Genomic DNA, 56,843 nt, shown 5'->3' on the forward strand with positions numbered 1-56,843 from the left:
GCGGGCGCCACGCCTCGCGTCGGTGCCGGCGGAGCAGGCGCAGGAGCGGGTCGCAGCGGTGCCGGAGCCCGCGGCGGGGCCGGCGGTCGCGCCGGCGCTGCGGGTGCGGGCGGTCGTGGCGGAGCGGCGGCAGGTGCGGGCACGCGTGGCGCAGCCGGGCGCAGCGGCGGTGCTGCCGGAGCGGCCGGTCGTGGCGCCGGGACGTCCGGGGCCGGTCGGAGCGGCCGTGGCGGTGCTGGCGGTGCCGCGGGCGCCGCGGGTGCGGCGGGCGGCAAGGGCCGTGGCCGCGAGCGCGACGACGCCGTCGACCACGAGCACTACGAGGACGGCTGGGACTGGCTCGGCGAGGACCAGGTCGCCCCGGAGGTGCTCGACTGACCTGCTCCCCGGGTCGGGCAGCGGCCCGGAGAGCGAACGGCCCGGCCCCGTGCGGTGATCCGCACGGGGCCGGGCCGTTCTCCGTCGTACGCCGCGTGGCTCGCGCCCGCGGCGGGCTCGCGGGTCAGCCGCGCGTCGGCACCCGCGCGGCCATCCAGGCCTCGATGTCGTCGGCGGAGCGGGGGAGGCCGGCCGAGAGGTTCCGGGCCCCGCCGGCGGTGACCACGACGTCGTCCTCGATCCGGATGCCGATGCCGCGCAGCTCCTCGGGCACCAGCAGGTCGTCCTCCTGGAAGTACAGGCCCGGCTCGACCGTGAGCACCATGCCCTCGGCGAGCGTGCCCCGGGCGTAGGACTCCGGTGCGGCCTGGCCGCAGTCGTGCACGTCCATGCCGAGCATGTGGCTGGTGCCGTGCAGCGTCCAGCGGGCGTAGACCTTGTTGTCGGGGTCGAGCGCCTGCTCGGCCGGCACGGGCAGCAGGCCCATGTCGTCGAGCGCGTGCGCCAGCACCGACATCGCGGCGTCGTGCGCGGCGGTGAACGGCACGCCCGGGCGGACGGCGTCGATGCCGGCCTGCTGGGCGGCCAGCACGACGTCGTACAGCTCGCGCTGCCGCGGGGTCCACGTGCCGTCGACCGGCAGCGTGCGGGTCACGTCGGCGGTGTAGAGGTTCTCGCCCTCGACGCCCATGTCGAGCAGGACCAGCTCACCGGGGGTGATGGCGCCGGAGTTCTCGATCCAGTGCAGCGTGGTGGCGTGCTTGCCGCCGGCGACGATCGAGTCGTAGCCGATGTCGTTGCCCATCGCGCGCGCCCGGCGGAAGAACGTGCCCTCGATCCAGCGCTCGCCGTAGCGCAGGACGTTGTCCCACTCGCGCACGGAGTCCTCGAAGCCGAGCGTCGTGGCGTCGCAGGCCGCCTGCAGCTCGTCGAGCTCCCAGGTGTCCTTGAACAGGCGCATCTCGGAGACGACGCGCGCCAGGTCGCCGTCGAGGCCGGCGTCACCGGGGAGCAGCCGGTCGACCGGGGCGGAGATGCCGCGGTGGACGCGGGTCTTGGCCGGCCTCAGCGCGGTCAGGTCGTCCTGGAGCCGGTCGACGTGGCGGACCTCGATGCCGAGGGAGGAGGAGATCTCGTGCAGGGACGGGCGGCGTCCGGCCCACAGCTCGCCGTACTGCCGGTCGCGGAAGAACTCGTCGGTCTCCCGCGAGGAGCGCGGACGCGCGTAGAGCACGGCGCTGCCGTCGGCCTCGATGACCAGGACGGCGTCGCTGGTCTGGTTGCCGGTGAAGTAGGTGTGGGCGGTGTCGGGGCGGAAGCGGTAGTCGGTGTCGTTCGACCGCACCTTGTAGGTCCCGGCGGGCAGCACCAGGCGCTCGCCGGGGAAGGCGGCGGCCAGGTGCTCGCGACGCCGCGCGGCCCACCGCGCGACCGGGTGCGGGGGCAGGTCGAGCTCGCGGTCGCCCCAACCGGTGCGCATGAAGGAGGAGTACGCCGCCGGCACGGCGGGGTCGTGGGACTCGGTGCGCGGGGCGTCGGCCGGGTCGTTCTTCGGCTGCGCGGGGACTTCCGGGGTGGTCTGCTCGCTCACCCCTCCACTGTAGGTCGCCGAGCGGGTGCCCGTCGCGACGCAGGAGGCCGGGCCGCCCACCGATAGGCTGCGCCCTGTGTCGGCACCGCGCAGGGACAGCCTCGCCTTCACGGTCGTCGTGACCGTGCTGGTGGTGCTCTGCGCAGCCCTGATGCTGCTGGTCATCGCGCTCTCCGGCGGCCCGCGCACCCTGCTGGTCGCGACCGTGCTGGCGGCGCTCCCGGTGGGGCCGGTCGTGGCCTGCTACCTGTGGCTGGACCGCTACGAGCCGGAGCCCAAGCGGCTGCTGGCGGCCGGCCTGCTGTGGGGCGCCTTCGTGGCCACCGCGGCGGCGATCGTCGTGCAGGGCGTCGGCGGCCTGGCCGTCGGGGTCACCGAGGCGGCGAGCCTCGCGATCGTCGCGCCGATCACCGAGGAGGCCAGCAAGGGGCTCTTCCTGCTGCTGCTCCTGTGGTGGCGGCGTGCGGAGCTCGACGGGCTCCTCGACGGCCTCGTCTACGCCGGCATGGTCGGCGTGGGCTTCGCGTTCACCGAGAACATCCTCTACCTCGCCGCGGCCTACGACGGCACCGACGGGATGGGCCCGGGCGGCACGGAGGCGCTGACGACGACGTTCGTGGTCCGCTGCCTGTTCAGCCCCTTCGCCCACCCGTTCTTCACCACGTTCATCGGCATCGGCGTCGGGGTGGCCGTCGCGTCGCGCTCCGGCGCGGTGCGCGTGCTCGCCCCGCTGACGGGCTACGCGTTCGCGGTGGCCGCCCACGGGCTGTGGAACGGCTCGACCGTCTACGGCTTCGGCAGCTTCGCCGTGGTCTACGTCGTGCTGATGGCGCCGGCCCTGGTCGGCGTCGCCTGCCTGGCGGTGTGGGCGCGTCGCAGCGAGCGGCGGATGCTCACCGTCGCCCTCTCCGACGCCGCGCAGCGGGGCCTGGTCCCGGCCACCGACATCGGTTGGGTGACCGACCTGCAGGCCCGCCGACGGGCGCGCGCCCACGCCCGGGCGCTGGGCGGGCCCGGCGCCGAGCGCGCCATGCGTGACTACCAGCAGGCAGCCGTCGAGCTCGGCTTCCTCCACCACCGCTTCCTGCGTGGTACGCCGCCGCCGGACTTCGCCGCGCGGGGCCAGGAGTACGTCGCGAGGATCGGCGCCGTGCGCCCGTCCATCGCCTTCCCCGGACAGGTGGTACCCACCCGATGACCCCCGAGCAGACCGCCCCGACCAGCGGCGACAGCCGGATGCTGACCGCGCTCGTGCAGCTGCGCAGCGCGCTGCAGGCCGCCGCGCTGCCGCTCGACCTGCCCGGTGCGGACGACCAGCGCCAGGCCCGCCAGGAGATGGTCGACCAGCTCGAGGACTACGTGATCCCGCGGCTGATGACCATCGACGCCCCGCTGCTGACGGTGGTCGGCGGCTCGACCGGCGCCGGCAAGTCCACGCTGGTCAACTCCCTGGTCGGCACGCGCGTGACCACGCCGGGCGTGCTGCGCCCGACGACGCGCTCGCCCGTGCTGGTGCACCACCCCGACGACGCCGAGTGGTTCGGCCAGGACCGCCTGCTGCCGGACCTCGAACGGGTCCAGCACTCGACCAACGACCCCGACGCGCTGCAGCTGGTCCCCTCTGCCTCGGTGCCGCGCGGACTCGCGATCCTCGACGCCCCCGACGTCGACTCGGTCGAGGAGCGCAACCGGCTGCTGGCCGCGCAGCTGCTCGCCGCGGCCGACCTCTGGCTCTTCGTCACCTCCGCGGCGCGGTACGCCGACCAGGTGCCGTGGGGCTTCCTCAAGCAGGCCGCCGAGCGCTCCACCGCCGTCGCGGTCGTGCTCGACCGCACCCCCGACGAGGCGATCGAGACCGTCGCCGCCCACCTGGCGCGGATGCTGGCGAGCCGGGGGCTCAAGGACTCCCCGCTGTTCACCGTCACCGAGGGCTCGATCGACGAGGACGGGCTGCTGCCGGCCTCGCACGTGGCCGACATCCGCGGCTGGCTGGAGTCGCTGGCCTCGGACTCGGACGCCCGCGCCGCCGTGGTCAAGCAGACCCTCGAGGGCGCGATCCGCACGATGACCGGCCGGTCCTTCCGCGTCGCGGCCGCCGCCGACGAGCAGGTCCAGGCCGCGCGCCGGCTGCGCGAGGACGCCGACCGCGCCTACGACGGCGCCGTCGCCGGGGTCCGCGAGGCCTGCGCGGACGGCACGCTGCTGCGCGGCGAGGTGCTCGCGCGCTGGCAGGAGTTCGTCGGCACCGGCGAGCTGCTGAAGTCGCTGGAGAACCGCGTCGGCTGGCTGCGCGAGCGGGTCGTCAACGCGGTCAAGGGCAAGCCGCAGCAGGCCGAGCGGGTCACCGTCGCGGTCGAGTCGGGCCTCGAGACGCTCGTGCTCGAGCACGCCGAGGCCGCCGCCGAGCGCGCCGAGGCCGCCTGGCAGCAGTACGCCGCCGGGCAGGCCCTCCTCGCCGGCGCCGACCAGGACCTCGGCCGCGCCTCGCGCGAGCTGCGCCGCCAGGTCGAGCGCGCGGTCCGCGAGTGGCAGCAGGACGTGCTGGAGATGGTCCGCACGGAGGGCGCCGACAAGCGCACCACCGCCCGGTTCCTGGCGTACGGCGTCAACGGCCTCTCGGTCGCCCTCATGGTCGTGGTCTTCGCCAGCACCGGCGGCGCCCTGGTCGGTGCCGAGGTCGGTATCGCGGGCGGCAGCGCCGTGCTCGGCCAGAAGCTGCTCGAGGCGGTCTTCGGCGACCAGGCGGTGCGGTCGCTGGCCGAGCGGGCCCGCCGCTCGCTCGACGTACGCATCAGCGGGCTGCTGGACGCCGAGCGGCGCCGCTACGTGACCGTCCTCGACGGTCTCGGCCTGTCGACGGCTGCTCCCGAGCAGCTGCGCCAGGCGGCGCGGCGCGTGGACGACCTGCGCTTCGCGGCCAGCCGCAGCGACCTGGACCAGGGCAGCTCCGCCGGGGACGCCTAGGGTGTCCCCACAACCGACCGTCCGCGCAGCAGCTGTAGGGAGACCATGACGTCCGTGCTCGAGGGTGCCAAGAAGCTGGTCACCCGGGGGACCGACATCGGTGCCCGGATCGAGGGCCTCGAGGCCGCCGTCCAGGCCGGGCGGGGGCGCCTCGACGACGAGGTGCTCGACCACGCCGGGTCCGTCGCCGAGCGCGCGGCCGGCCGGCTGCGCCTCTCCGCCGACCACACGGTGGTCGGCATCGCCGGCGCGACGGGGTCGGGCAAGTCCTCGACGTTCAACGCGCTCACGGGCCTGGAGCTCTCGGCGGTCGGTGTGCGCCGGCCGACCACGTCGTGGGCGACCGCCTGCGTGTGGGGCGCCGACGGCGCGACCGAGCTGCTGGAGTGGCTGGGCATCCCGCCGCGCCACCAGACCACCCGCGACTCGCTGCTCGACAGCCGTCGCGAGGACGCCGCGATGGAGGGCGTGGTCCTGCTGGACCTGCCCGACCACGACTCGACCGAGGTCTCCCACCACCTCGAGGTCGACCGGCTGGTGCAGCTCGCCGACATGCTCGTGTGGGTCCTGGACCCGCAGAAGTACGCCGACGCCGCCATCCACGACCGCTACCTCGCGCCGCTGCAGACCCACGCGGACGTCATGGTCGTCGTGCTCAACCACATCGACACCGTGCCGGAGGAGCGCCGCGACGCGATGGTCGCCGACGTGCGCCGCCTGCTGGACGCCGACGGCCTGCCCGGTGTGCCGGTCATCCCGGTCAGCGCCCGCCACGGCATCGGCCTCGACGACCTGCGCGGCGAGATCGCCTCGCGGGTCAAGGCCAAGAAGATGACCCGCACCCGCCTGGAGGCCGACCTGCGCGGTGCCGCGGAGGCGGTCCAGGCCGTCAGCGGCACCGGACGCACGCGCACGCTGCCGGGCTCCCGGGTCGCCGACCTCGAGAGCGCCGTCGCGGACGCCGCCGGCGTGCCGACCGTCGTCGACGCCGTCGAGCGCTCCACCCGCATGCGGGCCGGGCGCGCCACCGGGTGGCCGCTCGTGTCCTGGATCTCCGGGCTCAAGCCCGACCCGCTCAAGCGGCTCCACCTCGACCTCGGCTCGGCCGGCAAGGAGCTGACCGGCCAGGCCCGCTCGTCGGTGCCGACCGCCACGCCCGTGCAGCGCGCCCGGGTCGACACCGAGGTGCGCCGCCTCGCCGACGACGCCTCCGAGGGCCTCGCCCGCCCGTGGGAGGAGTCGGTACGCCGCGCCTCCACCGCGCGCCTCGACGACCTGCACGACCGCCTCGACCTCGCGCTGTCGCAGACCGACCTCGGCGTCGACCGCCTCCCCGGGTGGGCCGGCCTCGTCCGCGTGCTCCAGTGGCTGCTCGTCCTCACCGCGGCCGTCGGCCTGGGCTGGACCGTGCTGCTGGTGCTCTCCGGGACGCTCGGCGACGACTCCACGCCCAAGCTGGCCGGGATCGCCCTGCCGCTCGTGCTGCTGGTCGGCGGGATCCTCCTCGGCCTGCTCCTCGCGCTCGTGTGCCGCTTCCTCGTCGCCGCCACCGCGCGCCGACGCGCGGCCGTCGCCGACAAGCGGCTGCGCGGCGCCGTCCACGAGGTCACCCACGAGCTCGTGGTGCAGCCGCTCGAGGCCGAGCTGCAGGCCTACACGGTCGTGCGCAACGGCCTCGGCGCCGCCCTCGCCTGACCTCGCCGGGCCGCCCGCTCCGGGGTGGTCGAGGTCGTCGAGAGGCCCCGCAGCGACGTCTCGCGACCCCGGGCCCACGGCCCACCTGCTCTCCACACCGCACGCCCGGACGGCGTCCTCCCCAGGCCGGGCCGGACCGTCCCCGGACCGTCGGCGTCCGCGCGGAGCCTCGTGCCCACGACCGAGGACGGCCGAGCAGCGGCCCGTCCCGTCGCGAGACGAGGAGAGACATCGTGAGCAACGAGACGACCGTGACGCTGCAGGGCTGGGTCGGGGGCGACGTGACCGTCCGGCAGGCCGGTGACGCCCAGGTGGCGAGCTTCCGCGTGGGGGCGACGCCCCGCCGCTTCTCCCGCAAGGCGGGGGACTGGGTCGACGGCGAGACGCAGTGGTACACCGTCAACGCCTGGCGCGCGCTGGGCGACAACGTCGCGGCCTCGGTCCGCCGCGGCGACCCCGTGGTGGTCCACGGCCGGCTCAACGTCAGCACCTGGATCAGCTCGGCCGGGGTCGAGGTGACCTCGTTCGAGGTCGAGGCGACCTTCGTCGGCCACGACCTGGGCCGGGGGCGGAGCGCCTTCACCAAGACACCCCGGCCGGTGTCGGCGTCGGCGGAGGCGCACTCGGACGCCCCGGAGGGGTCGCCGGTGGGCACGTCCGCGGGCGAGGTGCCGGCGGGGGAGGCGGTGGCCGCGACGGCGGCGGCCTGAGCGCCGTCCGGCGGGACGGCCCGGCGGCGGCCGTCCCGCTCACCCCCGACGGGTGTTCCGGGCCGTTCCCAACTAGGCTCGGGGACCATGGCGGAATATGTCTTCACCCTGCGCAACGTGCGCAAGGCCCACGGCGACAAGGTCGTCCTCGACAACGTGACCCTCTCGTTCCTGCACGGGGCGAAGATCGGCGTGGTCGGGCCGAACGGCGCCGGCAAGTCGTCGCTGCTCAAGATCATGGCCGGGCTCGACCACGCCAACAACGGCGACGCGATCCTCGACCCCGAGGCGACGGTGGGCATGCTCCAGCAGGAGCCGCCCCTCACCGAGGGCAAGACGGTGCTCGAGAACGTCGAGGAGGCCGTCGGCGAGATCAAGGCCAAGCTCGACCGCTACAACGCGATCAGCGAGCAGATGGCCGACCCCGACGCCGACTTCGACACCCTGCTGGCCGAGATGGGCGACCTGCAGACCGACCTGGACCACGCCAACGCGTGGGACCTCGACTCGCGCCTGGACCAGGCGATGGACGCGCTGCGGTGCCCGCCGGCCGACGCGGTCGTCGACCACCTCTCCGGTGGCGAGCGCCGCCGCGTCGCGCTGTGCAAGCTGCTGCTCCAGCAGCCCGACCTGCTGCTGCTCGACGAGCCCACCAACCACCTCGACGCCGAGTCGGTGCAGTGGCTGGAGGGTCACCTCAAGTCCTACCCCGGCGCCGTGCTGGCCGTCACCCACGACCGGTACTTCCTGGACAACGTCGCCGAGTGGATCGCCGAGGTCGACCGCGGCTCGATCCACGGCTACGAGGGCAACTACTCGACGTACCTCGAGACGAAGAAGGACCGGCTCAAGATCGAGGGCCAGAAGGACGCCAAGCGCGCCAAGATGCTGGAGAAGGAGCTGGAGTGGGTCCGCTCCAACCCCAAGGCCCGGCAGGCCAAGAGCAAGTCCCGCCTCGCCCGCTACGAGGAGATGGCCGCCGAGGCCGACCGGATGCGCAAGATCGACACCTCGGAGATCAACATCCCCGCGGGTCCGCGCCTCGGTGACGTCGTGCTCGAGGCCAAGGGCCTGACCAAGGGCTTCGAGGGCCGCACGCTCCTCAACGACCTGTCGTTCTCGCTGCCGCGCGCCGGCATCGTGGGCGTCATCGGCCCCAACGGCGTCGGCAAGACCACGCTGTTCCGGATGATCACCGGCGGCGAGGAGCCCGACGCGGGCCAGCTCACCGTCGGCCAGACCGTGAAGATCTCCTACGTCGACCAGAGCCGCGGCGGCCTGGACCCGCAGAAGAACGTCTGGGAGGTCGTCTCCGACGGGCTGGACTTCATCAAGGTCGCGAACTTCGAGATGAACTCCCGCGCCTACGTCGCCTCCTTCGGCTTCAAGGGCCCGGACCAGCAGAAGAAGGCCGGCGTGCTCTCCGGCGGCGAGCGCAACCGCCTCAACCTCGCGCTGACGCTGAAGATGGGCGGCAACCTGCTGCTGCTCGACGAGCCCACCAACGACCTGGACGTGGAGACGCTGTCCTCCCTCGAGGACGCGCTGCTCGACTTCCCCGGCTGCGCCGTGGTCACCTCCCACGACCGGTGGTTCCTCGACCGCGTCGCGACCCACATCCTGGCCTGGGAGGGCGACGACGAGGACCAGGCCAAGTGGTTCTGGTTCGAGGGCAACTTCGCCGCCTACGAGGAGAACAAGATCGAGCGGCTCGGAGCCGACGCCGCCCGCCCGCACCGGGTCACCCACCGCCGCCTGACCCGCGACTGACCCGGACGACCTGAGACCGACCCGCGTGTGGCCTGCCGGTTGAGGCAGGCCACACGTCGGACCTCATAACCACGCGGTCCTGCGGTCGTTGGCCTCTCCGACAGGCCCCATCCGGGGCCGCTTGGGGGGAGGACCCATGAGGATCCGGCGATCAGCCGTCGTCAGTGCGGTCGTGGTGGCGCTGGGAGTCGCCGCCGCGCTCGTGGTGGCACCGATGCTCAGCACCGGCGCGAACGGTGGGAGCGAGAAGGGGCCGTCGACGGTCCGCAGCACGTTGGCGGGGCAGTCCGTGCGGCTGTCGCTGCCCGGCCCGGAGCCCAAGGGCCTGGTGATCTGGTTCCACGGCCAGGGCGGCAACGTCAACGACCGCGTGGACGGGCCGTGGCTCGACGCGCTGCGCCGCGACGGGTGGGCGGTGGCCTCCTCGGAGTTCCACTCCCAGTCGTGGGGCAACCCGGCCTCGACCAAGGACACCCGGCTGCTCGTGGACTGGGCCGAGAAGCAGTCCGGGGCCGAGGCCCGTGTGTGGGTCTCCGGCTCGATGGGCGCCTCGATCGCGCTCAACGCGCTCACCCACGGCGTCCGGGCGCCCGCCTGCTGGTACGGCGTGAAGCCGGCCCTCGACCTGACCCGGATGGACCAGGTCCCCGGCGGTCCCGGCTACATCCGACGCGCCTACGGCGGCGGCCCGGTGCCGGGCGACCGCAACCCGATCGCCAACGTCGCCAAGCTGCCGGCGGACACCCGCTACCGGGTGGTCTCGTCCCAGCAGGACGAGTGGGTGATGTACGACGAGAACACCCAGCCGCTCGTGCAGCAGCTGCGCGCCCGCGGCGCCGACGTGAGCCTGCTCGACGTCAAGGGCGGCCACGCCGACCCCTCGCACTGGAACGCGCGCGACCTGGTGGCGTACGCCGACTCGTGCGCGGGCGGCGACGACGCCTGACCTCCGGCGTCCTCCGGCGTTCCCGGGGCCCGGGGGTGGAGAACGGTGCGGGGCCTCAGCCCTGACGGATCTCCATCTCCGGGTGGGCGGTCACCAGGTGGTCGCTGACCGCGCCCATGACCCGGCCGAGGGCGGCGAAGTCCGCGTCGTCGGCGAGGTCGACCAGGTGCTCGCGCACCCCGCGGACGTGGACGGGCGCCGCCCGGCGCAGCAGGTCCATGCCGTCGTCGGTGAGCGTCGCGACGATGCCGCGGCCGTCCTCGGGCGAGCTGGAGCGGCGCACCAGCCCGGCCTTCTCCATCCGGGCGACGGTGTGGGTGACCCGGCTGCGGCTGTGGGCCAGGGCGTCGGCCAGCTGGGCCATCCGCATCTGGCCGTCGCGCTCGGAGAGCCGCACGAGGATCTCGTACTCGGTCAGCGAGATGTCGAAGTGCTGGCGCAGGTCGTCGTCGAGCCGGTCGAAGAGCAGCGTCGTGCCCATCACCAGCGAGCGCCAGGACCACTGCTGGTCCGCGTCGAGCCACCGGGGTTCGCCTAGCTGTGCCACGGGGCCACTCTAGGGCCGGGGCGGCCTCCCACGGCGCAGGCCGGCACCGTCGGCGGGCTCGGGCACGATGGGCCCATGTCCACCGTCGTCCCGCGTGACGCCGTGCTCCGCCGCCGGGTCCGCGCGCAGCAGCTCGACCGCGAGGCCGGCCCGGGCGGGCCGCACGCCGACGCCGCCGTCCTTGACCTGGGCGTGCAGGACACCGGTCCGGACGGTGCCCGGTGGGCGCTGGCGCTGCGGGGCGCGGCGCTGCCCGACGGTGCGGGCGTGCTGGCCTGGACGCTGCGCGGCGCTCCGCACCTGCACCGCCGGTCCGAGGCCGCCGAGGTCGCGGCGGCGACCGCCCCGTGGTCGGAGGACGACGCGGCGAAGCGCATCTTCGACGCGAGCCGGCCGCTGCGGGCCGCGGGCGTCCCGGTCCTCGACGCGCTCGACGAGATCGGTCGCGTCATGCGCGAGGTCGTCACCGGCCCGGTCGTCAAGGGCGAGGTCTCGCGCGCGCTGACCGAGCGGTTGCCGGCGGCGTACCTGCGCGAGTGCCGGCCGTGCGCCGCGGTGCACGCCCACGAGCAATCCTTCCGCCTCGCCGCGCTGCGCGCGGGGATCGAGCTGGAGCCCGGGACGTCACCACCGGTGCTGCGGCCGGTGCCGGGGTGGCGCGGCCGCGCCGACCGGGTGCCTGAGCACCTCGACGTCGTGCGCGCGCTGCTGCGGCTGCTCGGCCCGGCGACGCCGCAGGAGGTGGCGGCGTACGTCGACGCGCCGGTGCGCGACGTGCGGGCGCGCTGGCCCGAGGACGCCGTCGAGGTGGAGGTCGGTGGCGGGCGGCGCAGCCTGCTGGCCGCCGACCTGGACGACCTGCTCGCCGCGGACGACGGGAGCCCGGGGCTCGTGCGGCTGCTCGGCCCCTTCGACCTGTTCCTGCAGGGGCGCGACCGGGAGCTGGTCGTGCCCGACGAGGCCGCCCGCAAGGACCTCTGGCGCACCCTGGGCCGGCCCGGCGGGGTCCTCGTCGGTCACGAGGTGGCGGGCACCTGGCGACCCCGGTCGAGCGGGAGCCGCCTGCGACTGCAGGTCGTGCGCTGGGCCGGGGGCAGGTGGCCGGCCGCGGTCCGCCGCGGGATCGAGCGGGAAGCAGAACGCCTGGCCACGTTCCGTGGCCAGGCGTTCGCGGGGTTCGTCGAGGAGTGACTCAGATCCGCTCGAGGATCATCGCCATGCCCTGACCGCCGCCGACGCACATCGTGATGAGGCCGGTGGTCTTGTCGTGCCAGTCGAGCGAGTTGAGCATGGTGTTCTGCAGCCGGGCTCCGGTCATGCCGAACGGGTGGCCGACCGCGATCGCGCCGCCGTTGACGTTGAGCCGGTCGAGGTCGATGCCGAGGTCCTGGTAGGACGGCACGACCTGCGCGGCGAACGCCTCGTTGATCTCGACCAGGTCGATGTCGCCGATGCTCATCCCGGCGCTCTTGAGGGCGTTCTTGGTCGCCTCGACGGGGCCGAGGCCCATGATCTCGGGGGAGAGGCCCGAGACGCCGGTGGAGACGATCCGCGCCAGCGGGGTGATGCCCAGCTCGGCGGCCTTGGTGTCGGACATGATGACGACCGCGGCGGCGCCGTCGTTGAGGGCGCAGCAGTTGCCGGCGGTGACCACGCCGTCCGGGCGGAAGACCGGCTTGAGGTCCTTGAGCGCGTCGTACGTCACCCCGGCGCGCGGGCCGTCGTCGGTGGAGACCACGGTGCCGTCGGGGGTGGTGACCGGGGTGATCTCGCGGGCCCAGAAGCCGTCGTTGATGGCCTTCTCGGCGAGGTTCTGCGACCGGACGCCGAACTCGTCGAGCTCCTGGCGCGAGAGACCACGCTGCTTCGCTACGTTCTCGGCCGTCTGGCCCATCGCGATGTAGATGTCGGGGAGGGTGCCGTCCTCCCGCGGGTCGTGCCAGTCGACGCCGCCCTCGGCCGTCTTCTTGGTGCGCTCCTGCGCTTCGGCGAACCTCGGGTTGTGGGTGTCGGGCCAGTGGTCCGACGTGCCCTTGGCGAAGCGCGAGACGGTCTCGACGCCGGCGGAGATGAACACGTCGCCCTCGCCGGCCTTGATCGCGTGGAACGCCATCCGGCTGGTCTGCACCGAGGAGGAGCAGTAGCGGGTGATCGTGGCGCCCGGGACCTGGTCGTAGCCCATGAGGACGTTGACGATCCGCGCCATGTTGTTGCCGGACTCGCCACCCGGGAGGCCGCAGCCGAGGTAGTGGTCGTCGATGGTCGTCGGGTCGAGCTCGGGGATCTTGTCCAGCGCCGCCTGGACGATGGTCGCGGTGAGGTCGTCGGGACGGAGGTCCTTCAGCGACCCCTTGTTGGCGCGGCCGATGGGGGAACGCGTCGCGGAGACGATGACGGCTTCGGGCATGCAGGTACTCCGATCTCGGGGTGGTGTGCCGACTCAGCGTAGAGGAGGAGCGGCTGGGAGGATCGGGACGTGCGTCACGTCTACGAGTGCCCGGTTCGCTGGGCCGACCAGGACCCGCTGGGTCACGTCAACAACGTGGTCTACGTCGACTACCTCCAGGAGGCGCGGGTCGACATGCTGCGCACCCACGGGCGGTCGCGGCAGGCCGAGGAGCTCGCCGAGGGCGTGGTCGTGGTCCGCACCGAGGTCGGCTACCGCGCCCCGTTGTTCTTCGACTTCCGCCCGGTCCTCATCGAGTGCTGGGTGACCGAGGTGCGCGCCGCGACGTTCACGCTCGCCTACGAGGTCTTCCACCAGCGCGAGGACGGCACCCGCAAGGTCTACCTGCAGGCCTCGACGGTGCTCACGCCCTACGTCTTCGCCGAGGAGCGGCCGCGGCGGCTGACCGCCGAGGAGCGGGAGTCGCTGGCGGCGTACCTCGAGCCCACCGAGGTCGCCCCGCGCGCGACCTTCAGCGAGCGCCCGGCCTCCGCCGGGCAGTACCCGGTGCAGGTCCGGTTCTCCGACGTCGACGTCTACCGCCACGTCAACAACGTGACCTACTTCGAGTACTTCCAGGAGGCGCGCATCCACTACTTCGCGCAGGTGTGGCGCGAGCCCGCCCGCACAGCGCGGCAGCCGGTGCTCGTCATCGCGCGCAAGGAGGTGGAGTACCGCGTCCCGGTGCTGCACCGGGAGGAGCCGTACGACGCCTGGTCGTGGATCTCGCGCGTCGGCACCACGTCGTTCGACGTGCAGGCCGAGCTGCGCGACGGCGACACGGTGCTCGCCCGCGCCCACACCACAGCGGTGGTCGTGGACCCGGAGGCACAACGGCCGACGCCGCCGGCCCCGGCGTTCCGCGACGCGCTCCTCGCCCAGCTGGGCTGAGGGCCACCGAGGCGCCGCAGCGGTACGGCGGCCCCGGCGCTCAGGCGCTCGGCTGCGTGCTGTGCTCGACCTCGGGCCCGACGTCGAGCACGCCGAGGCCCCGCAGCCGGCGCAGCCCGCGGTGGCGGGCCACCCGGACGGCCACCGCGCTGATGCCCAGCGCCCGGGAGGTCGCCTCGACGTCGAGGCCCACCACCTCGAGGCAGCCGACCACGTCGCGCTCGCGCGGCGGCAGCTGGGCGAGCACCTCGCGCACCCAGTCACGGCCGACGAGGTAGGTCTCGGGCGCCTCGACGGGCGTGTGGACCTCATGGACGTCGTCCTCGCCCACCGGGTCGGTGCGTCGGCGGTCGCTCTTGCGGCGCGCGTTCATGCCGAGGTTGCGCGCGATCCCGAACAGCCAGCCCGCGAACTGGTCGCCGCTCCCGGTGAACTCGTGGATCTTCGTCGCCGCCGTCAGCCACGCCTCGGCCGCGACGTCCTCGGCCGCCATCGCCGAGTCGCCCGAGGGCCGGACCTGCAGCCACACCACCAGGCGGCCGGCGTGCGCGGCGTACAGCTCCCGCCACGCCTCCTGGTCACCGCCCTTGGCGCGCTCGATCAGCTCGTCGTCGGCGTCCAACCACGGCCCCCGTCGGTCGCCCCGCCCTTGCCCCCGTTGCCGTTGCCCCCGTTGCTGTTCCCGTTCCCGTTGTTGGTGCCCGGGCCGTTGCCGGGGTTGTCCGAGCCGGTCCCGTTCCCGTTGCCGCTGTTGCCGCCGTTGGCACTGCCCGGGCCGTTGCCGTTGCCGTTGCCGTTGGCGTTGGCGTTGCCCTGGCCCTGGCCCTGGCCCTGGCCCTGGCCCTGGCCCTGGCCCTGGCCCTGGCCGTTGTTCGTCCCGGGGCCGTTGCCGTTGTTGCTCCCGGGACCGTTGCCACTGTTGCTGCCGGGACCGTTGCCGTTGCCGTTGCCGTTGCCGAGTCCGGGCGGAGCGACGGACGTCGGCACCGGCGGAGGCAGGGTGCCGGTCTGGCCGGGTGCGTCGCCGGACTGCCCGGGGGTGGTCGGCTGGCCGGACGGCGCCGCGCCGGGGGAGGCGCCACCGGACGGGGTGCGCGACGGTCGGGCGCTGGGGCTGCGGCGGCCGTCGGAGCCGGTCCCGTCGGCGTCGGAGCTGGCGGTGCTGCCGGGGGAGCCCGGCGCCTCGCTCGCGGGCCGGCTCGGCACCTGGGTCGGCGCCTGCTTCGTGGGCGTCTCCGAGGTGGACCGCTGCTGCTCGACGACCGCCGCGATCGCGGCGCCGCTGCCGGCGAGCGCGAGGACGGTGCCCGCGACCACGCCGGTGCGGAACCACGGCGAGCGGCGGGCGGGTGCGGGAGCGGGTGCGGAGACGGCTGCGAGGTTCGCCAGCCGGGCGATGAAGGCGTCGTCGGGCTCGACGGCGGGCGGGTCCACCCGCAGCCGGTCCGTGTCTGGTCGTGCCATGTCGCCGCCTCCGTCCGCGTCGAACGGTAGCGCCCGAGCGCGCCACCGTGCGGAGCCCGGCACCGCATCCGCAGCACCCCGCTCCACCGCTACCTGTCGCGACCACCGCGCGGTGTTACATCCGCCGGGCCGCTGGTCGAGCAGGGCGGTGGGCATGTCACCGGGTTTCGAGACAGGCGCCAGCGCGCCTTCCTCAACCAGCGGTGGTCGGCCTCGACCAGCGGGGCAACGGGGGCGCTAGGGTCCGGCCGTGCATCCCGTCGCCCGCCTGCTGAACCGTGCCGTCCACGCCGGGTGGCGGTGGGTGGACCGGGCCGGGGAGATCGTGCCGGGGACGCGGGCGGCGGAGGAGTTCGGGTCGTTCGGGGCGGGGGCGTGCATCGACTTCCCGCCGGCGACGATCCTCAATCCCTCCTCGATCCACCTCGGTGCCGGGACGTTGGTCGGGCGGCAGGTGACGCTGTCGGTCGGGTGGGGCGTGGGGGAGCAGGTGCTGCCGCCGCGCGGCCTGGTCATCGGCGACCGCTGCATCGTGGGGGCGCGCACCAGCATGACCGCGCACGAGTCGATCGAGATCGGCGACGACGTCTTCTTCGGCCAGGGCGTGTTCGTGACCGATGCGAGCCACGGCTACCAGGTGCCGGACCGGCCCATCGGGGCGCAGTTCGGCCCGTCGGACCCGGTGGTGGTCGGCGCCGGCTCGTGGATCGGGCACCACGCGGTGCTGCTGCCCGGGACGCGGCTGGGCCGCAACGTCGTGGTCGCCGCGGGCTCGATCGTCCGCGGCGTCGTGGAGGACCACGCGGTGGTCGCCGGCAACCCGGCGCGCGTGGTGCGGCGCTACGAGCCCGGGGTCGGCTGGGTCGGGTCGCGCGGCGACGTACGCCCCGAGCTCGCCGACGACCTCGCCTTCCTCGAGGACCCCCTCGACGAGGCGGCCGCCCGCTGACCGCTCAGGTCGCGGCAGGCGGTTCGTCGAGGGTGTTGACCATGAACTGCGCGGCGTGGGTGACGTACTCCCAGAACTGAGCGTCCTGCTCGGGCGTCAGCTCCACCGAGTCGAGACCGGCCCGGAAGTGCTTGAGCCAGTGGTCCTTGGACTCGGGCGTCACCCGGAACGGCGCGTGCCGCATGCGCAGCCGGGGGTGGCCGCGGTTCTCGGAGTACGTCGTGGGGCCGCCCCAGTACTGCACGAGGAACAGCAGGAACCGCTCCTCGGCCGGGCCGAGGTCCTCCTCGGGGTACATCGGGCGCAGCACCTCGTCGGTCGCCACGCCCTCGTAGAACCTCGCGACGATCCGTCGGAACGTCTCGAAGCCGCCGATCTCCTCGTAGAACGTGGTCACGCGTCCATTCTGCCGACGCCCGTCCAGCCCGTTGAATCCGCGTGCCAGACTCGCGACGACCAGACCTCAAGCCGCACCAAGCACAGGAGTGATCGACGCATGGCAACGACGCGCACCGCGCAGACCACCTGGCAGGGCTCCCTCCAGGAGGGCTCCGGCTCCGTGGAGCTCCAGTCCTCCGGCGTGGGGACCTTCGACGTCTCCTGGCCCTCCCGGGCCGAGTCGGCGAACGGCAAGACCAGCCCCGAGGAGCTCATCGCCGCCGCGCACTCCTCGTGCTTCTCGATGGCCCTCTCGGCGGCGCTCTCCAAGGCCGGCACCCCGCCGACCACGCTGGAGACCAGCGCCGAGGTCGAGCTGACCCCGGGCACAGGGATCACCGGCATCAAGCTCACCGTCGTCGGCACCGTCGACGGCATCAGCGAGGAGCAGTTCGTCGAGGCCGCCACCGGCGCCAAGGAGGGCTGCCCCGTCAGCCAGGCGCTGGCCGGCACCACCATCACGCTGGACGCCTCGCTCAAGGCCTGACCCAGCACCCGCACGACCCAGCAGCACCCCGCAGCACACGACGGCCCGCCCGGATCGATCCGGGCGGGCCGTCGTCACGTCGTACGCCGCGCGGCGCGCCGCGTGGTGCGCCGTGTGGTGCGGGCCGTGCTCAGGCGTCCTCGTCGGCGCTGCGGCCGCCGCCGGACCGGGCGTCCTCGCGGTGCCACACCACCCGCTGGGCGAAGGGGATCTCGATGCCTTCGTGGTCGAAGCGGGACTTGATCCGCTGCCGCAGCTCGCGGGCGACGGCCCAGTTCTCCAGCGGCACGGTCTTGACCATGATCCGCAGGTTGATCGAGTCCGCGGCGAGCATCTCCACGCCGGTCACCTCCGGCTCCTCGATGAGCAGGTGGCGGTAGTCCTCGTCCTCCCACATGCTCCGGCCGACGTCGGTCAGGACCTGCTTGGCCAGGGTGAGGTCGGTGTCGTAGGCGACGCCCACGTCGATGACGGCGCGCGACCAGTTCTGGCTGAGGTTGCCCACCCGGAGGACCTCCCCGTTGGGCACGTACCAGACGGTGCCGTCGAGCGACCGGAGCCGGGTGACCCGCAGCGAGACCGCCTCGACGGTGCCGATGGCGTCGCCCAGGTCGACGACGTCGCCGACGCCGTACTGGTCCTCGAAGATCATGAAGATCCCCGACAGGAAGTCCTTCACCAGCGACTGGGCGCCGAAGCCGAGCGCGACGCCGACGATGCCGGCGCTGGCGATGATCGGCGCGATGTTCACCCCGAGCTCCGAGAGCACCATCGTGCCGATGATCGCGACCAGGATGCCGGTGATGACGCTCTTGAGCAGGTCGCCCATCGTCTTGGCGCGCTGCACGCGACGGGTCTGCGTCGCCGCGTCCCGGGCGGCCACCACGTTCACGGCCCGGCCGCGGCGCGGGAGGCGGCTCACCTTGTCGGGCAGCACGCCGTCCTCGGCGCTCGCCACGAGGCGGTCGACGAGCTTGTGCAGGACCCAGCGGACGACCAGGCCGAGCAGCACGAGCCCGGTGATCGCCAGCGGCTTGCCGATGATGACGTCCGCGACCTCGGCCGCGGTGTCGTTGCCGAACCACTTGAAGGCGACCTCGCAGGTCTGCTGGCCTTCCTCACAGGGATCGGTGCTGGCGAGGGAGAACATGGGGGCCATGTCTAACAGGTGGGCCGTGGTCTGCCGAAGGGCTCGGCCGCCGGTGTGACCCATCCGACCGGACGCCGGTCGGGGCGCGCCGGCGGGTGCGGATACCCTGGCCCCGTGACCGCTTCGACCAGCCTCCTTCGTCGCGCCGCCGCCCTGTTCGCCGGCCTCCTCGTCGTCCTGACCTCCGGCGTCGTGCTGGCCGCTCCGGCCGGCGCGGACGTGCCCGAGGGCTGGTCCGACCCCGACCCGGTCAACACCCTCGAGGCGCTCCTGCTCCTCGGCGGCGTCCCGCTCCTGCTCTTCGTGCTCATCTGGCTGGCCGTCTACGCGCCCGCGCTCGCGCGCGGCGAGCGCGTCGCGGCCGGCTCGACCACCGTCGAGGACCAGTGGATCGGCGGTCCTCGCAAGACCACCGCCGAGCTGGCCGGCCCCGACGGCGACGAGTCGCAGGCCGGTGGCGCCAGTGCCCGCTGGTGACCAGCTGACCGACGCCCAACGGACCCGCCTCGACGAGGCGATCCGCGCGGCCGAGCGTCACTCGCGCGTCGAGTTCTCCGTCTTCATCGGTACGGCGGCGGGCGACCCGCGCTCGTTCGCCACCCAGCTGCACAACTCCCTCGTCGCGCCCGCGCGCAGCATCCTGGTGCTGGTCGACCCCACCGTCCGCGCGCTCGAGATCGTCACCGGCGGCTGGGTCCGTCGCACGCTCACCGACAAGGAGGTCGAGCTCGCGGCGCTGCACATGCAGCAGGCCTTCGGCGAGGACGACCTCGTCGGCGGCCTGGTCCGCGGCATCCACATGCTCGCCGACCACGCCCGCCCGGCGCAGACGCTGCACGCCCCCGACGCCTGAGCCTGCGTCCTCTGCGCTCGGCCGGTTGGTCGCCGGCTGGTTCGTCCCGGGCTGGTTGAGGAAGGCGCGCAGCGCCTGTCTCGAGACCTGGCGGCTTGTCCGACGTCCCGGCGGGTTTCGAGACGGTTGCCAGCGCAACCTCCTCAACCGGCCGGGGGTGGCCGGCGCAACCTCCTCAGCCGGCCGGGGTTGCCAGCGCAACCTCCGCAACCAGCCGCCGCACGGAACGACGAACGGCCGGCCTCCCGCGATGGGAGGCCGGCCGTTCGGTCGTGCTGCGGGCGGTCAGCCGCGCGCGTCGCGCTCCTGGGCGGTCAGCGCGCGGGCCAGCTCGGCGCGGGCCTCGCCGACGTACCGCTGGGCGCCCTTGGGGGCGGTGGTGTCCGCCAGCCAGGCGTCGAGCCGCGCGACGGTCTCGGCCGAGGCGAGCAGCCGGGGGAACCCGTGCTCAAGGACGACCGAGCCCTTGTGGAAGCCGAGGCTGTCGATGGCGGTGTCGGCGGCCTCGAGGTACTTCTCCAGGTACGGCGCCGCGACCTCCTCCTGCCCGGGGCGGAAGATGGAGAAGACCATCTCGCGGGAGGTCTCGTTGGCGGTGGCGGGGTCCATGATCGCGGCCCAGCCGGCCTCCTTGGCCTCGGCGGTCGGCTGCGCGACCCGCGCGGCGGCGGCCTTCTCGCGACCCGCGCTGGTCGGGTCGCGGTCCAGCTCGACGTCGATGTCGGCGTCGGTGAGGACGCCGAGGCGGGCCAGGTTGGTCACCAGCGCCCAGCGCAGGTCCTGGTCGACCGCGAGGCCCTCGACGGTGAAGGACCCGTCGAGCAGCCCGCGCAGGTCGGCGACGGCCTGCTCGGAGTGGGCGGCCAGCGCGTAGGCGCGGGCGAAGGTGAGCTGGTGGTCGCTGCCGGCCTCGGCCGCGAGCAGCAGCTCGCGCAGGCCCGACTCCCACTCGGTCTTGAGGGCGGCGCGCCCGGCCGGGTCGGAGTAGAGCTCGACGGCCATCGCCGTGGACGCCGGGATCCGGGTGACGCCCCAGGCGTCGGTCTCCTGGCCGATGTTGGCCAGCACGAGCCGGACCCAGTCGGTGGTGCGCATCTCGCCGTCGCGGGTCATGTCCCACGCGGCGGTCCACACGATCGCGCGGGGCAGGGAGTCCTCGAGCTGGGAGAGCCCGTCGACGACCGTCTGCATCGACCGCTCGTCGAGGCGGATCTTGGCGTAGGCGTGGTCCTCGTCGTTGAGCAGCAGCAGCGCGGGCTGCTCCACGCCGACGAGCTCCTCGATCGCGGTCGAGGCGCCCTCGACGTCGACCTCGACGTACTGCCGGCGCACGAGGCGGCCGCCCTGCTCGTCGTACAGGCCGATGCCGAGGCGGTGGCGGCGCAGGGTCGGGTGGTCGGGGTGCGCGGACTGCTCGACGGAGAACGACGCGTAGCGGCCCTGGTCGTCGAGCTCGAAGCGCGGCGCGAGGGTGTTGACGCCGGCGGTCTGCAGCCACTCCTGCGCCCAGCCCTTGAGCTCGCGGCCCGACGACGTCTCGAGCGCGGCGAGCAGGTCGGCGAAGGTCGCGTTGGAGAACGCGTGGTCCTTGAAGTACTGCCGGAGGCCGGCGACGAACGGGTCGAGCCCGACCCAGGCGACCAGCTGCTTGAGCACCGACGCGCCCTTGGCGTAGGTGATCATGTCGAAGTTGACCTCGACGGCGTGCAGGTCGACGTTGTCGGCCGCGATCGGGTGCGTCGAGGGCAGCTGGTCGGCGCGGTAGCCGGTCTGCTTGCGGGCGTTGGCGAAGCCGGTCCACGCGTCGTCGAACTCCGTGGCCTCGGCCTCGCACCAGTAGCAGGCCCACTCGGCGAACGACTCGTTGAGCCAGAGGTCGTCCCACCACTTCATGGTCACGAGGTCGCCGAACCACATGTGCGCCATCTCGTGGGTGATGACCGAGGTGCGGAACTCGTAGAACGACCGCGGCTGGCGGCTGCGCGGGAGGTACTCGTCGCGGAGCGTCACGCACCCGGCGTTCTCCATCGCGCCCATGTTGTACTCCGGCACGTAGAGCTGGTCGTACTTGCCGAAGGGGTAGGGGTAGTCGAACTTCTCCTCGAAGAAGGCGAAGCTCTGCTTGGTGATCTTCACCAGCTCGGCGGTGTCCATGTGCTCGACGAGCGACTGCCGGCAGTAGTGGCCCAGCGGGATCGTGCCGTGCTTGCCCTCGTAGACGTCGTGCTCGGCGTGGTACTCGCCGGCCACGATCGCGGTGATGTAGGTCGACATCGGCTTGGTCGGCTCGAACTCCCACACCGCGGTGCCCTCGGCCAGCGGCCGCGGCTCGGGGGTGGGGGAGTTGGACACGACGGCCCAGTGGGCCGGGGCCGAGACGCGGAAGGTGAAGGGCGCCTTGAGGTCGGGCTGCTCGAAGGTCGTGTAGACGCGGCGAGCGTCCGGCACCTCGAACTGGGAGTAGAGGTAGACGCGGTCGTCGGTCGGGTCGACGAAGCGGTGCAGCCCCTCGCCGGTGTGGGAGTAGGTGCAGTCGGCGCGGACGACCAGGGTGTTGGTCTCCTGCAGGCCGGTCAGCGCGATCCGGCTGTCGGCGTACGTCGTCGCGGGGTCGAGGCTCTCGCCGTTGAGGGTGATCTCGTGGACGGTCGCGTCGACGAGGTCGGCGAAGGTCTCCGCCCCCGCCTCGCGCGAGGTGAACTCGATCGTGGTGGTCGAGCCGAAGGTGCGGGCGTCGGGCGCGGTCGCGCCCGTGAGGTCGAGGTCGATGGTGTACGACGTGACGTCCAGGAGGGCAGCGCGGGTGGCGGCCTCGTCCCGGGTGAGGTTGGTTCCAGGCATGCCGAGCATCCTGCCACCGGCCCTCGTGCCCCGGTGATCCGCGGCGGGGGACGTCCGAGGACGCCGCGAAAATTACAACATTGAAGTTCCAGACCGGCGTGTCGGTCCTTGACATCCGTCACTAGAGTGCCTCCGTGCCTCAGCAGTCACAGCCGTCCCACGCGCCCCGATCCACCCGGTCGGCGCGCGCCCTCGCGGCGGTCACGCTGCTCCTCGGCACCGTGCTCGCCGGTCTCGTCACGGTCCCCGTCGCGCCGGCGAACGCCGCGTCGACGTACCTGTGCACGGGCTACGCCGGGTGCACGAAGGCCGGCTACTCCCACGCGGGCTACCAGGCGGCCAGCAAGCAGATGTACTGGCGGATGTACTCCGGCCACAACTGCACCAACTACGTCGCCTACCGCCTGGTGTCGAGCGGCATGCCGAACGTGCGGCCCTGGACCGGCGGCGGCAACGCCGAGAACTGGGGCAAGGCGATGTCGTCGATCACCGACGCCGTGCCGATGGTCGGCGCGGTCGCCTGGTGGAACAAGAACACCGGCGGCGCGGGCTCGTCGGGCCACGTGGCCTACGTCGAGCAGGTCGTCTCCCCGACCGAGATCGTGGTCTCCGAGGACAGCTGGCGCGGGGACTTCCACTGGCGCCGCGTCACCAAGTCCGGCGGCAGCTGGCCGAGCGGCTTCATCCACTTCAACGACAAGGTCGTCGTCAACGACGCCCCGCCCGCGGTCGTCGGCACCCCCGTCGTGGGCCGGCCCGTCTCCGCCGAGCCGGGCGCTTGGCAGCCCACCGCGTCCTTCCGCTACCAGTGGCTCGCCGGCGGCAAGGCCCTCGCCGGCGCGACCGCCGCGACCTTCACCCCCACCCCGGGCCTCAAGGGCAAGCGGCTCGCGGTCCAGGTCACCGCCGAGCGCAAGGGGTACGCCGCCGCGTCGGCGACCTCGCCGGTCGCGCCCGCGGTGGCGCCGGGCGTCCTCGAGCAGACCGCCGCGCCGGCCCTGACCGGCACGCCCGAGGTCGACCAGGCGCTGACCCTGGCGCAGCCGTCGTTCACCCCCGCGGCCGAGAAGCTCAAGGTCGAGTGGCTGGCCGACGGCACGCCGATCGCCGGCGCCGCCGGCTGGAAGCTGGTGCTCGGCCAGGAGCAGATCGGTGCCGTGGTCTCCGCGCGGGTGACCGCCCGGGCGGCCGGCTACCAGAAGGTCGTCGTCGAGACCGAGCCGACCGCGCGCGTCATCGCCGGCACGATCGAGGTCCGTCGCGCACCCGTCGTCAAGGGTGTCTCGCGGACCGGCCGCACGCTGACCGCGGTCGCGGGCGACCACACGCCCGCCGACGCGCAGGTCGAGCACACGTGGCTGCGCGACGGGACGCCGGTGGGCAGCGGGGCGACGTACGACCTGACCCCGCAGGACGTCGGCCGCGTCATCACGCTGCGGGTGGACCTCACCGCGCCGCACTACCGCAGCGCGTCGACCACCGTGCGCGTCCCCGGTCGCGTGGCCACCACCTCGGCGGTGTCCGTGCGCACCAACGGCCGCAAGGGCCGCGCGGTCGTCGTCGTCGACGTGGCCGCTCCCGGCGTCGCCGCGCCGAGCGGGCCGGTGAAGGTGAAGGTCGGCAAGCGCATCGTCGAGGCGAAGGTCGTCGCCGGCCGCGCCCGCGTGGTCGTGCGCGGGCTCAAGGCCGGGCGGCAGCCGGTCGTCGTGGTCTACCGCGGCACCGCGATCATCCGCAGCAGCCGCGCGAACGCCACCGTCACCGTCCGCTGACCCCGCGGCCGGAGCCGGCCTGCCCGGCCCTGACCCGGCCTGACCGCTCCTCGACCGTTCACCGAGCGGACGTCGACCGGGGTCCGGGGACCTGCCACCATCCCTGCGTGACCCGCCGCGCCACCCAGGTCGTCCCGCTGCGCGAGGCGACGCGGGCGTGGTTCCGCATCTCGCTGCAGACCTTCGGCGGTCCCGCCGGGCAAATCGCGGTGATGCAGCGCGAGCTGGTCGACGAGCGTCGGTGGGTGGGGGAGCGCCGCTTCCTGCACGCGCTGAGCTACTGCATGCTCCTGCCCGGCCCGGAGGCGCAGCAGCTCGCCGTCTACACCGGCTGGCTGCTCAACGGCTGGCTCGGCGGGCTCGTGGCGGGCGTGCTGTTCGTGCTGCCCGGCCTGGTGGCGCTGCTGGCGCTGTCGTGGCTCTACGTCGCGCAGGGCGACAGCGTCGTGGTCACCGGCCTGTTCCTCGGCCTGGCGCCGGCGGTGGTCGCGGTCGTGCTCCAGGCGGTGCTGCGGATCGGCGGTCGGTCGCTGCGGCACCCGGTGCTCGTCGCGCTCGCGGTCGCGGCGTTCGCGTGCCTGGCGGTGCTCGACGTGCCGTTCCCCGCGGTCGTGCTGGGCGCCGGCCTGGTCGGCTGGCTCGTCGGTCGCCGCGTGCCGGCCCTGGGCAGCCCGCCGTCCGACGTCGCCGCGGACGCACCGCCACCGCTCGTCCCCGACGACGCCCTGCACACGGCGGCGCCGGGGTGGCTGCGCACCCTCGCGGTGCTCGCCGCCGGCCTGGTCCTGTGGGCGGCCCCGGTCGTGCTGGCCTGGGCGCTCGCCGGCGGCCGCAGCAGCGTCTACACCGACCAGGGCGTCTTCTTCGGCGGCATGGCGCTGGTGACGTTCGGCGGTGCCTACGCGGTGCTGTCCTACGTCGCCGAGGCGGCCGTGGAGACCTACGGCTGGCTCGGCGCGGGGGAGATGGCCCGCGGTCTCGCGCTCGCGGAGTCCACGCCCGGGCCGCTGATCATGGTCGTGCAGTTCGTGGCCTTCCTCGGCGGCCACCGCGACCCCGGCGGGCTGGACCCGTGGCTCGGGGCGGTGGTGAGCTCGCTGCTGGTCGTCTGGGTGACGTTCGTGCCGAGCTTCCTGTTCATCTACCTCGGCGCGCCGCACGTCGAGCGGCTGCGCGGCAGCGCCGGGCTCGCCGCCGCCCTGGCCGGGGTCACGGCGGCCGTCGTCGGCGTGATCGCGAACCTCGCGCTGTTCTTCGCCGTCCACACGCTCTTCGCCGACACCCGGCGCGTCGGTCAGGACCACCTCGGCCTCGAGCTGCCGGTGTGGTCGTCGTGGTCGTGGCCGGCCGTCGTGGTGGCCGCGGTGGCGCTCGTGCTCGTGCTCCGCCTGCGCTGGACGGTGCTGCGGACCCTCGGCGCGTGCGCCCTGCTGGGCCTCGGGCTGCACCTGGTCGCGGGCTGAGGAACAGCCCCGCCGGGCCGGGTGTTGACTGCGGACATGACCACCAACGCCGACTTCTGGTTCGACCCCGCCTGCCCGTTCGCCTGGATCACCTCGCGCTGGATCCTCGAGGTGGAGAAGGTCCGCGACATCTCCGTCACCTGGCACCTGATGTCCCTGGCCTACCTCAACCAGGACAAGGACATCCCCGAGGAGTACCGCGAGTTCCTCAAGACCGCCTGGCAGCCCGTCCGCGTCGTGATGGCCGCCGAGCAGGCGCACGGCAAGGAGGCGCTGCTCCCGCTCTACACCGCGCTGGGCACCCGCCGGCACAACGCGGACCAGGACTTCACGCGCGAGGTCATCGAGGCCGGGCTCGAGGAGGCCGGCCTGCCGACCTCGCTGGCCGACGCGATGGACGACTCCTCCTACGACGAGGCCATCAAGAAGTCCCACCACCTCGGCATGGACCAGGTCGGCGACGAGGTCGGGACCCCGACCATCGCCATCGAGGGCACGGCCTTCTTCGGCCCCGTCCTCTCCTCGATCCCCAAGGGCGAGGAGGCCGGCAAGGTCTGGGACGGCGCGGTGCTGCTCGCCGGCTACCCGTACTTCTTCGAGCTGAAGCGGTCGCGCAACGCCGAGCTCGACTTCAGCTGACCCGCTAGGACGACCCGGCCGCCGCCCCGCCGGCGGCGACCGCGGTCGTCACCGCGGCGGTCGAGGCCGCGATCGCGTCCTTGACCGCCTTGGCGGCCCAGTCGCCGTCGGCCAGCGCCTTCGCGCGCTTGCGGACCTCCCCGCCCGACATGCCCTGGTGCTCGACGGTGCGGTGCGCGCGGCCCAGCGCGTGCAGCAGCGCGACCAGCGCCCGGGTGCGGTCGTCGGGCTCGGCGCCGGAGACGAGCGCGGCGGTGAGCGCACGGCGTACGGCGTCCTCGTGGGTGGAGTCCACCGCGGGCCAGGTGGTCCGCGGGAACAGCCCCAGCACCGTGCCGGTCCTCCGCTCGACCATCCTGCGCCGCTCGAGGCTCGCGAGCAGGTCCTTCTTGACGCCCTTGCCGAGCCGGTTGACCAGGTCCTGCGCCGTGCGCTCCTTGGCGGCCACGGTCGCGAGCGCCTCGCGCAGCAGCGGCTCCTCGACCTCGACGCCGGTCGGGCGCACCTTCGCGGAGTGCCAGAAGCCGCGCTTCTCCTCGACCTCGACGGCCCCGGCGAGCGCGAGCTCGACCAGCAGCGCACCGCCGAGGCCCAGGTGCAGCTGGCTGCTGGCGGCGAGCGTTCCCTTCTCGTCGTCGAGCAGCAGGAGCAGCAGGTCCTCCGCAACCAGGGTCATGCGGATCACGCTAGCGCCGTCCGCGGCCCGCACCGGCGCAGGAACGGGCGGGCCGCGACCCTAGGATCGGCGCATGAGCCGAGTCCTGTCCGCCGTCGCCTGGCCCTACGCCAACGGCCCGCGCCACATCGGCCACGTCGCCGGTTTCGGCGTGCCCTCCGACGTCTTCAGCCGCTACATGCGGATGGCCGGGCACGACGTCCTGATGGTCTCCGGCACCGACGAGCACGGCACGCCGATCCTCATCGCCGCCGACGAGGCCGGGCTCTCGCCCCAGGAGCTCGCCGACCGCAACCACCGGATCATCGCCGAGGACCTCGCGGCGCTGGGGGTGTCGTACGACCTCTACACCCGCACCACCACCCGCAACCACCACGCGGTGGTCCAGGAGCTGTTCCTCGGCGTCCACCAGAACGGCTACTTCGTCGAGCAGACGACGTACGGCGCGATCTCGCCGTCCACGGGCCGCACCCTGCCCGACCGCTACATCGAGGGCACCTGCCCGATCTGCGGGTACGACGGCGCGCGCGGCGACCAGTGCGACAACTGTGGCAACCAGCTCGACCCGGCCGACCTGAAGAACCCGGTCTCGCGCATCAACGGCGAGACCCCGGAGTTCGTCGAGACCCAGCACTTCTTCCTCGACCTGCCCGCGCTGGCCGACGCGCTGGGGGAGTGGCTCGACGAGCGCGAGGCGACCGGCCTGTGGCGGCCCAACGTCATCCGGTTCAGCCAGAACATCCTCAAGGAGATCCGGCCGCGCGCGATGACGCGCGACATCGACTGGGGCATCGCGGTCCCGCTCGAGGGCTGGCAGGACAATCCCACCAAGAAGCTCTACGTCTGGTTCGACGCGGTCATCGGCTATCTCTCGGCCTCGATCGAGTGGGCCCGCCGCAGCGGCGACCCCGAGGCGTGGCGCCAGTGGTGGAACGACCCCGAGGCCCTGTCGTACTACTTCATGGGCAAGGACAACATCACCTTCCACTCCCAGATCTGGCCCGCCGAGCTGCTGGCCTACGGCGGCAAGGGCGCCAAGGGAGGCGAGCCGCGGGAGTACGGCGAGCTCAACCTGCCGACCGAGGTCGTCTCCTCGGAGTTCCTCACGATGGAGGGCCGCAAGTTCTCCTCGTCGAAGAAGGTCGTCATCTACGTGCGCGACCTGCTCAGCCGCTACCAGCCCGATGCGTTCCGCTACTTCGTCGCCGCGGCAGGGCCGGAGAACCAGGACGCCGACTTCACCTGGTCGGAGTTCGTCCGCCGCACCAACGACGAGCTCGTCGCCGGCTGGGGCAACCTGGTCAACCGCACGGCCAACCTGATCGCGAAGAACTTCGGCGAGATCCCCGCCGCCGGGCCGCTCGCGCCCGAGGACGAGGCCGTGCTCGGCGTGGTCGAGGCCGCCTTCGACACCGTCGGCGGGCTGATCGGCCGGCACCGCCAGAAGCAGGCGATCGGCGAGGCGATGCGCGCGGTCGGCGAGGTCAACAAGTACGTCTCCGACTCCGAGCCGTGGAAGCTCAAGGGCGAGGACCAGCGCGAGCGGCTCGCCACGATCCTGCACGTGATGGCGCAGTGCGTCGCCGACCTCAACCTGGTGCTCGCGCCGTTCCTGCCGTTCTCGGCCAACCTCGTCGACGCCGCCCTCGGCGGCCCCGGCGACGTGGCGCCGATGCCGCGGCTGGAGGACGTCGAGGACCTCGACGGCGGCGCCGGCTACCCGGTCATCACCGGCGACTACTCCACCGCGCCGCGGTGGGAGCGCCGCCCCGTCGTCGTCGGCACACCGGTCGTCAAGCCGACGCCGGTCTTCACCAAGCTCGACCCGTCCGTGGTCGAGGAGGAGCTCGCCCGCCTCGCGGGCGAGTGACGGGGTACCTCACCGACATGTCGAACGAACGCACCGACGAGGCCGACCTCCGCGCGGCCACCCAGCAGGCCGTGGACGCCGCGGCGACGGCGTACACCGAGGACGCCTCGATCGACCTCGAGGACACCCTGCGCCGCGAGATGGCCCAGGGCGGCATGGCGCTGGACGACGACGCCTGGGTCCGCGAGGTGGCGCGCGCGATCCGCTCGGGCCACCACGTGTCTTTCGCGCCCGAGGGTGACGCGGGTGCTGCGGGTGCTGTGGGTGATGGCGCCGACGAGCAGCCGACGTCGCCGGGCTCCCTCGGCGGGGACAACGGCGGCGCCTGACCCGCCCGTCGTACGCCCTCGGCCTCGGCGGGGGCGCCCGGACGAGCTGGCCCGCGCCACCCCACCAGCCTCAACGGTCCCCTTGGTCCCACCGACGACGCGACCCCTGCACATATCGGGGCAGATCTGCCCCGATATGTGCAGGAGTCACCGGTTAACCGGTGACCCCGACGACCGGCCGGACCGACGGAGCCCCGGCCGACCCCCACCCACCCCTAGGATCCGGCCATGAGCGCCTCGATGTACCTGCCGACCTTCTTCGTCAAGCAGAAGATCGCGATGACGACCAACCGCTACGAGCTGTACGCCGCCAACCCGGACGGGTCGTTCGGCCAGCTCTACGGCCTGGCCGAGCAGAAGCGGCTGGCGTTCAAGGAGCAGGTGACGTTCTACAGCGACGCCAGCAAGAGCCGGGCGGTCTTCGCGTTCAAGGCGCGCAAGCGGCTCGACCTCAACGCCGGCTACGACGTCACCGACGAGACCGGGCAGCAGATCGGGTTCTTCCGCAAGGACTTCGGCGCCAGCCTGCTGCGCTCGACCTTCCACGTCGAGGGTCCGGGGTACGCCGGCACCGGGCAGGAGCGCAGCCAGGCGGTGGCCCTCATCCGTCGCTTCACCGACATCCCGTTCCTGCCGATCCACTTCGACTTCGCCGGCAGCGACGGCCAGCCGCTGCTGAGCGTCGAGCGGCAGGCGTCGATGCGCGACAAGTACACCGTCAACGTCCCCGACGAGCGCGTGGACTTCCGCGTGGCGGCGGCCATCGCGGTCGGGCTCGACGCGCTCATGCAGCGCTGAGGAGGACGACGATGCTCTTCCCCGAGTCCCGCCGCGCGCTCGAGCAGCCGTCCGGCCCGCCGGCGTGGTCCGACGAGCACGACCTGGTGGCCGAGCGGGCCCGAGCGCGTGCGGAGGCCCTCGCCGAGCCGCGCGAGGAGGTCGCCGAGGTCACCGACGTCGACGCCGACGGGGTGCCGTGCCGGCTCTACCGCCCCGCGGGCGCCCGGCCGGGCGCGGTCGTCCACCTGCACGGCGGCGGCTTCGTCTTCCACGACGTCGAGGTGCACGACGCCTCGGCGCGCCGGCTCGCCAACCGCACCGGCCTCGCGGTGCTGAGCGTCGACTACCGCCGCCCGCCGGAGGACCCGTTCCCCGCGGCGCCCGACGACGTCTCGACCGCGCTGACCTGGCTGCAGGCGCACGAGCCGGGGCCCTACGTCGTGCACGGCGACAGCGCCGGCGGCAACCTCGCGCTGGTCGCCGCGCTGCGGCACCCGGGCGTCCTCGCCGCGACCGTGCTGATCTACCCGTTCCTCGACCCGACCGCCGGCTTCGAGTCCTACCGCACCGCGGGCGACGGCTTCGACCCCCGCGAGGCCGCCTGGTACTGGCAGCAGTACGCCGCCACGCCGGCCGACCTCGACCACCCCGACCTGGCGCCGCTGCGCTCGGACCGGCTCGGCACGCTGCCGCCGACCCTGGTGGTGACCGCCGAGCACGACCCGCTCCGCGACGAGGGCGAGCACCTCGCGCTGCGCCTGGCCGAGGAGGGCGTCGAGGTCGTCTCGACCCGCTACCAGGGCCAGCTGCACGGCTTCTGGCGCCACCCGTCGGCATTCCCGGCCGCGGAGCCGCTCATGGGGCAGGTGGCCGGGTTCCTCCGGCTGCACGTCCCCTGAGAGGATCGGGGCCATGCGCGTGCACCTCGGTTCCGACCATGCCGGCCTCGAGCTGAAGGACCACCTGGTCGCCTGGCTGCGCGAGCAGGGCCACGAGCCGGTCGACCACGGCCCGTTCGTCTACGACGCCCTCGACGACTACCCGGTCTTCTGCCTGCGCGCCGCCGAGGCGGTCGCGGCCGAGCGGGTCGCGGGGGAGGACTCCCTGGGCGTGGTCATCGGCGGCTCCGGCAACGGCGAGCAGATGGCGGCCAACAAGGTCCAGGGCGTGCGCTGCGCGCTGGTGTGGTCGGAGGAGACGGCCGTGCTGGCCCGCGAGCACAACGACGCCAACGTCGTCTCGGTCGGCGGGCGGATGCACTCGGTCGAGGACATGACGCGCTTCGTCGAGGTCTTCCTCGGCACCGACTTCACCGGCGACGAGCGCCACGTGCGCCGGATCGGCCAGCTGGCCTCCTACGAGACCACCCGCGACCTCCCCCCGCTGCCGGAGTCGGCACGCGGCCACGAGCAGGGCTGACCGGGCCCGATGCCCGAGGGACACACCCTCCACCGGCTCGCGCTGGAGCTGACCGACGCGTTCGCCGGCAGCGTGGTGCGGGTCGGCAGCCCCCAGGGCCGGTTCGCTGAGTCCGCCGCCCTGGTCGACGGCCAGGTGCTCGAGGGCGCCGAGGCCTGGGGCAAGCACCTGTTCGTCGGGTTCGCCGGCGAGCGCTTCGTCCACGTGCACCTGGGCCTCTACGGCAAGCTCGACGTGCACACCGGGGTCGAGGCGGTGCCCGACCCGGTCGGCCAGGTGCGGATGCGCCTGGTGCGCGCCGACGCGGCGGCGTACGCCGACCTCCGCGGCGCGACGACCTGCGAGCTGGTGACCGCCGAGCAGCGCGACCTCGTCGTCGCGCGCTCCGGGCCCGACCCGATCCGGCCCGACGCCGATCCCGACCGCGCCTGGCGGCGGATCTCCCGCAGCCGTGCCCCGATCGGCGGCCTGCTCATGGACCAGACCGTCCTCGCCGGCGTCGGCAACGTCTACCGCGCCGAGGTGCTCTACCGCCACCGCATGCACCCGCTGCGGCCCGGCAACACAGTGCGCCGCTCGCAGTGGCAGGCGATGTGGGACGACCTGGTCGTGCTGATGGCCGAGGGCGTGCGCACCGGCCGGATCGACACGGTCCGGCCCGAGCACACCCCCGAGGCGATGGGCCGTCCGCCGCGCAAGGACGACCACGGCGGCGAGGTCTACGTCTACCGCCGCCACGGCCAGCCGTGCCTGGTCTGCGCGGCGAAGGTGCGCACCGAGGTGCTCCAGGGACGCAACCTGTTCTGGTGCCCGCGTTGCCAGCCGACGTTCCGCTCGCGCGCCGTACAGTGACCCCGCCCCCACCTGCGCGGACGGCACCCCGCACCGCCGCAGCGGCCCACCGGAACCCGACGACCCCCGCGAGGCGACCATGACGGCTGCATACGACGCCCGGCGCGTCGACGCACGTCGCGGCTCGCGCCGGGGCTACGCCTCGGTGCTGCGCCGGCGCCTCCCGCTCGAGACCCGCTGGGCGATCGGGCTGGTGGCCCTCGGGGTGCTCTCGACCGTGCTGGTCGCGCTGTACCCCGACCAGATGCCGCTGACGGCCCAGATGGTGCCGCTCCTGCTCGGCAGCCTGGTGCTCGGTCCGCGCACGCTGCCGTGGTTCGTCATCGTCGTGATGCTGCTGCTGACCATCTCGCTGGCCACCCTGGACACGATCACCACGCGCACGGTCGGCGCGGTCAGCATCCAGTTCGTCATGGGCTTCATCGTGCTGCTGACGTCGTTCCGGCGCTCCCGGCTCGGCGTCGCCAACGTGCTGGGTGAGTCGATGCTGGTCGACCTCCGCGACCGCATCCTCAGCTCCGCCGGCGTCCCCGCGCTGCCGGACGGCTGGCAGGTGCAGACCGCGCTGCGCTCGGCCGGCGGCACCCCGTTCGCCGGCGACTTCGTCGTCGCGATGCACCCGCACGGCACCGACCGGCTCGAGGTCGTCGTCGTCGACGTCTCCGGCAAGGGCGAGCAGGCCGGCACCCGGGCGCTGCTGCTCTCCGGTGCGTTCGGCGGCCTGCTCGGCGCGCTCCCGCCCGACCGGTTCCTGCCCGCGGCCAACGCCTACCTGCTGCAGCAGGAGTGGGAGGAGGGCTTCGCGACCGCCGTCCACCTCTCCCTCGACCTGGTGACGGGGGAGTACGCCGTCCGCACCGCCGGCCACCCGCCCGCCGTCGTCCGCGCCGCGGGCAGCGGCCGCTGGACGGTGCTGGCCAGCGACGGGCCGGTGCTCGGCCTGATCGACGAGGCCGTCTTCACCGCCGACGCCGGCCACCTGCAGGCCGGCGACGCGTTGCTCCTCTACACCGACGGCATGGTCGAGGAGCCCCGCCGCGACATCGAGCTCGGCATCGACCGGATGCTCGGCGAGGCCGAGAGCCTGCTGCGCGGCGACTTCCGCGGCGCCGCCGACAAGCTCGTCGCCGCCCTCGGCTCCCGCGACGACGACCGCGCGATGGTCGTGGTCACCCGCCGCTGAGCGGCCCTCGGCCCGCGCGCCGCGACGGCGGGTCGCGCGTGCGAGCCGGTTGGGGGACTGCGCCGCCGGTGTGGCAGGATCCGAGCAGATCGAGGGTGGCGACGCCGCCCTCGTGTGCGCGGATGTAGCTCAATGGTAGAGCCCCAGTCTTCCAAACTGGCTACGCGGGTTCGATTCCCGTCATCCGCTCTCAGGAGCCGGTCGGACCCGTCCGAACGGCACTTGGCGGGGCGTAGCGTAGTGGCTAGCGCGCCTGCTTTGGGAGCAGGAGACCGCAGGTTCGAGTCCTGTCGCCCCGACCCTGGTCGCCGGCCCGACGCCGGCGGCACACCGGTCCCCGCGTCCCCGGGCGTTTTCGTCGTCCGACCCGCGCGCGGCTAGGATGACGAGTCGCACGGTGACGTCGTACGCAGTGCAGCTCCGATCCCGCGCTCGAGCCCTGCGCTGCAGCTCCACGAGCGCAGGTGGACGCGCGTTTGCCTGAGTCCTGTCGCCCCGACGCACCACACGACCCTCACCGACCGGTGACCGAGACAACGATTGACAGGAGACAACCTGTGAAGAGCGCCGTCGAGACCTTGAGCCCGACCCGGGCCAAGCTGACCGTCGAGGTGCCCTTCGAGGAGCTCAAGCCGAGCCTCGACGCGGCGTACAAGAAGATCGCCCAGCAGATCAACGTCCCCGGCTTCCGCCGCGGCAAGGTCCCCCCGATGGTCATCGACCGCCAGGTCGGGCGCGGGGCCGTCCTCGACGAGGCGATCAACGACGTGCTGCCCAAGCAGTACGTCGCGGCGCTGGAGGAGAACTCGCTGAGCCCGCTGGCCCAGCCGGAGATCGAGGTCACGAAGTTCGAGGACAACGAGGTCCTCGAGTTCACCGCCGAGGTCGACATCCGTCCGCAGATCGACCTCCCCTCCTACGAGGGTCTCGAGGCCTCCGTGGACGACGTCGAGGTCTCCGACGAGGACGTCGAGGAGCAGGTCAAGGCCCTGCGCGAGCGCTTCGCGACCCTCTCCGACGTCGAGCGCGCCGCGGCCGAGGACGACTTCGTCGTGCTCGACCTGGTCGCCACCAAGGACGGCGAGGTCGTCGACGGCGCCGAGGTCAGCGGCATGAGCTACCAGGTCGGCCGCGGCGGCATGATCGACGGTCTCGACGAGGCGCTCACCGGCATGGCCGCCGGCGAGGAGAAGACCTTCACCACCCAGCTCGTCGGTGGCGACCTGGTCGGCCAGGAGGTCGAGGTCCAGGTCAAGGTCACGCAGGTCCAGGAGCAGGAGCTGCCGGAGTACGACGACGAGTTCGCCCAGCTCGCCTCGGAGTTCGACACGATCGACGAGCTGACCGCCGACGTGCGCGAGCGCCTCGGCCGCGGGAAGCGCCTCGAGCAGGCCGCCGAGGCCCGCGACGCCGTCCTCGAGGCGCTCCTGGAGAAGGTCGAGGTGCCGCTGCCCGAGGGCATCGTCACCGACGAGCTCAACGCGCGCCGCCAGAACATCGAGCAGCAGCTCGCGTTCGCTGGCATCACGATGGAGAAGTACCTCGAGGACGAGGGCCAGACGCAGGAGGAGTTCGAGGCCGACCTCGACCGCCGCGTCCGTGACGCCGTCGCCGCGCAGTTCCTCCTCGACGAGATCGCCAAGAAGGAGGAGCTCGGCGTCGACCAGCAGGAGCTCTCCCAGCACCTCGTGCGGCGCGCCCAGCAGTCCGGGCAGAACCCGCAGGAGTTCGCCAACCACATGTTCGAGCACAACCACATCCCGGACCTCGTGCAGGAGATCCTGCGCGGGAAGGCCCTGGCGACGATCGTCGAGACGGCCGTCGTCAAGGACGCCTCGGGCAACGTGGTCGAGCTGAAGAACCTGCAGCCCGACGGCACGATCATGGAGGTCACCGAGGAGACCGGCGACGAGCCGGCCGTCGCGGAGACCACCGAGGACGAGGCCCCCGCCGAGGAGGAGTCCTCCAAGGAGGACTGACCCCCGACGCTCCGATACCCGCTTGGGTGCACATGTGTGCACTCAGGCGGGTATCGTCGTCCCATGACCGTTTCGTCGCCGCCCGGCGCGCCGGGCCCGACCTACCTCGACGCGCTCTCGCTGCTGAGCGAGGTCGCCGACGAGCTGGTCGTGCGCAGCGTGCGCGACACCCACGTCGCCTGGGCCGACCGGGTGCACGCGGTGGCGCGGCCGGCGACCGGCGGCGCGGCGAGCGTCCCCGAGCGGCTGCACCGCGGCATCGCCGGCGCGGTGTACGCCGGCGTCTCGGCCGGCCTGCGTGCCGCCTCGGTCGGCCTGGACGCGGTCGCGGCGACCGGGGTGGGCCCGCGCCTGGAGGACGGCCCGCGTGGGCGGTTCGTCAGCTCCGCGGTCAACGGCCTGATCGGGGACCGGCTGTTGCGCGAGCGCCCGCAGATGGCGATCCCGATGGCCGTGCGCAGCGGCGGGCGCGACGTACCCCTGGACGGGCTGGCGGAGGCGTTCCCTGCCGCCACCGGCAAGGTCGTGGTGTTCCTCCACGGCCTGTGCGAGAACGAGTCGTACTGGGACCGCTGGCGCGAGCGCACCGGCACGACGTACGGCGAGGCGCTGGCCGGCCGTGGGTGGACGCCGGTCTTCCTCCGCGCCAACACCGGGCTGGGCCTGCGGGAGAACGGCGTCGCCCTGGCCGCCCTGATGCAGCGCCTCGTCGACGGCTGGCCGGTGGAGGTCGAGCAGCTCGCGCTGGTTGGGCACTCGCTCGGCGGCCTCGTGGTGCGCGCCGCCGGCGCGGTCGCCACCGAGGCGGAGCGGCCCTGGACCGACCTGGTCCGCGAGGTCGTCACGCTCGGCACGCCGCACCTCGGCGCGCCGATCGCGTGGGGGATCGGGCACGGCAGCCGGGGTCTCGGCCGGCTCCCGGAGACGGCTGCGTTCGGCCGCATCCTCGACTGGCGCTCGGTCGGCGTGCACGACCTGGTCGCCGGCCTGGCTCACGACGTGCCCCCGCTGCCGCACGCCCGCTACCGGCTGGTGGCGGCGACGCTGACCCGGTCGCAGCGGCACCCGGTCGGCGACGTGGTGGGCGACCTCCTGGTGCGGCCGCGGTCGGCGTACGGCCGCGACCGCGGCGGGCGCACGCTCTTCCCCGGCGCGGAGGTGCTGCACGTGGGGCGCACCGACCACTTCGGCCTGCTGAACCACCCCGAGGTCCACCGCGCCATGGAACGATGGCTGCCGTGACCGCCACCTCCACCTCGCCCGACCGGGAGCTGCGCGCCGAGACCGTCGTCGACGCACCGCCCGCCGCGGTCTGGGAGCTGCTGACCGACCTGGCCCGGATGCCCGCGTGGAGCCCCGAGCTGGTGCGGATGGTGCCGCTCAAGCCGGGCGGGCTGCGCGTGGGCCAGTGGTACCTCGGCATCAACCGCCGCGGCCCGGCCGTGTGGCCGACCCGCAACGTCGTGGACGAGCTCGTCCCGGGCAGCACCGTGGCGTGGCTGACCACCTCCAGCGGTGCCCGCTGGGTCTGGGAGGTCGCGCCGGACGGGCCCGAGGGTCGCTCGACCCGCGTGGTGCACCGCCGGCCGGTGCCGCGCCGGCTCACCGTGGTGAGCAAGGTCTTCGCGCCGCTCGCGCTCGGCGGCTCCGCCGGCCACGCCGACGAGCTCGAGCAGGGCATGGCCCGCACCGTCGCGCTGCTCAAGGCGGCAGCCGAGGCGTGAGCGCGCGCCGGGTCCTGGTGGCGGCCGCCGCGCTCGTGCTCGCCGGTGCCGCGGGCGGGCTCGCCGGGTGCGACGACGACCCGCCGGGTCGGCGGGGTCCCGCGGGTCCCCGACTGACCGGCGAGCTGGTGCCGGTCACCTCCCGGGCGCTGGCGGCGGTCACCGCGCCCCACGTCGACCTCGAGCTGGAGGGGGTGTACGTCGACCCGCGGAGCCGGCGCTACCCCACCTGCCCGGGGCACCGGCGCGTGACCGCCGAGATCGACTTCCGCGGCGCGGACGTCTACGGCGACCTGGTCGTCGGGCGCTGCCCGGGCGAGGACCGGTGGGGCGCCTACTGCGACGGGCGGCCGCCGCCCGCGCGGCTGGTCGGGGTGGTCGGCCCGCGGCGTGGCGCCGACCTGCGGCACTGCACCCGGACGGTCCTGGCGGACGGCTCCGAGGTGCACGCCGGGATCCAGGTGCTCTACCAGGAGGGTCGCTACCGCGTGGTCCAGCGCTACGCCGAGGGCTGGCGGCTGGCGATCACCCACCGCACCGACCAGGACGTCCGGATCCCGGCGGCGCAGCTCGTGGCGGCGGTCTCCGACCCCGCCCTCGGGCCGCTCGTCGACGCGGCGTACGTCGAGGCGGGGCGGGCGCTGCCCAGCGGCGGCGAACGCTGACGAACGCCTGTGGGTGGTGCGAAATCCGCTGTCGGCGAACAGCGGGGGACAACCCGTGGAAGTGTCGGTGCCGCGGGCTAGGGTCGACGACGTGACCCAGAACCCCAGCCTCTCCGGCGCCCCTGAGATGAACGGTGGCGCAGGCCTGAACGTCCTCGACGACCACATCTACCAGCGCCTGCTGCGCGAGCGGATCGTGTTCCTCGGCTCGGAGGTCCGCGACCAGAACGCCAACGCGATCTGCGCCCAGCTGCTGCTGCTGTCGGCGGAGGACCCCGAGGCCGACATCTTCCTGCACATCAACAGCCCGGGTGGTTCCGTGGACGCCGGCATGGCGATCTACGACACGATGAACTACATCCCCAACGACGTCGCGACCGTCGGCATGGGCCTCGCCGCCTCCATGGGCCAGTTCCTGCTGTGCGCCGGCACCAAGGGCAAGCGCTACGCCCTGCCGCACGCGCGGATCATGATGCACCAGCCCTCCTCGGGCATGGGCGGCTCCGCCTCCGACATCAAGATCCAGGCCCAGCAGTCGCTGCACATCAAGCAGGTGCTGCTCGACCTCATCGCCGAGCACACGGGCCAGTCCCGCGAGCAGGTCGAGGCCGACGCCGACCGCGACCGCTGGTTCACCGCCCAGCAGGCGATGGAGTACGGCCTGGTCGACCAGGTCGTGAAGTCCGCCCGCGACGCCGCCGACGAGGGCCGCCCGGCCCACCAGAAGGACTGAACGCATGAACTACTACATCCCGCAGTGGGAAGAGCGCACCTCCTACGGCTTCCGTCGCATCGACCCCTACGCGAAGCTCTTCGAGGACCGCATCATCTACCTCGGCACGCCGATCTCCGACGACGTCGCCAACGCGGTCATCGCCCAGCTGATGTGCCTGGAGTCGATGAACCCCGACCAGGACGTGCAGATCTACATCAACAGCCCCGGTGGCTCCTTCACCGCGCTGACGGCGATCTACGACACGATGAACTTCATCAAGCCCGACGTGCAGACGGTGTGCATCGGCCAGGCCGCCTCGGCGGCAGCGATCCTGCTCGCCGCCGGCACCCAGGGCAAGCGCCTGGCGCTGCCCAACAGCCGCATCCTGATCCACCAGCCCTACACCGAGGGCACCTTCGGCCAGACCTCGGACATCGAGATCCAGGCCAACGAGATCCTGCGGATGCGCGAGCTGCTCGAGAAGATGATCAGCACGCACTCCGGCAAGGACCTCGAGCAGGTCAGCCGCGACATCGAGCGCGACAAGATCCTCACCGCCGACCAGGCCCTCGAGTACGGCCTGATCGACACCGTGGTCGAGTCGCGCAAGGCGACCCCGGCTCTCACCACGTCCTGACGCGTCCCCCGTGTCGGCCCCCTCGCGGGGCCGGCGCGGGGTACCGTCTCCTGAGTTTCAGCACTGTTGAGGAGGATGACCGGCCGTGGCGCGAATCGGTGACGGTGGTGACCTGCTGAAGTGTTCCTTCTGCGGAAAGAGCCAGAAGCAGGTCAAGAAGCTCATCGCGGGCCCCGGGGTCTACATCTGCGACGAGTGCATCGACCTGTGCAACGAGATCATCGAGGAGGAGCTCAGCGAGGGCACCGAGGTCAGCCTCGAGGAGCTGCCCAAGCCGCGTGAGATCTTCGAGTTCCTCAACTCCTACGTGATCGGCCAGGAGCAGGCGAAGAAGTCGCTCGCGGTCGCGGTCTACAACCACTACAAGCGGGTGCAGGCCGGCCTCCAGCCCGTCGCGGGCAAGCACAGCAAGGAGGAGGTCGTCGAGGTCGCGAAGTCCAACATCCTCGTGATCGGACCGACCGGCTGCGGCAAGACCTACCTCGCCCAGACCCTCGCGCGGATGCTCAACGTCCCCTTCGCGATCGCGGACGCGACGGCGCTGACCGAGGCCGGCTACGTCGGCGAGGACGTCGAGAACATCCTCCTCAAGCTCATCCAGGCCGCCGACTACGACGTCAAGAAGGCCGAGACGGGCATCATCTACATCGACGAGATCGACAAGGTCGCCCGCAAGGCGGAGAACCCCTCGATCACGCGCGACGTCTCCGGCGAGGGCGTGCAGCAGGCGCTGCTGAAGATCATCGAGGGCACCACCGCCTCGGTGCCGCCGCAGGGCGGGCGCAAGCACCCGCACCAGGAGTTCATCCAGATCGACACCACCAACATCCTCTTCGTGGTGGGTGGTGCTTTCGCCGGGCTCGAGCACATCATCGAGCAGCGCGTGGGCAAGAAGACGCTCGGCTTCACCGCCGACGTCCGCGGCCAGGTCGAGCGGGAGGCCGACGACCTGCTGCAGCACGTGCGCCCCGAGGACCTCACGAAGTTCGGCCTGATCCCCGAGTTCATCGGCCGGCTGCCCCTCATCGCGAGCGTCAGCAAGCTCGACCAGGAGGCGCTGGTCCAGATCCTCACCGAGCCGCGCAACGCGCTGGTCAAGCAGTACCAGAAGCTCTTCGAGCTCGACGGCGTCGAGCTGGAGTTCACCCCCGACGCCATCGAGGCCATCGCCGACAAGGCACTGGAGCGGGGCACCGGTGCCCGCGGCCTGCGCGCCATCATCGAGGAGGTCCTCCTCCAGGTGATGTACGACGTCCCCTCCCGCGGCGACGTCGCGCGGGTCGTCCTCACCGGCGAGGTCGTGCTCGGCGAGGGCGCGCCGACGCTGGTCCCGCGCGAGGTCGAGACCAAGAAGAAGAAGTCCGCCTGACCCGGTGACCCGCGGGGCGGCCGACCGGGTGGACCCGGTGCGGCTACCCGCGGGTCATGGTCCGTTCGGGCCATGGACGCGTCGCTGATGGTGCGCCCACACTGGTCGTGGGGGAGACTCGTGTCCGTCGACATCCATGCGCGGGGAGGAGGAACCGCCCGTGAGCGCTGAGCACCGAGCCCCGCTCGCCGCCTTCGCCGTGGTGGCGATGATCGCCGGCGGCGTCACCGTGCAGTCCCTCGGCGCCGACGGCCGGCCCCGCGTCGAGGTCCCGACGGCCGTCGGCTCCGCCTCGAGCCCCGACCTGCCGGCCGGCCCGGACGCCGCCCCCGAGGCCGCCCCGCCCGCCGGCACCGAAGCGCCGACCCCGAGCAGCTCGGCGAGCCCGACAGCGGCCGGCACGTCCGGCACGTCCGGTCCGGCCGACCCGACGCTCCGGCCCGGCGGCGTGCCCCCGACGTTGCCCGCGGGCGTCGTCAGCGCCATCCCGGGCCTGGCCGCGTTCCTCTCCGGCGGCGAGGAGCCGCCCCCGACGTGGCAGCCGGAGCAGGAGTCGCCGGGCGTCGACCTCGGCAGCACCTCGGGCCCCTCACCGACGCCCGACCCGGGCCCCAGCGGGCAGCCGTCGCCGAGCGACGAGCCCTCGCAGGAGCCGTCGCCGAGCGGTACGCCGTCCGGCTCGCCGAGCCCGACCGCGTCCGGTGACGCGGAGCGACCGATCGAGCCGGCCCCCAGCTCGTCGTCCGCCCCGACCCCCTGACGTCGACCCCCTGACGCCGACGGCCTAGCGCCGACCCCCTGACGGCGGCCCGCAGCCGCCCGCCAGGGGCGCCCGGGACCGCCGAGACGCTAGGACCGACGCGGCCGCAGCCGCCGGGGCTCAGCCCTCGGCGACCGGGGCCAGCTCGGCAGCGACGGAGATCTCGGTCGCGGACACGTCGACGGTGAAGACCAGGTCGCCGGTGACCTTGCCGCTGCGGCGCAGGTCGTCGGCGGCGGACTCCGCGGCGCGGACGAGCGCCTCGGGCCCAGTGACCTCGACGCGCGACAGCTCGGCGCGCATCGAGACCTTGGCCTGCGACTTGGCGCCGCGGATGCCCGCGAGGGCCGAGGCCACGGCGTCGAGCGTGGCGGGATCAGCGGCGGCGGGGGAGCCGAGCTCGAGCACGCCGGGCCACGACGCGTGGTGCACCGAGCCCTCCTGCCACCACGACCAGACCTCCTCGGTCACGTAGGGCAGGAACGGCGCCATCAGGCGCAGCTGCTTGTGCAGCGCGATGGCGAGGGTCGCCTTGGCCGACGCGGTCGCGGCGCCGCCGTCCTCGTCGTACGCCCGCTCCTTGACCAGCTCGAGGTAGTCGTCGCAGAACTCCCAGAAGAACTTCTCGACCGTCTCCAGCGCCGTCGTGTAGTCGTAGGCCTCGAACGCGTCTGTGGCCTTGGTGATCACCTCGGCGAGGCGGCCGAGCAGCGCGCAGTCGACCGGCGCGGCGACCTCGAACGGGTTGAGCGCGGTCGCGCCCACGCCGCCGAGGACGAACTTGGAGGCGTTGAGCACCTTCATCGCCAGCCGGCGACCGACCTTCATCTGGCTCTCGTCGAACGGCGAGTCCAGGCCCGGGCGCGACATCGCGGCGCGCCAGCGGACGGCGTCGGCGCCGAACTTGTCGAGGATCTCGGTCGGGACGACGACGTTGCCCTTGGACTTCGACATCTTCTTGCGGTCGGGGTCGACCACGAAACCGGAGATCAGCGCGTGGCTCCACGGCGTGACGCCGTGCTCGAAGTGGGCGCGGACGACGCGGGAGAAGAGCCAGGTGCGGATGATGTCGTGGGCCTGGGTGGCCAGGTCCATCGGGAAGACCCGCTCGAAGAGGTCGGGGTCGTCCTCCCAGCCGCCGGCGATCTGCGGGGTGAGGGAGGAGGTCGCCCAGGTGTCCATGACGTCGGGGTCGCCGATGAATCCGCCGGCCCGGCCGCGCTGGTCCTCGGCGTAGCCGCGCGGCGCGTCGGTCGACGGGTCGACCGGCAGCTCGGCCTCCGACGGCAGCAGGGGGTGGTCGTAGTCGGGCTCGCCCTGGTCGTCGAGGGGGTACCAGACCGGGAACGGGATGCCGAAGAAGCGCTGGCGCGAGATCAGCCAGTCGCCGTTGAGGCCGCCGACCCAGTTGTCGTAGCGGTGCTTCATGTGGGTCGGGACCCAGGTGATGTCCGAGCCGCGCGCGACGAGCTCGTCGCGCAGCTCGGTGTCGCGGCCGCCGTTGCGGATGTACCACTGGCGGGTCGCGACGATCTCGAGCGGCTTGTCGCCCTTCTCGAAGAAGTTCGTCATCCGCTGGGTCGGCTTCGGCTCGCCGTCGAGGTCGCCGGTCTCGCGCAGCAGCGTGACCATCTCCTCGCGCGCGGAGAAGGCGGTCTTGCCGGCCAGGCGCTCGTATGCCGCCGCGGCGGGCGCGGCCGCGAGCCACTCGGGGGTCTCGCGCAGCAGCCGACCGTCGCGACCGATGACGGTGCGGACGGGCAGCTGCAGCTCGCGCCACCAGGTGACGTCGGTCAGGTCGCCGAAGGTGCAGCACATGGCGATGCCGGCGCCCTTGTCCATCTCCGCGGCCGGGTGGGCGACGACGGGGATCTCCACGCCGAAGACCGGCGAGGTGACGGTGGTGCCGAAGAGCGGCTGGTAGCGCTCGTCGTCGGGGTGCGCGATCAGCGCGACCACGGCCGGGATCAGCTCCGGGCGGGTGGTCTCGATGTGGACCGGCTCGCCACCAGGGCGGTGGAAGGCGACGCGGTGGTAGGCGCCGGCGTACTCCCGCGCCTCGAGCTCGGCCTGGGCGACCGCGGTCTGGAAGGTGACGTCCCAGAGGGTCGGCGCCTCCTGGAGGTAGGCCTCGCCGCGGGCGAAGTTGCGCAGGAACGCGCGCTGGCTGGCGGCCTGCGCCTTGGGGCCGATGGTCGTGTAGTGCTGGTCCCAGTCGACCGAGAGGCCGAGGGTGCGCCACAGCGACTCGAAGACCTGCTCGTCCTCCTCCACCAGCTGCTCGCACAGCTCGACGAAGTTGGGCCGGCTGATCGGCACCTGCTTCTTCGGGTCGGGCTTGGCCGGCGGGGTGAACTCGGGGTCGTAGGGCAGCGACGGGTCGCAGCGCACGCCGAAGTAGTTCTGCACGCGGCGCTCGGTCGGCAGGCCGTTGTCGTCCCAGCCCATGGGGTAGAAGACCGACTTGCCGCGCATCCGCTGGAAGCGGGCGACGACGTCGGTGTGGGTGTAGGAGAAGACGTGGCCAACGTGGAGGCTGCCGCTGACGGTCGGCGGAGGGGTGTCGATGGAGAAGACGTTCTCGCGCGGCTGGGTGCGGTCGAACGCGTAGGTGCGGTCGGCCTTCCAGCGCTCGGCCCACTTCTGCTCGAGCCCCTCGAGCGCGGGCTTGTCCGGTACGGCGAGCGCGGGCGGGGCGCTCGGCGTGTCGGGGGCCTGCTGCTGCGGGGTCTCGGTCATGGGCGAAGCCTAGTTCGACCGCTCCGACCTGCGGAAACCGGTTGCCACTCCGGCCGTCCCGGCACATACCCTCCGTGGCATGCCCGACTCGCCCGGCACGGCGTACGCCGTCACGCTCACCACCGACCCGGCGGCGTTCCTCGACGAGGCCGGTGAGCACCTCGCCGCCGACCCCGTCGTGACGTCGGTGGTCGCGACGGTCACCCGGCGGGCGGCCGACGACGACGCGGCCGGGCACCCGGCACCCGACCTCCCGCGGTGGTGGGCGGTCGTGCGCGACGGTGCGGGCGCGGTGGTGGGGGCGGCGATGCGGACCGCGCCGTTCGAGCCGCACCCGGCGTACGTCCTGCCGATGCCGGACGCCGCCGCGCGCGCCCTCGCCCGCGCGGTGCACGAGCGCGGCGACCGCCTCGACGGGATCAACGGCGCGCTGCCGGCGGCCCGGGTCGTCGCCGAGGAGACCGCGGCGCTCACGGGCCGCGGCACGGTCGTCGACGAGCACCTGCGGCTGTGGGAGCTCGCGTCGCTCGCCGAGCTGGTCGCGCACGACGCCCCCGGCCGGCTGCGGCCGGCCCGGCTCGAGGACGTGCCCCGGTGCGTGCGGTGGTGGGAGGCCTTCGCGGTCGACTCCGCCGAGCAGGGCGGACGGACGGGGGAGCACCCGATGGAGACCGAGACCGTGGCCGGGATGACCGGCCGCGTCGAGGCGGGGCTGGTGTGGCTGTGGGAGTCGCCCGACGGCGAGGTGGTGCACCTGACGGCGCACAGCCCGGCGGCGTACGGCGTGGTCCGGGTCGGTCCGGTCTACACCCCGGCCGCGCACCGCGGGCACGGCTACGCGAGCGCCGCCGTCGCGCAGGTGACCCGGCGCGTGCTCGAGGCGGGGGACCGGGCGTGCCTGTTCACCGACCAGGCGAACCCGACGTCGAACAAGATCTACGCCGCGATCGGCTACCGGCCCGTCGCGGACACCGCGAACCTGCTGGTGACCGGTCCGGTCACCAGTCCGGTCACCAGGTGAGGACGGCCTTGACGACCGTGCCGTCGTGCAGGTCGCGCACGGCCGTGCCGATCTCCTCGAAGGGGTAGGTGCGGATCCAGTCGTCGACGGGGAACTCGCCGGCCGCGTTCAGCGCGATCAGCCGCGGCACCATCTCCTGGGGGTCGGAGTCGCCCTCGATCGAGCCCTTGACGACCTTGCCGTTCTGCAGCATGTCGATGGCGTCGAGCTCGTAGCTCTCCGCGCCGAGGCCGAGCACCACCAGCTCGCCGCGGATGCCGAGCGCCTGCTGGGCCTGCTTGACGACGGCCGGGACCGCGGTGGTGTCGATGGCGTACGTCGCCCCGCCGCCGGTCAGCTCCTTGACCCGGTCCACGACCGACGGCGCACCCTCCTCGGCCGCGAGCGCGGACGGGTCGACGGTGAGGGCGCCGAGCGCGGCGGCCTGCTCGAGCCGGCTCGCCATCAGGTCGACGGCGACGACGGTCCCTGTGCCGGTGGTGGCCGCGGCGGCGATCGCCGCGAGGCCGACGGCGCCGACGCCCCAGACGACCAGGCTGTCGGCCGGGCCCGGGCGCAGCACGTTGAGCACGGTGCCGGCGCCGGTCTGGAAGCCGCAGCCGTAGGGGGCGACCCGCGTCAGGTCGAGCTCCTTGTCGACGACGACGCAGTTGTCGGCGTACGCGAGCGCGTGGCGGGAGAAGGAGGACTGGCCGAAGAAGTTGGAGAAGACCGGCCCCGACTCGCGCGAGTAGGCGGTGGAGCCGTCCATCCGCATGCCCATGTAGTTGAGCAGCAGCGAGGAGTCGCAGTAGCCGACCTCCCCGGCGCGGCACCGGTCGCACTGGCGGCAGGAGCGGAAGCTCAGCACCACGTGGTCGCCGACCTCGATCCCGGCGACGTCCGGGCCGACCGCCTCGACGACGCCCGCGCCCTCGTGGCCGAAGACGTTCGGGTACATCTCCGCCGGCAGCATCGAGGCCATCGTGACGTCGGTGTGGCACAGGCCGGTGGCGACGATGCGCACGAGCACCTCGTCGTCGCGGGGCCCCTCCAGCTCGACCTCCTCCAGCTCGAAGTCCTGGCCTGGGCCGTTCACGACGGCGACGGTGGTTCGCATGGCGGTCAACCTAGAACGTGTTCCAACTCCTGTCATCCGTTCCCGGCTCCCTACACTCGGGAGCACGATGACCGACTCCAGCGCGCCCGACGCCCCCCGCCTCGCCGAGACCTTCGCCGAGGTCGAGGACGCCCTCCTCTCCCGGTGGCCCGAGACCCGCCTGGAGCCGTCGCTGGACCGAATCCGCGCCTTCACCGAGCTGCTCGGCGACCCGCAGCGCTCCTACCCGGTCATCCACCTGACCGGCACCAACGGCAAGACCTCCACCTCGCGGATGGTCGACGCGCTGCTGAGCGCGCTGGAGCTGCGCACCGGCCGGTTCACCAGCCCGCACGTGGAGCGGATGAACGAGCGGATCAGCATCGACGGCGAGCCGCTGGACGACGAGGCGTTCGTCCGCGCGTTCAACGACGTGGCGGCGTACACCCATCTCGTCGACGAGGACCAGCCGCACCCGCTGTCGTTCTTCGAGACCGTGGTCGGCATGGCGTACGCCGCGTTCGCCGACGCCCCGGTCGAGGTGGCCGTCGTCGAGGTCGGCATGGGCGGCTCGTGGGACGCCACCAACGTCGCCGACGGCGCCGTCGCGGTCGTCACGCCGATCGCGGTGGACCACGCCCGCTACCTCGGGGAGTCGGTCGCGGCGATCGCGCAGGAGAAGGCCGGCATCATCAAGCCCGGCGCCCAGGTCGTGCTCGCCCAGCAGCCGCAGGAGGCGGCGGTCGTGCTGCTCGAGCGCGCGGCCGAGGTCGGGGCGACCGTGGCCCGCGAGGGCCTGGAGTTCGGCGTCGTCTCCCGGGTGCCCGGCGTCGGCGGCCAGATGATCTCCCTCCAGGGCCTGCGCGGTCGGTACGACGACGTCTTCCTGCCCCTGCACGGTGCCCACCAGGCGCAGAACGCCGCGGTCGCGCTCGCGACCGTCGAGGCGTTCCTCTCCGGCGGCGACGCCGGCGAGCCGCTCGACGAGGACCTCGTGCGTGCGGCGTTCGCCGAGGTGACCTCGCCGGGCCGGCTCGAGGTGGTGCGCCGCTCGCCGAGCATCGTGCTCGAGGCCGCCCACAACCCGGCCGGTGCCGAGGCGACGGTCGCGGCGCTCGAGGACTCCTTCACCTTCTCGCCGCTGGTCGGCGTCGTCAGCGTCATGGCCGACAAGGACGCCGAGGGTCTGCTGGCCGCCTTCGAGCCGGCCCTCGCCCACCTCGTCGTCACGCAGAACAGCACCCCGCGTGCCATGCCCGCCGAGCAGCTCGCCGAGGTCGCCCGCGGGATCTACGGCGACGACCGTGTCAGCGTCGAGCCGCGGCTGGCCGACGCGATCGACGCGGCCGCCGCCCTCGCCGAGGCCGGGGAGGCCGTCGGCAGCCCGCTCGGCTCCGGCGCCGTGCTGGTGACCGGGTCCGTCGTCACCGTGGGCGAGGCCCGCACCCTCCTGGGAGGAGCCAAGTGAGCAACCCCGAGCAGCGCTCCCCGCGCCGCGGCATGTGCGCGGCGATCCTGTGTCTGGAGGCGATCGCCCTCGGGCTGACGACGCCGGTGATGATCACGGTCGCCGACGTCGGCACCGCCACGGCGCTGACCATCGGCCTCGGCCTGATGCTGGTGTGCCTGCTGCTCGCCGGCATGCTCCGCAAGCCCTGGGCCTACACCGCCGGCTGGGTCGTGCAGGTCGCGGCGGTCGCCCTCGGCCTCATCGTGCCGCTCATGTTCGTCCTCGGGGGCATCTTCGCGCTGCTGTGGGGCACCGCCGACTTCCTCGGCCGCAAGATCGAGCGCGAGCGCGCCGAGGCGTACGCCGCCTTCGCCGCCGACCAGGGAGCCTGAGCCCCCGCCCGTCGTCCTCGGGTACCGGCTCGCGCGCGGGGTCCGCGGACGGGAGGATGGCCGCGTGACCACGCTGCCGTCCCTGTCGCCGACCGACCGCACGACCGTCCAGCGGGGCAAGCACCGCGTGGTCGACGACCGCGAGCAGCTGCACGCCTTCCTCGCCGAGGCGCTGGTGGCGCACGTCGGCGTCGTGGTGGGGGACCACCCGGTCGTGCTGCCCTGCGCGTACGCCGTGGACCCGGCCGGCCCCGACGAGGGCGGCTCGCTCTACGTGCACGGCTCGGTGGCGTCGGTGTGGCTGCGGCACGCGGTGGGCTCGACGGTCTGCGTGACCGTGACCGAGCTCGACGGGCTGGTCGCGGCGCGGTCGGCGTTCAACCACTCGATGAACTACCGCTCCGCCGTCGTGATCGGCCCCGCCCGGCTCGTCGAGGACGAGGCCGAGCGCGCGCGTGCCCTCGACCTGGTCGTCGACCAGATGGTCCCGGGCCGGGCCGCGACCCTGCGCCCCAGCACCCGCAAGGAGCTCGCGGCGACCGCCGTGCTCGCCGTACCCCTCCACGAGGCGTCGATGAAGGCCCGCGCCGGCGGCCCCGGCGACGAGCCCGAGGACGTGGCCGCCGGCACGTGGGGCGGGCACGTGCCGCTCCGTCGCGTCGCCGACCCCGTGGTGCCCGCGCCCGAGGCGACCGGACCGGTGCCGGCGGACGTGGCCGCGCGCGCCGCGGCGCTGGGCGCTCGGTAGGGTCCGGGCCATGACGCAGCGCACCCTGGTCCTCCTCAAGCCCGACACCGTCCGCCGCGGCCTGGTCGGCGAGGTCCTCTCCCGCTTCGAGGCCAAGGGGCTCTCGATCGTCGCCATGGAGCTGCGTCACATCGACGCCGCCAAGGCCGACGAGCACTACGCCGAGCACGTCGAGCGCGACTTCTACCCGCCGCTGCGCGACTTCGTCACCAGCGGCCCGCTCGTCGCGATGGTGCTCGAGGGCGACGAGGCGATCGAGGTCGTCCGCGCCCTCAACGGCGCCACCGACGGCCGCAAGGCCGCCCCCGGCACCATCCGCGGCGACCTCTCGCTCTCCAACCGCGAGAACCTCGTCCACGGCTCCGACTCACCCGACTCCGCCGCCCGCGAGATCGCGATCTGGTTCCCGCAGCTGGCTCTGTAGGCGGTGCAGGCGTCCCACCAAGAGGTGGTACGCACACGGTTCTGGGGTGATGCATCGGCCCAGAACGTCCGGCGTACCACCAATAGGTGGTACGCCTGCAGCCCCACCAGTCACACCTGACGCAGCAGACACGCGCGCAACCCCGGCGTGCCTCCCGGGGAGCGGGCGGATCGGTCCTTACGCTCCGGGTGGCGCCGACGTACGCACGCACTCCACGCACTGCACCCACGTCGCGCCGCGACTTCCCCGGACGCGACGGACCTGCGAGGCACCAGGCATGGCGAACAGCTTCATCGGCCGCGACATGGCCGTGGACCTCGGCACCGCCAACACGCTGGTCTACGTCCGCGGCAAGGGCGTGCTGCTCGACGAGCCGAGCGTGGTGGCGATGAACGTCGCGACCGGCGAGGTGCTCGCGGTCGGCCACGAGGCCAAGCGGATGATCGGCCGCACGCCCGACGGGATCACCGCGATCCGGCCGCTGAAGGACGGCGTCATCGCCGACTTCGAGGCGACCGAGCAGATGCTGCGGTTCTTCATCCAGCAGGTCCACAAGCGGCGCTACTTCGCCAAGCCGCGGATGGTCATCTGCGTGCCGAGCGGCATCACCGCGGTGGAGCAGCGGGCCGTGAAGGAGGCCGGCTACCAGGCCGGCGCCCGCCGGGTCTACATCGTCGAGGAGCCGATGGCCGCCGCGATCGGCGCGGGCCTGCCGGTCCACCAGGCGACCGGCAACATGGTCGTCGACGTCGGTGGCGGCACGACCGAGGTGGCGGTCATCTCCCTCGGTGGCATCGTCACCAGCCTGTCCATCCGCACCGCCGGCGACGACCTCGACGCCGCGATCGTGGCGTGGATGAAGAAGGAGTACTCCCTCATGCTCGGCGAGCGCACCGCCGAGGAGGTCAAGACGACCCTCGGCTCGGCGTTCCCGATGGCCCAGGAGCCGGAGGCGGAGATCCGCGGCCGCGACATGGTCTCCGGCCTGCCGCGCACGGTGGTGGTCTCGAGCTCCGAGATCCGCCAGGCGATCGAGGAGCCGCTGCACGCGATCGTCGACGCGGTCCGCGCGACCCTCGACCAGACCCCGCCGGAGCTCGCCGGAGACATCATGGACCGCGGCATCGTGCTCACCGGCGGCGGAGCGCTGCTGCGCGGCCTCGACGAGCGGATCCGCCACGAGACCGGCATGCCGGTCCACGTCGCGGAGGACCCGCTGAGCTCGGTCGCGCTCGGTGCCGGCAAGTGCGTGGAGGAGTTCGAGGCGCTGCAGCAGGTGCTGGTCACCGAGCCGAGGCGGTTCTGATGGCGGTCGACCTCTTCGAGCGTCCGACCCGCCAGGGGAGCAGCCCCGGTCAGCAGCCCGGCCGCGGGTCGAAGCAGCGCGAGCGTCGTTGGCGGGTCACCGCGCGGCTGGAGGACCGCGGTCGTCCGTCCCGCTCGCTGGTCGTCGCGCTCGTGCTGGCGTGCCTGAGCCTGATGACGCTCGACTCGGCCGCGGGCGACTCCTCGCCCGTCGAGCCGGTGCGCCGCGCGGTCGGCGAGGTGCTCGGCCCGATCGAGGTCGGCGCCGCCGCCGTCGTGCGCCCCTTCGTCGCGGTGCCCTCCTGGTTCCGCACCCACGGCGACCTGCGCGGTGAGATCGGCGACCTCCAGGCGGAGAACGCCCGCCTGCGCACCGAGGTCAACACCGCCGACTACGACCGCAACCGGCTGCGCGAGTACGACGGCCTCACCCGTGCCGCCGAGGACCTCGGCTACTCCCTGGTGCCGGCCCGCGTGGTCGGCCTCGGCCCGGCGCAGTCGTTCTCCAGCACGGTCACCATCGACGCCGGCTCGCAGTCGGGCCTGCGCCCGGACATGACGGTCCTCAACAACGACGGCCTGGTCGGCCGGGTCGTCCGGGTCACGCGCACCACCGCGACCGTGCTGCTCATCGTCGACGCCGACTCCGTCGTCGGCGGCCGCGTCGGCTCCTCGATGGAGCTCGGCTCGGTCGAGGGGCGCGGCCAGCTCGGCTCCACCGGCCGCCTCGACCTCGAGCTGATCGACTCCTCCGAGGTCCCCAACCGCGACGACGCGGTCGTCACCTGGGGCAGCGAGGGCGGCGCGCCGTACGTCGCCGGCGTCCCGATCGGCCGCGTCACCGCCGTCTACTCCAGCCTCCGCGAGACCGCCCAGCGCGCGGTGGTCGAGCCGTACGTCGACTTCGCCGCGCTCGACCTGGTCGGCGTCGTCGTGCCCTCGGGCACCGCCAGCGACCGCGCCGTCATCGAGGCCGACGGGAGCGTGCGGTGAACCCCGGCCGAACCGTCGCCGCGGTCCTCGCCGTCGTCGCCGCGCTCGTGCTGCAGCTGACCGTCTTCTCCCACGTCTCCTGGGCCGGGGTCGTGCCCAACCTGGTGCTGCTCGTCGTGGTGGCCACCGGGCTGGTGCGCGGGGCGCAGCCGGCGATGGTGCTCGGCTTCGTCGCCGGCGTGCTGCTCGACCTCGCCCCGCCGGCCGACCACGTCGCCGGCCGCTGGGCGCTCGCCCTCGTCGTGGTGGGGTACGTCGCCGGCCGGGTGCGCCAGGACGTCCGGCCCACCGCCGGCTCGGTCGTGGCGACCGTCGCGGCGTCGTCGTTCGTCGGCACCTCGGTCTTCGCGCTGACCGGGATCGTCCTGCAGGACCCGGCCCTCGGGGTCGGCGAGGTGCTGCAGGTCGTCGCGATCGGCGTCTTCTGGGACGTCCTGCTCACGCCCTTCGTGCTCCCGCTCGTGATGGGCACCTTCCGGCGCCTCGAGCCCGCCCGGGCCACCGCATGAGTGCAGCGGAGGCGGCCAGCCGCCGCAGCCGGCTGCGCCTGGTGGTCGTCCAGGCCCTGGTCTTCTCGCTGTTCGCGACGCTCTTCGTGCGCCTCTACTACCTGCAGGTGGTCAGCGGCGAGCAGTACACCGCCCAGGCCGCCAACCAGTCGGTGCGCGACATCGTGGTGCAGCCCCAGCGCGGCCTGATCGTCGACGACATGGGCCGACCGCTGGTCACCAACCGCACCGCGTGGGTGGTCTCCATCGACCGCAGCATGCTGGACAAGATGACCGAGCCGCAGCAGGCGAAGCTCGTCGAGCGGGTCGCCCAGGTGACCGGCGTGCGCGTTGGCATGGTCCGCAAGCGGCTGGTGACCTGCGGCGAGGAGGGCAGCGTCACCGGCGTGTGCTGGAACGGCTCGCCCTACCAGCCCGTCCCCGTCGCCACCGACGTCGACCAGGCGGTCGCCCTGCGCGTGCTCGAGCAGCCCGAGGACTTCCCGGCCGTGCTCGCCGAGCAGCAGACCGTGCGCAACTACCCGCGCCCCTACGGGGTCAACCTCGCCCACGTGCTCGGCTACCTCAGCCCGATCACCGAGGACGAGCTCGACGCCGCGGAGGAGGACGAGGACGAGTCGGTCAACGGCGCCTCCTCGGTCGGCCGCGCCGGCGTGGAGAAGCAGTACGACGCGTGGTTGCGCGGGATGCCCGGCTACCGCAGCGTCGCGGTCGACTCGATGGGTCGCGTGCTCGGCGACGACGGCGCGGTCGAGGCCACGCCCGGGGCCACGCTGGTGACCTCGATCGACGCCCGCGTGCAGGGTCTCGTCGAGCAGGAGCTGGCCGGCGCGATCGCGAAGGCCCGCACCGAGACCGACACCGTGACGGGCCGCAAGTACGAGGCCGACTCCGGCGCGGTCGTGGTGATGGAGGCGAAGACGGGTCGGCTCGTGGCGATGGCCAGCCAGCCGACGTACGACCCCGGCGTGTGGGTCGGCGGCATCACCAAGAAGCAGCTGGCCCGGCTCTACTCCGAGGCCGCCGGCACGCCGCTGCTGGGCCGCGCCACCCAGGGCCAGTTCGCGCCCGGGTCGACGTGGAAGCCGTTCATGACGGCCGGCGCGCTCACCAACGGCTACAGCCCCGACACCCGGCTGGCCTGCTCCTCGGGCTTCCAGGTCGGCAACCGGGTGTTCAAGAACTACGAGTCCGGCGCCTACGGCTCGATCGGCTTCGACAAGGCGCTCGAGGTCTCCTGCAACACCTTCTTCTACCGGATCGGCTACGAGTACTGGCGCCGCTTCGGCTCCGACGTCTCCGACGTCAAGGCCAAGGACCCGCTCGTGGAGGAGGCCAAGGTCTTCGGCTTCGGCAGCGAGACCGGCGTCGACCTGCCCGGCGAGGCGTCCGGCCGGATCGCCGACCGGAAGTGGAAGCGCGCCTACTACGACTCGATGAAGGACTACTACTGCGGCATCGCCGAGGCGCCGCAGGACGACAAGACCTCCGACTTCGTCTACAAGTTCGCCCGCGAGTTCTGCATCGAGGGCTTCGCCTACCGCGCCGGTGACGCCGTCAACTTCGCCATCGGCCAGGGCGACACGATCGTCACCCCGCTCCAGCTGGCCCGCGCCTACGGCGCGCTCGCCAACGGCGGCACCCTGTGGGAGCCGCGGATCGGCAAGGCGATCGTCGACCCGAGCGGACGCACCATCAAGGAGATCAAGCCCAAGAAGGCCGGCACCGTCGGGCTCCCGAAGGCCGTGCTGTCCTACATCGACACCGCGCTCAAGGGCGTCAGCAGCCGCGGCACCATGGCCTGGAAGCTGCCCGGCTTCCCGCTGGAGCAGGTCGACATCCGCTCCAAGACCGGCTCCGCCGAGGTGTACGGCAAGCAGTCGACGTCGTGGGTGGCCTCCTACACCGACGACTACGTCGTGGTGATGATGGTCAGCCAGGGCGGCACCGGCTCGGGCCGCAACGGTGACTCGATCCGCCGCATCTACGAGGCGTTGTACGGCGTCGAGGGCTCGACCGTCGACCCGCGCAAGGCGTTCATCCCCGGCTCGCGGCCGCCGGCGGACCTGCCCACGTTCACCGCCGACGGCTCGATCCTGCCGCCGGGCCGCCGCGACTCCGGCGCCACCGGCACGAAGGGGGAGGACCGATGACGGTCACCCGGCTCAGCCCCCGCGTCCCGGTCCGACCGGCCGACCGGAACGCCTCCCGCACCTCGCTGCGCACGTCCGTCCGGGCCCCCGGCCTCGACTGGTGGCTGCTCGGCGCGGTCGCCGCGCTCGTGGTCGTCGGCACGCTGCTCGTCTGGTCCGCCACGTCGGCGCGCGACACGCTCACCGGCGGCGACTCCACGGCGTACCTCTCCAAGCAGGTCACCAACGTCGCCATCGGCGTCGTGCTGATGGTGCTGGTCATGGCCACCGACCACCGCTGGGTGCGGATCGTCGCGCCGGCGGTCTACCTCGCGTCGGTGGTCGGGCTGGGGCTGGTGCTCTCGCCCCTGGGCAGCACGATCAACGGCTCGCGCTCGTGGATCAACCTCGGCGGGATGTCGATCCAGCCCTCGGAGTTCGCCAAGCTCGCGGTCGTCATCGGCATGGCGCTGGTCGTCGCCGAGCGCAGCGAGGGGCGCTGGCGGGCGCGCGTGGGTCTCGGCGAGGTCGTCGGGATGCTGGCGATCGCCGCGGTCCCGGCCGCGCTGATCATGCTCCAGCCCGACCTGGGCACGATGCTCGTCCTCTCCGCCACCGTCTTCGGGGTGCTCGCCGTCGCCGGGGCACCGCGCCGGTGGCTGGTGCTGCTGGTCGGCGGCGGCGCGACCGCGGCCGTCGCGGCGGTGGCCGGCGGAGCGCTGAAGCAGTACCAGGTCGACCGGTTCCTCGCCTTCACCAACCCCGACCTCGACCCCCGCGGCGCCGGCTACAACGTCGAGCAGGCGCGCATCGCCGTCGGCAACGGCGGCCTCTTCGGGCAGGGCCTCTTCGACGGCTCGCAGACCCGCTCGGGCTTCGTGCCCGAGCAGCACACCGACTTCATCTTCACCGTCGCCGGCGAGGAGCTCGGCCTGGTCGGCGCCGGCGCGATGATCGGGCTGCTGGTCGTCGTGCTCTGGCGGGCGCTGGTCATCTCCGCCCGCGCCGACGACGTCTTCGGCCGGGTCGCGGCCGCCGGCATCGCCTGCTGGTTCGGCTTCCAGGCCTTCCAGAACATCGGCATGTGCCTGGGGATCATGCCGGTCACCGGCGTCCCGCTGCCGTTCGTGTCGTACGGCGGCTCCTCGATGTTCGCCAGCATGCTCGCCGTCGGCCTCCTGCAGAACATCCACCTGCGCGCCACCGCCCCCGCGGCCACCCGGTTTGCCGGGCTGCCCCCCCGCTGACCGGCGCCTCACCGGTCGTCAAAACGGTCGGCGGGGCCGCGGGACTCATCAGTTCTCGACCTGCCGGTGACCGCACGTAGGCTTGGCCGGTCCCCAGCACGCTCCCGCAGTCCCTCGAGAGGTCGCGCATGTCCGCCCCTGAGTCTGTCTTCCCGCGGCTCGAGCCCCGTCTCCCGTCGGTCTCCAAGCCGATCCAGTACGTCGGCGGCGAGCTGAACTCCACGGTCAAGGACTGGGACTGCGGCGCCACCAGCGAGGCCGGCGAGACCGTCCGCTGGGCGCTGATGTACCCCGACGCCTACGAGGTCGGCCTGCCCAACCAGGGCGTCCAGATCCTCTACGAGGTGCTCAACGAGCGCGACTGGATCGTCGCCGAGCGCACGTACGCCGTCTGGCCGGACATGGAGCGCGTGCTGCGGGAGGGCGACGAGCACGGCCCGATCCCGCAGTTCACCGTCGACGGCCACCGCCCGGTCCGCGCCTTCGACGTCCTCGGCCTGAGCTTCTCGACGGAGCTGGGCTACACCAACATGCTCAACGCCCTGGACCTCGCGGGCATCCCGCTGCACGCGGCCGACCGCACCGGCGACGACCCGGTCGTGCTGGCCGGCGGCCACGCGGCGTTCAACCCCGAGCCGATCGCGGACTTCCTCGACGCCGCGGTCCTCGGCGACGGCGAGGAGGTCGTGCTCGCGATCTCCGAGGTCATCCGCGAGTGGAAGGCCCAGGGCCGCCCGGCCGGCGAGATGGCGAGCCCCCGCGACGAGCTGCTGCGCCGCCTCGCGGTGAGCGGCGGCGTCTACGTGCCGAAGTTCTACGACGTCACCTACGGCGTCGACGGCGCGATCTCCTCGGTCGTGCCCAACGTCCCGGGCGTGCCGTTCCGCGTCACCAAGCACACGCTGATGGACCTCGACGCCTGGCCCTACCCGGCCAAGCCGCTGGTCCCGCTGGCCGAGACCGTCCACGAGCGGTTCAGCGTCGAGATCTTCCGCGGCTGCACGCGCGGCTGCCGCTTCTGCCAGGCCGGCATGATCACCCGCCCGGTCCGCGAGCGCTCGATCGAGACGATCGGCGCGATGGTGGAGAACGGCATCCGCAGCTCCGGCTTCGAGGAGGTCGGCCTGCTCTCGCTCTCCAGCGCCGACCACACCGAGATCGCCGAGGTCGCCAAGGGCCTGGCCGACCGCTACGAGGGCCAGAACGTCTCGCTCTCGCTGCCCTCGACCCGCGTCGACGCGTTCAACATCAACCTGGCCAACGAGTTCTCCCGCAACGGTCGCCGGTCCGGCCTGACGTTCGCCCCCGAGGGCGGCTCGGAGCGGATGCGGAAGGTGATCAACAAGATGGTCACCGAGGAGGACCTCATCCGCACCGTCGCCGCGGCGTACTCCCACGGCTGGCGGCAGGTGAAGCTCTACTTCATGTGCGGCCTGCCCACCGAGACCGACGAGGACGTGCTGCAGATCGCCGACCTCGCCAAGCGCGTCATCGCCAAGGGCCGCGAGGTCTCCGGGCGCAACGACGTCCGCTGCACCGTCTCCATCGGCGGGTTCGTGCCCAAGCCGCACACGCCGTTCCAGTGGGCCGCGCAGCTCGACCACGAGACCACCGACGAGCGGCTGCGCAAGCTGCGCGACACGGTCCGCGAGGACAAGAAGTACGGTCGCGCGATCGGCTTCCGCTACCACGACGGCAAGCCCGGCACCATCGAGGGACTGCTCTCGCGCGGCGACCGCCGCGTCGGCCGCGTCATCGAGCAGGTCTGGCGCGACGGCGGACGCTTCGACGGCTGGAGCGAGCACTTCTCCTACGACCGCTGGGTCGCCGCCTGCGAGCAGGCGCTGGCCGGC

53 protein-coding genes and 2 tRNA genes (2 of these 55 only partly in view) are annotated in these 56,843 nt (G+C 73.1%); 44 read left to right on the plus strand and 11 right to left on the minus strand.

Going from position 1 to position 56,843, the window contains the following annotated elements; genetic code table 11:
- Positions 1-378, plus strand: partial view of a hypothetical protein gene (locus tag QWY29_RS03635; protein ID WP_300959288.1) — the final stretch only. The gene continues 1,083 nt to the left of window position 1, outside the view; only the last 378 of its 1,461 coding nucleotides appear in the window; its start codon lies off the left edge, out of view; its stop codon occupies positions 376-378.
- Positions 379-502: 124 nt separating this feature from the next.
- Here the strand turns inward: QWY29_RS03635 and QWY29_RS03640 are convergent, their stop codons facing one another.
- Positions 503-1,969, minus strand: a complete 1,467-nt coding sequence (locus QWY29_RS03640; RefSeq protein WP_300959289.1) for an aminopeptidase P family protein — start codon at positions 1,967-1,969, stop codon at positions 503-505.
- 76 nt (positions 1,970-2,045) lie between these two features.
- Here QWY29_RS03640 and QWY29_RS03645 point away from each other — a divergent pair, with 76 nt between their 5' ends.
- From QWY29_RS03645 to QWY29_RS03670, 6 genes are all read left to right on the plus strand, one after another.
- Positions 2,046-3,167 (plus strand): PrsW family intramembrane metalloprotease, encoded by a 1,122-nt coding sequence (locus tag QWY29_RS03645; protein WP_300959290.1) that lies wholly within the window; start codon positions 2,046-2,048, stop codon positions 3,165-3,167.
- The gene (locus QWY29_RS03650) at positions 3,164-4,933 is read left to right on the plus strand and encodes a dynamin family protein (protein ID WP_300959291.1); all 1,770 of its coding nucleotides are present in this window, start codon (positions 3,164-3,166) and stop codon (positions 4,931-4,933) included. The genes QWY29_RS03645 and QWY29_RS03650 overlap by 4 nt, the downstream gene beginning before the upstream one ends.
- A gap of 45 nt (positions 4,934-4,978) precedes the next feature.
- Positions 4,979-6,628, plus strand: coding sequence for a GTPase (locus tag QWY29_RS03655; protein WP_300959292.1), 1,650 nt, complete (start codon positions 4,979-4,981; stop codon positions 6,626-6,628).
- Positions 6,629-6,861: 233 nt separating this feature from the next.
- Positions 6,862-7,338 (plus strand): single-stranded DNA-binding protein, encoded by a 477-nt coding sequence (locus QWY29_RS03660; RefSeq protein WP_300959293.1) that lies wholly within the window; start codon positions 6,862-6,864, stop codon positions 7,336-7,338.
- Between the two features lie 87 nt (positions 7,339-7,425).
- Positions 7,426-9,108, plus strand: a complete 1,683-nt coding sequence (gene ettA / locus QWY29_RS03665) for an energy-dependent translational throttle protein EttA (protein WP_300959294.1) — start codon at positions 7,426-7,428, stop codon at positions 9,106-9,108.
- A gap of 172 nt (positions 9,109-9,280) precedes the next feature.
- Complete coding sequence (locus QWY29_RS03670; RefSeq protein WP_300959295.1) at positions 9,281-10,054, plus strand: alpha/beta hydrolase family protein; 774 nt, start codon at positions 9,281-9,283, stop codon at positions 10,052-10,054.
- 55 nt (positions 10,055-10,109) lie between these two features.
- Here QWY29_RS03670 and QWY29_RS03675 read toward each other — a convergent pair whose 3' ends face one another.
- A complete protein-coding gene (locus QWY29_RS03675) occupies positions 10,110-10,601 on the minus strand; it encodes a MarR family winged helix-turn-helix transcriptional regulator (RefSeq protein ID WP_336621820.1) in 492 nt (163 codons plus the stop codon).
- A 75-nt stretch (positions 10,602-10,676) separates the two neighbouring features.
- Here QWY29_RS03675 and QWY29_RS03680 point away from each other — a divergent pair, with 75 nt between their 5' ends.
- Complete coding sequence (locus QWY29_RS03680; protein ID WP_300959296.1) at positions 10,677-11,792, plus strand: DNA glycosylase AlkZ-like family protein; 1,116 nt, start codon at positions 10,677-10,679, stop codon at positions 11,790-11,792.
- A 1-nt stretch (position 11,793) separates the two neighbouring features.
- On the opposite strand, the gene QWY29_RS03685 is transcribed toward QWY29_RS03680, so the two are convergent.
- On the minus strand, positions 11,794-13,008 hold the full coding sequence (locus QWY29_RS03685) for an acetyl-CoA C-acetyltransferase (RefSeq protein WP_300959297.1): 1,215 nt from the start codon (positions 13,006-13,008) through the stop codon (positions 11,794-11,796).
- Positions 13,009-13,077: 69 nt separating this feature from the next.
- Here QWY29_RS03685 and QWY29_RS03690 point away from each other — a divergent pair, with 69 nt between their 5' ends.
- Complete coding sequence (locus tag QWY29_RS03690) at positions 13,078-13,938, plus strand: acyl-CoA thioesterase (RefSeq protein WP_300959298.1); 861 nt, start codon at positions 13,078-13,080, stop codon at positions 13,936-13,938.
- 40 nt (positions 13,939-13,978) lie between these two features.
- Here the strand turns inward: QWY29_RS03690 and QWY29_RS03695 are convergent, their stop codons facing one another.
- Both QWY29_RS03695 and QWY29_RS03700 read right to left on the minus strand, forming a co-directional pair.
- Positions 13,979-14,560, minus strand: a complete 582-nt coding sequence (locus tag QWY29_RS03695) for an RNA polymerase sigma factor (RefSeq protein ID WP_300959299.1) — start codon at positions 14,558-14,560, stop codon at positions 13,979-13,981.
- A complete protein-coding gene (locus QWY29_RS03700) occupies positions 14,539-15,402 on the minus strand; it encodes a hypothetical protein (protein ID WP_300959300.1) in 864 nt (287 codons plus the stop codon). The genes QWY29_RS03695 and QWY29_RS03700 overlap by 22 nt, the downstream gene beginning before the upstream one ends.
- Before the next feature lie 250 nt (positions 15,403-15,652).
- Here QWY29_RS03700 and QWY29_RS03705 point away from each other — a divergent pair, with 250 nt between their 5' ends.
- Positions 15,653-16,351: an acyltransferase gene (locus tag QWY29_RS03705; protein ID WP_300959301.1), complete on the plus strand. Its 699-nt coding sequence runs from the start codon at positions 15,653-15,655 to the stop codon at positions 16,349-16,351.
- A 4-nt stretch (positions 16,352-16,355) separates the two neighbouring features.
- On the opposite strand, the gene QWY29_RS03710 is transcribed toward QWY29_RS03705, so the two are convergent.
- Positions 16,356-16,748, minus strand: coding sequence for a globin (locus QWY29_RS03710; protein WP_300959302.1), 393 nt, complete (start codon positions 16,746-16,748; stop codon positions 16,356-16,358).
- 99 nt (positions 16,749-16,847) lie between these two features.
- Here QWY29_RS03710 and QWY29_RS03715 point away from each other — a divergent pair, with 99 nt between their 5' ends.
- The gene (locus tag QWY29_RS03715) at positions 16,848-17,276 is read left to right on the plus strand and encodes an OsmC family peroxiredoxin (RefSeq protein WP_300959303.1); all 429 of its coding nucleotides are present in this window, start codon (positions 16,848-16,850) and stop codon (positions 17,274-17,276) included.
- Between the two features lie 130 nt (positions 17,277-17,406).
- Here the strand turns inward: QWY29_RS03715 and QWY29_RS03720 are convergent, their stop codons facing one another.
- On the minus strand, positions 17,407-18,426 hold the full coding sequence (locus QWY29_RS03720; RefSeq protein ID WP_300959304.1) for a mechanosensitive ion channel family protein: 1,020 nt from the start codon (positions 18,424-18,426) through the stop codon (positions 17,407-17,409).
- A gap of 114 nt (positions 18,427-18,540) precedes the next feature.
- Between QWY29_RS03720 and QWY29_RS03725 the strand changes: the two genes are divergently transcribed.
- Positions 18,541-18,903, plus strand: a complete 363-nt coding sequence (locus QWY29_RS03725) for a hypothetical protein (protein WP_300959305.1) — start codon at positions 18,541-18,543, stop codon at positions 18,901-18,903.
- Positions 18,881-19,279, plus strand: a complete 399-nt coding sequence (locus QWY29_RS03730; protein WP_300959306.1) for a DUF5130 family protein — start codon at positions 18,881-18,883, stop codon at positions 19,277-19,279. Before QWY29_RS03725 ends, QWY29_RS03730 begins: the two co-directional genes overlap by 23 nt.
- A gap of 285 nt (positions 19,280-19,564) precedes the next feature.
- On the opposite strand, the gene pepN is transcribed toward QWY29_RS03730, so the two are convergent.
- Complete coding sequence (gene pepN, locus QWY29_RS03735; protein WP_300959307.1) at positions 19,565-22,120, minus strand: aminopeptidase N; 2,556 nt, start codon at positions 22,118-22,120, stop codon at positions 19,565-19,567.
- Positions 22,121-22,254: 134 nt separating this feature from the next.
- Between pepN and QWY29_RS03740 the strand changes: the two genes are divergently transcribed.
- From QWY29_RS03740 to QWY29_RS03750, 3 genes are all read left to right on the plus strand, one after another.
- Complete coding sequence (locus QWY29_RS03740) at positions 22,255-23,892, plus strand: CHAP domain-containing protein (RefSeq protein ID WP_300959308.1); 1,638 nt, start codon at positions 22,255-22,257, stop codon at positions 23,890-23,892.
- A 107-nt stretch (positions 23,893-23,999) separates the two neighbouring features.
- A complete protein-coding gene (chrA, locus tag QWY29_RS03745; protein ID WP_300959309.1) occupies positions 24,000-25,355 on the plus strand; it encodes a chromate efflux transporter in 1,356 nt (451 codons plus the stop codon).
- 36 nt (positions 25,356-25,391) lie between these two features.
- Entirely contained in the window at positions 25,392-25,994 is a 603-nt protein-coding gene (locus QWY29_RS03750) for a mycothiol-dependent nitroreductase Rv2466c family protein (RefSeq protein WP_300959310.1), read from the plus strand.
- Positions 25,995-25,998: 4 nt separating this feature from the next.
- Here the strand turns inward: QWY29_RS03750 and QWY29_RS03755 are convergent, their stop codons facing one another.
- Positions 25,999-26,670, minus strand: coding sequence for a GOLPH3/VPS74 family protein (locus tag QWY29_RS03755; RefSeq protein WP_300959311.1), 672 nt, complete (start codon positions 26,668-26,670; stop codon positions 25,999-26,001).
- A gap of 73 nt (positions 26,671-26,743) precedes the next feature.
- Between QWY29_RS03755 and metG the strand changes: the two genes are divergently transcribed.
- From metG to QWY29_RS03840, 17 genes are all read left to right on the plus strand, one after another.
- Positions 26,744-28,540: a methionine--tRNA ligase gene (gene metG, locus QWY29_RS03760; protein WP_300959312.1), complete on the plus strand. Its 1,797-nt coding sequence runs from the start codon at positions 26,744-26,746 to the stop codon at positions 28,538-28,540.
- A 17-nt stretch (positions 28,541-28,557) separates the two neighbouring features.
- Positions 28,558-28,869 carry a hypothetical protein gene (locus tag QWY29_RS03765; protein ID WP_300959313.1) on the plus strand — a complete coding sequence of 104 codons (312 nt, stop codon included), beginning with the start codon at positions 28,558-28,560 and terminating at the stop codon, positions 28,867-28,869.
- Positions 28,870-29,097: 228 nt separating this feature from the next.
- A complete protein-coding gene (locus QWY29_RS03770; protein WP_300959314.1) occupies positions 29,098-29,667 on the plus strand; it encodes an LURP-one-related family protein in 570 nt (189 codons plus the stop codon).
- Between the two features lie 11 nt (positions 29,668-29,678).
- A complete protein-coding gene (locus QWY29_RS03775; RefSeq protein WP_300959315.1) occupies positions 29,679-30,548 on the plus strand; it encodes an alpha/beta hydrolase in 870 nt (289 codons plus the stop codon).
- 13 nt (positions 30,549-30,561) lie between these two features.
- Positions 30,562-31,068 carry a ribose-5-phosphate isomerase gene (locus QWY29_RS03780; RefSeq protein WP_300959316.1) on the plus strand — a complete coding sequence of 169 codons (507 nt, stop codon included), beginning with the start codon at positions 30,562-30,564 and terminating at the stop codon, positions 31,066-31,068.
- 9 nt (positions 31,069-31,077) lie between these two features.
- Positions 31,078-31,920, plus strand: a complete 843-nt coding sequence (locus QWY29_RS03785; protein WP_300959317.1) for an Fpg/Nei family DNA glycosylase — start codon at positions 31,078-31,080, stop codon at positions 31,918-31,920.
- Positions 31,921-31,999: 79 nt separating this feature from the next.
- Positions 32,000-33,103, plus strand: a complete 1,104-nt coding sequence (locus QWY29_RS03790) for a PP2C family protein-serine/threonine phosphatase (RefSeq protein WP_300959318.1) — start codon at positions 32,000-32,002, stop codon at positions 33,101-33,103.
- Between the two features lie 118 nt (positions 33,104-33,221).
- A tRNA-Gly gene (locus QWY29_RS03795) sits at positions 33,222-33,292 on the plus strand.
- Between the two features lie 37 nt (positions 33,293-33,329).
- Positions 33,330-33,402 (plus strand) — tRNA-Pro (locus QWY29_RS03800).
- Between the two features lie 258 nt (positions 33,403-33,660).
- On the plus strand, positions 33,661-35,082 hold the full coding sequence (gene tig / locus QWY29_RS03805; RefSeq protein ID WP_300959319.1) for a trigger factor: 1,422 nt from the start codon (positions 33,661-33,663) through the stop codon (positions 35,080-35,082).
- Between the two features lie 63 nt (positions 35,083-35,145).
- Positions 35,146-36,324, plus strand: coding sequence for a lipase family alpha/beta hydrolase (locus tag QWY29_RS03810; protein ID WP_300959320.1), 1,179 nt, complete (start codon positions 35,146-35,148; stop codon positions 36,322-36,324).
- On the plus strand, positions 36,321-36,806 hold the full coding sequence (locus tag QWY29_RS03815; protein ID WP_300959321.1) for an SRPBCC family protein: 486 nt from the start codon (positions 36,321-36,323) through the stop codon (positions 36,804-36,806). The genes QWY29_RS03810 and QWY29_RS03815 overlap by 4 nt, the downstream gene beginning before the upstream one ends.
- The gene (locus tag QWY29_RS03820) at positions 36,803-37,471 is read left to right on the plus strand and encodes a hypothetical protein (RefSeq protein WP_300959322.1); all 669 of its coding nucleotides are present in this window, start codon (positions 36,803-36,805) and stop codon (positions 37,469-37,471) included. The genes QWY29_RS03815 and QWY29_RS03820 overlap by 4 nt, the downstream gene beginning before the upstream one ends.
- Positions 37,472-37,598: 127 nt before the next feature.
- Positions 37,599-38,204, plus strand: coding sequence for an ATP-dependent Clp protease proteolytic subunit (locus QWY29_RS03825; RefSeq protein WP_154616936.1), 606 nt, complete (start codon positions 37,599-37,601; stop codon positions 38,202-38,204).
- A gap of 4 nt (positions 38,205-38,208) precedes the next feature.
- Complete coding sequence (locus QWY29_RS03830; RefSeq protein ID WP_300959323.1) at positions 38,209-38,823, plus strand: ATP-dependent Clp protease proteolytic subunit; 615 nt, start codon at positions 38,209-38,211, stop codon at positions 38,821-38,823.
- Positions 38,824-38,908: 85 nt separating this feature from the next.
- Entirely contained in the window at positions 38,909-40,192 is a 1,284-nt protein-coding gene (gene clpX, locus QWY29_RS03835; RefSeq protein ID WP_300959324.1) for an ATP-dependent Clp protease ATP-binding subunit ClpX, read from the plus strand.
- 160 nt (positions 40,193-40,352) lie between these two features.
- A complete protein-coding gene (locus tag QWY29_RS03840) occupies positions 40,353-40,952 on the plus strand; it encodes a hypothetical protein (protein WP_300959325.1) in 600 nt (199 codons plus the stop codon).
- Between the two features lie 120 nt (positions 40,953-41,072).
- Here the strand turns inward: QWY29_RS03840 and valS are convergent, their stop codons facing one another.
- Positions 41,073-43,691: a valine--tRNA ligase gene (gene valS, locus QWY29_RS03845; protein WP_300959326.1), complete on the minus strand. Its 2,619-nt coding sequence runs from the start codon at positions 43,689-43,691 to the stop codon at positions 41,073-41,075.
- Between the two features lie 79 nt (positions 43,692-43,770).
- Here valS and QWY29_RS03850 point away from each other — a divergent pair, with 79 nt between their 5' ends.
- Positions 43,771-44,712 (plus strand): GNAT family N-acetyltransferase, encoded by a 942-nt coding sequence (locus QWY29_RS03850; RefSeq protein WP_300959327.1) that lies wholly within the window; start codon positions 43,771-43,773, stop codon positions 44,710-44,712.
- Here the strand turns inward: QWY29_RS03850 and QWY29_RS03855 are convergent.
- Positions 44,702-45,811 carry an NAD(P)-dependent alcohol dehydrogenase gene (locus QWY29_RS03855; RefSeq protein WP_300959328.1) on the minus strand — a complete coding sequence of 370 codons (1,110 nt, stop codon included), beginning with the start codon at positions 45,809-45,811 and terminating at the stop codon, positions 44,702-44,704. The genes QWY29_RS03850 and QWY29_RS03855 overlap by 11 nt on opposite strands.
- 67 nt (positions 45,812-45,878) lie before the next feature.
- Here QWY29_RS03855 and folC point away from each other — a divergent pair, with 67 nt between their 5' ends.
- The 10 genes from folC to QWY29_RS03905 form a co-directional block, all read left to right on the plus strand.
- Entirely contained in the window at positions 45,879-47,258 is a 1,380-nt protein-coding gene (folC, locus tag QWY29_RS03860; RefSeq protein WP_300959329.1) for a bifunctional tetrahydrofolate synthase/dihydrofolate synthase, read from the plus strand.
- Entirely contained in the window at positions 47,255-47,632 is a 378-nt protein-coding gene (locus tag QWY29_RS03865; protein ID WP_300959330.1) for a DUF4233 domain-containing protein, read from the plus strand. The genes folC and QWY29_RS03865 overlap by 4 nt, the downstream gene beginning before the upstream one ends.
- Before the next feature lie 64 nt (positions 47,633-47,696).
- Positions 47,697-48,380 (plus strand): pyridoxamine 5'-phosphate oxidase family protein, encoded by a 684-nt coding sequence (locus QWY29_RS03870; protein WP_300959331.1) that lies wholly within the window; start codon positions 47,697-47,699, stop codon positions 48,378-48,380.
- Positions 48,381-48,390: 10 nt separating this feature from the next.
- Positions 48,391-48,804, plus strand: coding sequence for a nucleoside-diphosphate kinase (gene ndk, locus QWY29_RS03875; RefSeq protein ID WP_166189426.1), 414 nt, complete (start codon positions 48,391-48,393; stop codon positions 48,802-48,804).
- A gap of 277 nt (positions 48,805-49,081) precedes the next feature.
- On the plus strand, positions 49,082-50,110 hold the full coding sequence (locus QWY29_RS03880; RefSeq protein WP_300959332.1) for a rod shape-determining protein: 1,029 nt from the start codon (positions 49,082-49,084) through the stop codon (positions 50,108-50,110).
- A complete protein-coding gene (gene mreC / locus QWY29_RS03885; protein ID WP_300959333.1) occupies positions 50,110-51,102 on the plus strand; it encodes a rod shape-determining protein MreC in 993 nt (330 codons plus the stop codon). The genes QWY29_RS03880 and mreC overlap by 1 nt, the downstream gene beginning before the upstream one ends.
- Complete coding sequence (gene mreD, locus QWY29_RS03890; RefSeq protein WP_300959334.1) at positions 51,099-51,611, plus strand: rod shape-determining protein MreD; 513 nt, start codon at positions 51,099-51,101, stop codon at positions 51,609-51,611. Before mreC ends, mreD begins: the two co-directional genes overlap by 4 nt.
- Positions 51,608-53,764, plus strand: a complete 2,157-nt coding sequence (mrdA, locus tag QWY29_RS03895) for a penicillin-binding protein 2 (protein ID WP_300959335.1) — start codon at positions 51,608-51,610, stop codon at positions 53,762-53,764. Before mreD ends, mrdA begins: the two co-directional genes overlap by 4 nt.
- Positions 53,761-54,990, plus strand: coding sequence for a rod shape-determining protein RodA (gene rodA / locus QWY29_RS03900; protein ID WP_300959336.1), 1,230 nt, complete (start codon positions 53,761-53,763; stop codon positions 54,988-54,990). The genes mrdA and rodA overlap by 4 nt, the downstream gene beginning before the upstream one ends.
- A 128-nt stretch (positions 54,991-55,118) precedes the next feature.
- A protein-coding gene (locus QWY29_RS03905; RefSeq protein WP_300959337.1) for a TIGR03960 family B12-binding radical SAM protein crosses the window boundary here: on the plus strand, positions 55,119-56,843 show its 5' portion. The gene runs 267 nt beyond the window's last position; the window shows 1,725 of its 1,992 coding nt (coding positions 1-1,725); its start codon is at positions 55,119-55,121; its stop codon lies off the right edge, out of view.

The sequence above is a fragment of the Nocardioides abyssi genome (assembly GCF_030412915.1).
GTDB lineage: Bacteria > Actinomycetota > Actinomycetes > Propionibacteriales > Nocardioidaceae > Nocardioides > Nocardioides abyssi.

What these genes read in the sequence shown, in the direction of transcription:
- QWY29_RS03650 (WP_300959291.1), top strand. Translation starts at nt 3,164, where the DNA reads ATGACCCCCGAGCAGACCGCCCCGACCAGCGGCGACAGCCGGATGCTG.
- QWY29_RS03655 (WP_300959292.1), top strand. Translation starts at nt 4,979, where the DNA reads ATGACGTCCGTGCTCGAGGGTGCCAAGAAGCTGGTCACCCGGGGGACC.
- ettA (WP_300959294.1), top strand. Translation starts at nt 7,426, where the DNA reads ATGGCGGAATATGTCTTCACCCTGCGCAACGTGCGCAAGGCCCACGGC.
- QWY29_RS03680 (WP_300959296.1), top strand. Translation starts at nt 10,677, where the DNA reads ATGTCCACCGTCGTCCCGCGTGACGCCGTGCTCCGCCGCCGGGTCCGC.
- QWY29_RS03685 (WP_300959297.1), bottom strand. Translation starts at nt 13,008, where the DNA reads ATGCCCGAAGCCGTCATCGTCTCCGCGACGCGTTCCCCCATCGGCCGC.
- QWY29_RS03700 (WP_300959300.1), bottom strand. Translation starts at nt 15,402, where the DNA reads ATGGCACGACCAGACACGGACCGGCTGCGGGTGGACCCGCCCGCCGTC.
- QWY29_RS03715 (WP_300959303.1), top strand. Translation starts at nt 16,848, where the DNA reads ATGGCAACGACGCGCACCGCGCAGACCACCTGGCAGGGCTCCCTCCAG.
- QWY29_RS03720 (WP_300959304.1), bottom strand. Translation starts at nt 18,426, where the DNA reads ATGTTCTCCCTCGCCAGCACCGATCCCTGTGAGGAAGGCCAGCAGACC.
- pepN (WP_300959307.1), bottom strand. Translation starts at nt 22,120, where the DNA reads ATGCCTGGAACCAACCTCACCCGGGACGAGGCCGCCACCCGCGCTGCC.
- QWY29_RS03750 (WP_300959310.1), top strand. Translation starts at nt 25,392, where the DNA reads ATGACCACCAACGCCGACTTCTGGTTCGACCCCGCCTGCCCGTTCGCC.
- QWY29_RS03755 (WP_300959311.1), bottom strand. Translation starts at nt 26,670, where the DNA reads ATGACCCTGGTTGCGGAGGACCTGCTGCTCCTGCTGCTCGACGACGAG.
- metG (WP_300959312.1), top strand. Translation starts at nt 26,744, where the DNA reads ATGAGCCGAGTCCTGTCCGCCGTCGCCTGGCCCTACGCCAACGGCCCG.
- QWY29_RS03765 (WP_300959313.1), top strand. Translation starts at nt 28,558, where the DNA reads ATGTCGAACGAACGCACCGACGAGGCCGACCTCCGCGCGGCCACCCAG.
- QWY29_RS03770 (WP_300959314.1), top strand. Translation starts at nt 29,098, where the DNA reads ATGAGCGCCTCGATGTACCTGCCGACCTTCTTCGTCAAGCAGAAGATC.
- QWY29_RS03775 (WP_300959315.1), top strand. Translation starts at nt 29,679, where the DNA reads ATGCTCTTCCCCGAGTCCCGCCGCGCGCTCGAGCAGCCGTCCGGCCCG.
- QWY29_RS03780 (WP_300959316.1), top strand. Translation starts at nt 30,562, where the DNA reads ATGCGCGTGCACCTCGGTTCCGACCATGCCGGCCTCGAGCTGAAGGAC.
- QWY29_RS03785 (WP_300959317.1), top strand. Translation starts at nt 31,078, where the DNA reads ATGCCCGAGGGACACACCCTCCACCGGCTCGCGCTGGAGCTGACCGAC.
- QWY29_RS03790 (WP_300959318.1), top strand. Translation starts at nt 32,000, where the DNA reads ATGACGGCTGCATACGACGCCCGGCGCGTCGACGCACGTCGCGGCTCG.
- QWY29_RS03810 (WP_300959320.1), top strand. Translation starts at nt 35,146, where the DNA reads ATGACCGTTTCGTCGCCGCCCGGCGCGCCGGGCCCGACCTACCTCGAC.
- QWY29_RS03825 (WP_154616936.1), top strand. Translation starts at nt 37,599, where the DNA reads ATGAACGGTGGCGCAGGCCTGAACGTCCTCGACGACCACATCTACCAG.
- QWY29_RS03830 (WP_300959323.1), top strand. Translation starts at nt 38,209, where the DNA reads ATGAACTACTACATCCCGCAGTGGGAAGAGCGCACCTCCTACGGCTTC.
- valS (WP_300959326.1), bottom strand. Translation starts at nt 43,691, where the DNA reads ATGACCGAGACCCCGCAGCAGCAGGCCCCCGACACGCCGAGCGCCCCG.
- QWY29_RS03850 (WP_300959327.1), top strand. Translation starts at nt 43,771, where the DNA reads ATGCCCGACTCGCCCGGCACGGCGTACGCCGTCACGCTCACCACCGAC.
- QWY29_RS03855 (WP_300959328.1), bottom strand. Translation starts at nt 45,811, where the DNA reads ATGCGAACCACCGTCGCCGTCGTGAACGGCCCAGGCCAGGACTTCGAG.
- folC (WP_300959329.1), top strand. Translation starts at nt 45,879, where the DNA reads ATGACCGACTCCAGCGCGCCCGACGCCCCCCGCCTCGCCGAGACCTTC.
- ndk (WP_166189426.1), top strand. Translation starts at nt 48,391, where the DNA reads ATGACGCAGCGCACCCTGGTCCTCCTCAAGCCCGACACCGTCCGCCGC.
- QWY29_RS03880 (WP_300959332.1), top strand. Translation starts at nt 49,082, where the DNA reads ATGGCGAACAGCTTCATCGGCCGCGACATGGCCGTGGACCTCGGCACC.
- mreC (WP_300959333.1), top strand. Translation starts at nt 50,110, where the DNA reads ATGGCGGTCGACCTCTTCGAGCGTCCGACCCGCCAGGGGAGCAGCCCC.
- mrdA (WP_300959335.1), top strand. Translation starts at nt 51,608, where the DNA reads ATGAGTGCAGCGGAGGCGGCCAGCCGCCGCAGCCGGCTGCGCCTGGTG.
- rodA (WP_300959336.1), top strand. Translation starts at nt 53,761, where the DNA reads ATGACGGTCACCCGGCTCAGCCCCCGCGTCCCGGTCCGACCGGCCGAC.